Source organism: Pseudoalteromonas sp. TB64 (assembly GCF_000498095.1).
Lineage (GTDB): Bacteria > Pseudomonadota > Gammaproteobacteria > Enterobacterales > Alteromonadaceae > Pseudoalteromonas.
The window spans coordinates 1-57,671 of record NZ_AUTQ01000261.1; the positions used below are offsets into that span (position 1 = coordinate 1).

Here is a 57,671-nt window from a genome sequence, read left to right on the forward strand (position 1 = left end):
CTCGCCAAACTCATCTGTTAGCGTGCGTGCTTCGCCACTTTGCACAGTAGCTACCAATGAATTAGTTGTACCAAGGTCAATACCTATCGCTAATTTATGTTCGTGTGGTGCCGCGCTCTGCCCCGGCTCAGCAATTTGCAATAATGCCATAATGCTCTTTAAACTCGTGTTGCTCGCTTTGCAGCAAGTAATTAATCGTCAAATAAACTGTCTTCAATGCGTTCAAGTTCGTCACGTAATTTGTAAACAAATTTTAGTTTACGAATATTATCGGCAGCGAGTTGGTACTGCTGCTCATCGTTGCTTGCTAATTGCTCTGCAAGTTGTGCACTGTATTGTTCATTGAGTTGTTTGATTTGTTTTTCAAAATTAGCAATCGCTGTATCAGGGTCATTCGCTGATTCAAGCTCTTCTAACTCTTCGCGAAGTTCCATCTGTTGCATTAAGAACATAGGATCTTGCAAGGTTTGCTGCTCAGCACGAATATCAACACCTAACTCACTTAGCATATATTCAGCACGCTTTACTGGGTGCTTTAATATTTGTAGTGCGTCATTAATTTCAGCAGCACTTTGTACAGCCATTAACTTATCGCGACTACTCGCGTTTGCATGTCTGTCTGGATGCACAGTACGTTGTAGCTCTAAATAGTGTTTGTTGATCGTTACTAAATCAATATTGTAGTCAACTGGTATTGCAAATAACTCAAAATAGCGCATAACTTCAACCAATAAAATTCAGAAATTAATTTCAAAAATAACAAAGCCCTACAATTACTGGCAGGGCTTATTTATACCCAAGTAACTTAGGTATGAGAAACACATTTAAGCTTAAACGGTAAAGCTTTCGCCACAACCACATTCGTCAGCTTGATTAGGGTTTCTAAATTTAAACCCTTCATTCAAGCCTTCTTTGGTGTAGTCGAGCTCTGTGCCGTCGATGTAAACTAAGCTTTTAGCGTCAACAATTAATGTAACGCCTTTAGCTGCAAAAGTTTCATCGTCTTCGTTTAAATCGTCAACAAACTCAAGTACATAAGCAAGACCTGAACAGCCCGTCGTTTTAATGCCAACGCGCAGGCCTAAACCTTTACCGCGGTTTGCTAAAAATGATTGTACGCGGTTTGCTGCCGCATCTGTCAATGTCACTGCCATGAGAGTCTCTTACTTCGCTTGTTTACTTTTATAGTCTGCAATTGCTGCTTGAATTGCGTCTTCTGCTAAAATTGAACAGTGAATTTTCACTGGTGGTAATTCTAGCTCTGCACTGATATCAGTGTTTTTAATTGTCGCAGCTTCGTCTAGCGTCTTACCTTTAACCCACTCTGTTACAAGTGAAGATGAAGCAATTGCACTGCCACAACCGTAGGTTTTGAATTTTGCATCTTCAATAACGCCTTCGGCAGATACTTTAATTTGCAATTTCATTACGTCACCACATGCTGGTGCGCCTACCATACCCGTTGCCACTGACGGATCGTTCTTATCTAGAGTACCTACGTTACGTGGGTTTTCTACGTGGTCGATTACTTTATCACTATAAGCCATTATTCTATCCTCATTACCTGCTAGGGTATGTGCTCACACTATTAGTGGTGAGCCCATTCAACTGAATCTAAATCAATACCTTCTTGATGCATCTCCCAAAGTGGAGACATTTCACGTAGGCGACCGATAGAGTTTTTCATTAATTCGACGGTATAATCAATCTCTTCTTCGGTAGTAAAGCGACCAATACTAAAACGAATTGAGCTATGCGCTAATTCGTCGTTACGGCCAAGTGCACGTAATACATAAGAAGGCTCTAAGCTTGCAGATGTACAGGCTGAACCTGACGATACTGCAATGTCTTTTACTGCCATAAGTAACGACTCACCTTCAACAAAGTTAAAGCTGATGTTTACAATACCTGGTACTGATTGGTCTTGCGTGCCGTTAAAGTATACTTCGTCCATATCAGCCATAATACCGTCGATTAAACGATTACGTAATGCGCTGATGTGTGCGTGATCTTTTTCGAAATCTTGCTTAGCAATTTTAAACGCGGTACCCATACCTACTAATTGGTGAGTAGCTAAAGTACCAGAGCGCATACCACGTTCATGACCGCCACCGTGCATTTGCGCTTCAAGGCGAGCACGTGGTTTACGACGAACGTAAAGTGCACCAACACCTTTAGGACCATACACTTTATGTGCTGAGAACGACATAAAATCAACTTTAAGCTGTTGCATGTCGATTAATACTTTACCTGCGCTTTGTGCTGCATCTACGTGGAACATAATCTTACGTTCGCGACACATTTCACCAATAGTTGCGATGTCTTGAATTACACCTAGCTCGTTATTAACGTGCATGATGCTTACAAGTACTGTGTCGTCACGCATTGTGTCGGCAAGTTTTTGTAAATCAAGTAAGCCGTTTTCTTCAACGTCCATGTAAGTTACTTCAAAACCTTGGCGCTCAAGCTCACGACATGTGTCGATTACTGCTTTATGCTCAGTTTTAGCGGTAATAACGTGCTTACCTTTCTTTTTGTAAAACTGTGCTGCACCTTTAATAGCAAGGTTATTTGATTCAGTTGCACCCGAGGTGAAAACAATTTCACGTGGGTCTGCATTAATTAAATCAGCAATATCTGTACGCGCCTGATCAACAGCTTCTTCTGCTTGCCAACCGAAACGGTGTGAACGTGACGCAGGATTACCAAACTTACCGTCCATTGTTAGGCATTGCATCATTTCTTTAGCAACACGTTCATCAACAGGCGTAGTCGCTGCGTAATCTAAATAAATCGGTAACTTCATTTCTCTCTCCGCTGCAGGTCAACCTAAAGTTGACAGCTTACTTGAATGTTTTCCAACTGCTTAATTGCATTATTAATACTATTATCTTGGCGTGATGCAATTTCTTTCACATCAGATTTTTCCACCAATTCAGCAAGGGTAATATTATTTAAAAATTCTTCTATTCGAGCACTTAAATCTGACCACAAATTATGTGTTAAACAGCGCATGCCACTTTGGCAACCAGTGTCGGCGCCTTGGCAACGTGTTGCATCTACCGACTCGTCCACTGCGCTAATTATATCACCGACAGAAATAACGTTTGTTTCTCGTCCGAGTAAATAACCACCACCAGGACCGCGAACAGAACTTACTAGTCCATTTTTACGTAGGCGGGCAAATAATTGTTCAAGGTAAGACAAAGAAATTTCTTGTCGCTGTGAAATATCAGCAAGGGCTACAGGACCTACGCCTGTGTGCAGTGCAACATCAAGCATAGCTGTAACGGCATATCTGCCTTTTGATGTTAACTTCATAATGCCCCCTGCACTTGAGAGTGCAAATTTTAATTACCAGAGTAAATTAGTCAAGTATTATCACTTGATAAAAATTTGATTTAGAAACTCTTAATTTAAAAATTAGAATTAACAAATTTTTAATACTTGACCTCTTTGGTCAAGTATTACAGCTATTGTAATTACCTGAGTATTTTAGTCAAGTATTAGCTAGTTATTTAACCACTGGTTTTTATAACTAATAGCTATACCTAAGTTGCTATAGTTTAATTACTTAGGTATAGACTTATTAATTGAAGTAAGGATGCCGCGTAAAATATTCATTTCAGCATCTTCAGGGCGAGCACGGTTAAACAAACGACGTAATTTAGTCATCACAATACCGGGGTGCTGTTTAACTATAAAACCCGTTTTAAATAACGTGTCTTCAAGATGATCGTAAAATAACTCAGTTTGTTTTGAGCTTGGGTAAACAGTATCGTCTTCTTCAGTCGCTGTTGGCTGTTGATTCAAAAATGCCATACGTGTTTCATAACACAACGTTTGTACTGCCATTGCTAAGTTTAGCGAACTGTACTCTGGATTTGCAGGAATACACACATGGTAATTACAAAGTTGTAACTCATCATTGCTTAAACCACTATTTTCACGACCAAACACAAGTGCTACAGGACCATTTACCGCTTCAGCCACTAGTTTTTCACCACATTCACGTGGCTCAACCATAGGCCAAGAAAGCGTACGCGAACGAGCACTAGTGCCTATTGTTAATGCACAATCTGCAATCGCATCTGCAACTGTATCTACAATTACAACATTACCTAAAACATCACTTGCGCCGGCAGCTAAAGCGCTCGCTTGGCTGTCGATTTCACATGCAGGATCTACTAAATAAAGTTTTGATAAACCCATCGTTTTCATGGCGCGTGCCGCCGAACCAATATTACCAGAGTGCGAGGTGTTAACTAAAACAACGCGAATATCATCTAAGATCATTGCTGTGCTACTTATCTATAAGCCAAAAAATTGCGCGAATTCTAACATGAAAACTCTCTAAGATCCTAGATTCTAAAACTTAGATCCTTAAATCAAACACTAATAAAGCGAGATATACCGCTTCTTGGGGAGGAGTAATACTTGGATTCAAAAATGAAGGGGAATGCTATTTAATTATTGTATGATGTTTACATTTTTGATTCTTACTTTCGTTTTTGCTAGTTTGTTTTTAATTTATATAAAAGGAATTATAAAATTGAGATTATTAGATATATCCCTCTCTTGTATTGGTTTGCTTATCTCTTTATTCAATACACCATTTATTCATTATGCTTTATTAAAAATAAGGTATTAATCAGTGAATCTATCAAAAGTCGTTTTTGTCACTACCATTGCGCTATTTAGTTTTGCCTGTTCGGATAATAGAACCGAAGATACTCAGCCTGAATCAAATGCACTCACTTTAGAGCCATTTACAACCATCTCTAAAAAGCCGAAAGAAGCTAAACGTTATGTGGCCAACAATAAGATGATAGCCGCAATCAAAACGCATGACTTCGGTGTTTTTCGTCGTGCCTATGAAAAAACAGATAATAAGAACTTTTTTATTATTAATGATAACGGTACAGATATCTATTATTTATTTATGTTTATGGGAGTTGATGATTCGCGGTATTTTGATTTGATTCTTGAGCATTCGAATCCAAATATAGTTGATAAACTTGACGGTATAACTCCACTTTTTAGAGCGTCCTTTCATTGCCAATTGGATAAAGCTAAAAAACTTATTGAAAAAGGCGCGAACGTTAATTATGTTTCACAAACAGAAACTTACTATACCCATAATGCAAAGGGGGTTACACCTTTGCATATAACTGCAAGTAATTCATGCTACCAATTAACTAAGTTGTTTTTGGCGCATGGAGCAAATAAACAAGTGAGAACTGAAGAGGGTCTTACCCCTTATGGCATTGCAATAAACAGCTCAAATCCTGCAATGGCTAAACTGCTTAGTTTTTAAGCTTAGCTGTAGTGCAGAGATAAAATAGAGTAAGAAAGCTTAAACGGTTAGAGTTCAGTATTAATGCTGGTTTAGATATTTCAGATACAGCTATGGGAACTAGCGATTACCTTAAAAGCTATAGAGAAGAAATGCTGCTCAATGTAGAGGCGATATAACCTGTGAGGTTTATATACGAGGTCAATATCAAAAATTCAGTGTTGACTGAATGTTAGCTAATTTAGGTAATACCTCAACGGGCAAGCTTTTTTAATGAATACATTTCAAAGATATGCTCCAAAAGAAATTTGTGATTACTTAGAGTTTTGCGCAAAAATTGCAGATAGGAAAAGAAAAGCCAAGTAACTGTGTAGTATTGTTTTAGTGGCTTTGTAGTAAATAGGAGAATATAGCTGGACAGATTTGTGCTCTCACAGACAATTCTGTTGTCGCTGCAAGCAGACTATGTTTATAGCGATATTTAAACCATTGCTGCTTTTACATAAACATCAAATCTGTTTTTCTTTGTTTTTATTTGCATACTCGGCGTTTTATCATTTAAAAACGGGGCGTAATCGGGGCGCTTTACAACGACACGCTTGCTAGCAAGTGGATAGGCAAATTCCAGTAAGTCGTCAGCGTCGTTATCGGCGCCCACTAACTCTTGAAATACGCGCATTTCTTTTTTAACTAAGGCTGATTTTTCGCGGTGCGGAAACATAGGGTCTAAATACACAACATCAGGCATGCTCTCGCATTGCGCTAATAATGTGTGGCTTGAGCCAAATACTAAGCTCATGTTTTCTTTCATCCATAAGCCAATTTCGGTATCGCTATAAGCACGCTGCAAGCCATCATATAATAGCGCAGCTACAACCGGATGGCGCTCGTGCAGTATAACTTTGCACCCAAGTGATGCAAGTACAAAACCGTCACGCCCAAGGCCAGCAGTTGCATCTAGCACGACCGGTGTTGCACCTTTGTTTAACCCTACGGCTTTAGCAATTGCTTGCCCTTTTCCACCGCCAAACTTGCGTCTGTGGGCAGCAGCACCTGTTACAAAGTCAACACTAATAGCACCTAGTTTTGGCTCATCTGTTTTATATAAACTAAGTCCTTTATCGTCGTAATGTAAGCTAAAGCCATTACTATGTTGCGCCCATTGGGCTAAACCAAAGCGTGTTTCTAGCTCATTTAAATAAGGGCGTAACTCTTTAAAAGCACACTGAATAACCACAATAAACTCCGACGATAAAATACCTTCGCAGTATATCAACCAGTACTCTTTAAAGCACTAAAATAGCTCTATATCGTTAGTATGAATAACATTAGACTCCACAGTAATTTCCGCTTTACTGCGTAAATTAGCTAAAAGCTCGTTGCGACTTTCGGTAATATGCTTTAATTGATATTTAATAAATGCTAAATCACTATTAGCCGAGGTAAATAGTTGCATAGTTTGATCAAGTTGCGACATATACAAATCTAAATCTGCGGTGTTAGTTATTTCACTTTGCAATTTAATAGCACAATCAAGCTCATGTAGCTGCTCTATAAACTGCTTAGTGGTGTTATTTTGTATTACATTTTGGCTATTTAATTGCTTTGCAATATCTTGAAGTGCAGTGCTCACTTGAGAAGCTTGTTCGTAACCACTTTCGTCTCTTTCCATACTAACGACTTTTTCGTTGGTAACGTTTAAAATATGTGGGAATAAATCTTTATAGTGTCCGTACAATAAGTGGTTATCAACTGGCATATTTTTTATTAGCAGTGATATTTTAGGGTAATTTATAATTGTGCTATTACCAATATCAACAAATCGCTCGGCATGTCTATGTTGCTCTAATAGCTCTTGCTCTAAAGGGCATACACCGCTTTGCTGGCTATAAAAAATACCTTTGTTTTTGTACCAAAAAACCACAGCAATATCTAAATCAAAAGGCTTAAAAAAAGCTAAAAAATGTTCACTCAATGTTTGAAAATTATTTGAATGATAGCTCTGCCCGACATAGCGCATTATTCGCCCCATATCACTCGATTCAGTCATTGCCATTTCGGCTGTTTTATTTGCTTTTTCTATATCGAATTTTAGTCTTACGCATTGCTGACGGTACTCATATAGCACTTTTATTCGTGCCATTAGCTCCTCAGCATTAAAAGGTTTAGTTATATAATCACTGGCGCCTACACTATAACCTTTTACGCGATCAGCAAGCTCAACTTTAGAAGATAAAAACATAACAGGAATATCTTTAGTTGACTCATTTTCTTTAATTATTTGGCACACTTCATATCCTGATTTACCTGGCATTTCTATATCGAGCAAAATAATATCTGGATTGTATTTGTTGGTAAGCCTTAGTCCTTCATCACCATCTTTAGCATGTATAATTTCACAAAACCCCGCTAGAGATTCTTCAATAATATGATGGACGTATTTGTCATCATCTATCGCTAATACCAACTTTGCCATGCCTTAGTCCATTTTAATAGGTGTATTAAGAGCATAGTACGGCAGGTTGCAATTACTAGATAATAATTAAAAAACAATAAAAAAGCGCCATAGAGGCGCTTTAATAAACGTAAGTCAAATTTTAATAGAGTGACTTAAGCGGTAGCAATACCACTGTGACGCAGTAATGCATCAACACTTGGCTCACGACCTCGGAAGTTTTTAAATAGCTCCATTGGCTCTTCACTACCACCTTTTTCTAAAATATTTTGCATAAATGATTGCCCCGTTTGCGGGTTAAAAATGCCTTCTTCTTCAAACTTAGAAAACGCATCTGCTGATAATACTTCAGCCCATTTATAAGAGTAATACCCTGCGCTATAACCACCTGCAAATATATGGCTAAAGCCATGTTGAAAACGGTTAAACTCAGGCGGTTTAACAACAGAAGTACGGCTACGCACATCGTTTAGAACTGCTTGAATTTGACACGGCTGACCTGCTACATAATCATTATGAATTTTAAAGTCGAATAACGAAAACTCAATTTGACGCAGCATTTGCATACCTGAATTGTAGTTTTTAGCCGCGAGTAACTTATCTAGTAACTCTTTTGGTAATGGCTCACCCGTTTCATAATGACCAGAAATAAAGCTCAGTGCTTCTTCGTCGTAACACCAGTTCTCTAAAAACTGACTTGGCAGCTCTACCGCATCCCACGCAACACCATTAATACCAGCAACAGGTGCAGCATCAACTTGTGTAAGCATATGATGAATACCATGACCAAACTCATGGAACAACGTTGTTACTTCGTCATGAGTAAACAGTGCAGGTTTATCACCAACCGCTTTATTAAAGTTACACACTAAATAAGCAACTGGAGTTTGTAATTCGCCATTAGCACGTACTTTACGACCCATACAGTCATCCATCCATGCGCCACCACGTTTGTGATCTCGTGCGTATAAATCAAGATAAAAACGACCGCGTAATGTATTGCTGCTATCAACTATTTCAAAAAAGCGTACATCTTTATGATAACTATCAAAATCAGTTACTTCTTTAACGCTAATACCAAATAAGCGATTAACTGTTTCAAATAATCCGCTAAGCACTTTATTTGCTGGGAAGTAAGGACGCAGTACTTCATCTGAAATAGCGTACTTTTCTTGCTTTAACTTTTCACTGTAATACCCAAAATCCCATGCTTCTAACTCTGTAATACCGTGTTGTTGCTGAGCGTAAGCTTTAAGCTCGGCAACTTCTTGCTCTGCTTGCGGCTTTGACTTGGCAGCGAGGTCTTCTAAAAATGAGAATACTTGCTCAGGTGTTTCAGCCATTTTTGTAGCAAGTGACTTTTCAGCGTAGCTGTTAAAGCCTAGTAATTGTGAAATTTCATGACGAAGCGCAAGTTCTTCACTCATTATTGCTGAGTTATCAAACTCTCCTGCATTAGGACCTTGATCCGAGGCACGAGTAGAAAACGCGGTGTAAGTTTCTTTACGAAGCTCTCGGTTATCTGCAAACGTCATAATTGGTAAATATGATGGAATGTCGAGTGTGATAACCCAACCTTCTAGATCTCTATTTTTTGCAGTATCTGCTGCAAGCGCTAAAGCAGATTCTGGTAAGCCAGCAAGTTCACTTTCATCTGTAATATGCTTATGCCAAGCAAGCGTGGCATCCATTACGTTATTGCCAAATTTAGAAGCAAGCTCTGATAAGCGAACGCTAATTTCACCGTAGCGTTTTTGTTGCTCTGGCGCTAAGGCAATACCCGACAATTTAAAATCACGCAGTGCATTAGTAATACTTTTTTGTTGAGCAGTGGTTAACGTTTTAAATTCATCACTATTATAAAGTGCGTTATATGCTTCAAATAAACCTTGGTGTTGCCCTACAAATGTTGAGTACTCAGAAATAAGCGGCAAGCACTGCTCGTAAGCTTCACGCAGTTCGTCGTTGTTCATTACCGAATTTAAATGTGAGACAGGAGAAAATAGTCGCGATAATTTATCGTCAGCTTCTTCAAGTGGTAATACTAGGTCATTCCACGTGTACGATTTTTTGGCTAGTACATCGTCAATCGCTTTACGACAAAGCTCAATACCGTGCTTAAGTGCTGGCACTACATATTCTGGCTTTATTTTTGAAAATGGTGGTAAGCCTTCAAGGCCGATTAATGGGTTGCTCATAAATAGTCTCTTTGCGTGAATGCATTACATTTTAAATTGGGTCTAAAAGTAAAAAAACAACTCTACCGTTTTTAAGTTACGTGATTTTAATATGGCTGCCCTAGTGCAAAACATAAATATCCCATAAGTGGGTCAGCAACTTTATAACGCTCTAGCACCGTATCAATTAAGTTATTACTGCATACTTGTTTTTGAGTAAATGGGCTTATCGCTATAAAGTCTTTTCTTTTTAGCTCATTTATTAAAGGATGTTCTTTTTCAAAACCACGTGGCGGGCGCTTTAATGACTCACCCGACATTTCATAAACAGACTTAAATTGATCGTTAAAAATTGCTTTTTTATAGCTATTTGGATTTTCATCAATGCAATGGCGAATATTATTAAGTACTTTTGATTCTGGACGCCAAATACCTGCCCCAACAAAACACTCGTCATTAGCTAAGTGAAAGTAAAAACCCGGAGCGTGTACGTCTTTCCCCATAAAATGACGAAATTGAATGCCTACATTTATTTTGTACGGTGTCTTATCTTTACTAAAACGCGCGTCTTTATGGATTCTCATTAAACTGCCACCCACTTTTTTATCTGATGCTATAAAGTGGCTAGAAATACCCATTAAAGGAGCCTGCATTTGCCTAATGAAATCTAAAGCAGGCTCTCTTACGTATTCCTCATACTGTGATTTATGGTCATTAAACCAGTCTCTATTATTCTTTTGATCAAGCTGAGCAAGAAATTCGAATGTTTTTTTACTAAACATAGGTCACCTAAACACTCTTTATTTTTAAAACTTAATGTTATGCTAATACGCATAAAACTCAACGCCTAAGGACATAAAATGACACAACACTTTGATTATATTGCAATCGGTGGTGGTAGTGGTGGTATTGCCTCTGCAAATAGAGCTGCGATGCGTGGCGCTAAAGTAGCACTTATTGAAGCAAAACACATGGGTGGCACTTGCGTAAACGTAGGTTGCGTACCTAAAAAAGTAATGTGGCACGGTGCTCAAGTTGCTGAAGCTATTAATTTATATGCACCAGATTACGGTTTTGATATTGAAGTAAAAGGCTTTGACTGGGGTAAATTAGTAGAAAGTCGTGAAGCCTATATCGCTCGCATTCATAAAGGTTACGACAGCGGTCTTGCTAGTAATGGCGTTACAGTAATTAAAGGCTTTGCTAAATTCGTAGATAGTAAAACAGTTGAAGTAAATGGCGAGCATTATACTGCCGATCATATGTTGATAGCTGTTGGCGGTCGTCCGAGCATTCCAAATATTGAGGGTGCTGAGCACGGTATTGACTCAAATGGTTTTTTTGAGCTAAAAGAACAACCTAAACGTGTTGCTGTTATTGGCGCAGGCTACATAGCAGTTGAGCTTGCTGGTGTATTACAAGGTTTAGGCACTGAAACACATTTATTCGTGCGTAAACACGCACCACTTCGCAGCTTTGACCCATATATTATAGATACACTTGTTGAGGTTATGGCTACAGAAGGACCAACCTTACACACGCATTCTGTACCACATAAACTTGTTAAAGAAGACGATGGCTCAGTAACTCTGCATTTAGATAATGGCAAAAGCCATAACGTAGATCAGGTTATTTGGGCAATTGGTCGTGAGCCAACAACAGATTCTATCAACGTAGCAGCAGCAGGCGTTGAAGTTAACAGCAGCGGCTTTGTAAAAGTTGATGAGTATCAAAACACTACAGCTAAAAATGTTTATGCTGTGGGCGATATTATCGAAGGTGGTATTGAGCTTACTCCTGTGGCGGTTAAAGCCGGTCGTACTTTGTCTGAGCGCTTATTTAATAAAGACTTACCAGATGACTTAAAGATGGATTACAGCTTGGTTCCTACTGTTGTATTTAGTCATCCACCTATTGGTACAATTGGTTTAACTGAGCAAGAAGCAATCTCTCAGTACGGTGAAGAAAACGTAAAAATTTATCAATCTGGTTTTACAGCAATGTATACCGCTGTAACTAAGCATCGCCAGCCTTGTAAAATGAAACTTGTATGTGCAGGTCCTGACGAAAAAGTAGTGGGTCTACACGGTATTGGTTTTGCAGTCGACGAAATGATTCAGGGCTTTGCTGTGGCAATGAAAATGGGCGCAACAAAAGCAGACTTTGATGCGACTGTAGCCCTTCATCCAACGGGCTCGGAAGAGTTTGTTACGATGCGATAGGTTTACAATTTAGTAGTTTAAAAAAACCCCTAGATATTAGATTATCTAGGGGTTTTTTATTAATATTAATGTTAAATTAGCGACTATATTCGTGCACTACTCAATACAGAACTACACTCTAATAAAGTTATAGCCATTAGGAAATTATGAATAAAGATATACTGTTACACCCATTTCTTCTTTCACTGGTAATGCTTACTATTGCATTCGTCTTAAAGGTGCTAGTTGATAAATTAGCGAAGAATCGTGCAGAAAAAAAAGAAAAAGATATCCGCTACATTGCACACAATATAAAGCACTTCATTAATTTTACGATGGTTTTGTTGCTCCTGTTTATATGGTCAACTGAGATTCAAAACTTTGCACTATCTATCGCTGCATTTGCGGTGGCCATTGTGCTTGCTACCCGAGAGTTTATTCAATGTATAATAGGCTTTTTTTACTTGGTAACAACACGACCATTTAGAGTAGGAGATTGGATTCAGGTAGGTGATTATTTTGGTGAAGTTGCTGAAACCGATTGGATTAAAACCACCATGCATGAAATTGATATACACACATATCAATTTTCAAGAAAAACAATCTACATTCCAAATAACAAACTGATCACCAGTTCAATAAAAAATCTAAACTTTGTTAAGCGCTTTGTTACGCATCACTTTATTATTGTACGCAGAGAAAGTTTTAATCCATACCCGATTCATGACACGCTGACTGAAAGAGCGAAACTTTACTGTGAAGAATTTCAAGAAGTAGCTAGTCGATACAACTCAATGATTGAACGTAAATTAGATGCAAAAATTTCAGGTCCTGAACCTGTAATACATTTTGGCACAACCGATCTAGGTGAGTTTAAGGCGAGTTTTACCTTATTTTGCCCTACAGAAAAAGCCCTTGAAATAGAGCACAAGCTAACAGAGTGCTTTTTTGCGTTATGGTATAAAGAGGCTGAAAAAAATAAAGAGGGTGCAAGTGACGTGTAAACCTCACCTACGATAAATATCCACCTTGTAGGTGCGAATTTACTTCGCACTAATGTAACTTAGCAAACAAAGCGAGGTATAAAACCTCACCTACAGTAAATATCAAACCTATAAACGCGAACTTACTTCGCGCGTATAGAGTCCCGCTTTTAAAAATAAAAGGCGAGGTGTAAAACCTCACCTACAATAAACATCAAGCACATAGGTGCGAATTTACTTCGCACCTAAAGCCCAGCTTAAAAGTAAAAAGCGAGGTGTAAAACCTCACCTATAATAAACATCAAGCACGTAGGTGTTAATTCACTTCGCGCTTGAGTAATATTTAAGCCGTACCGCCTACCGTTAGTTTATCAATTTTTAAACTTGGCTGACCTACGCCTACCGGTACACTTTGACCATCTTTACCACAAACACCCACGCCTTTATCAAGCGCTAAATCATTACCTACCATTGATATTTGTTGCATTACTTCAGGACCATTACCAATTAGCGTAGCGCCCTTAATTGGCTGAGTAATTTTACCATTTTCGATCAAATACGCTTCTGATGCACTAAATACAAATTTGCCAGACGTAATATCAACTTGTCCGCCGCCAAAGTTTGGAGCAAACACACCCTTTTTAACGCTGCTGATAATATCGGCTTGGCTATGCTCTCCGCCCAACATATAAGTGTTAGTCATGCGTGGCATAGGCAAATGTGCGTAAGACTCACGACGTGCGTTACCAGTAGGGCTTACTCCCATTAAACGTGCGTTTAGCTTATCTTGCATGTAACCTTTTAGAATACCGTTTTCGATAAGTACATTGTAAGCTGCTGGGGTACCTTCATCATCGACGTTAAGTGAACCACGACGATCAGCCATTGTGCCATCATCAACAACGGTACACAGCTCAGACGCTACTTTTTGACCAACTTTACCGCTAAATGCAGACGCGCCTTTACGATTAAAGTCACCTTCTAAACCGTGCCCTACTGCTTCATGTAAAAGCACGCCAGGCCAACCATTTCCAAGCACAACTTCCATTGTACCTGCTGGTGCATCAATCGCTTCTAGGTTTACTTTAGCTTGACGAACAGCTTCCTCAGCAAATTCCATCCAGCGCGGCTTACCGTCAACAAGCTCTTTAAAATAGCCATAATCTAAACGAGCACCACCACCTGCACNGTTCACGGCGGCCATTTTTTTCAAGTAATACCGAACAGTTTAAGCGAATAAGTGGTCGAATATCAGTAGCAAAAGTACCGTCGCTGGCTGCTATTAATACTTCTTCGTATACGGCCGACATTGAACTAATTACTTGTTCTGCGTCTGGTGCTAACTCTCGAATATAATTTTCAAGTTCGCGTAATAAGTTAACTTTGTCTGTATCGCTCATGCTCGAAATTGGTTGATGCGGTGCAAACTGCTCTTTAGCTTTAACATCGCTAAATACTTTAATCGCTCTATCTTCGCCAGCATCGGCAATGCTACGTGCAGCTGTTGCTGCTTTATTTAGCGCTTCAAGGTTGATTGCATCAGAGTAAGAAAAACCTGTTTTTTCACCACTTACAGCACGTACGCCAACGCCGCGCTCAACATTATAAGAACCTTCTTTAACTAAGCCGTCTTCAAGCACCCACGATTCATGATGGCTTGATTGAAAGTATAAATCGGCATAGTCCACTTTATGTTGGTGAATGTAGGCAAGCGTTTTTTCGAGTTCGTCTCGATTTAGCTGGCTGTCGTGTAATAAATGCTGTTCAACCGAATTCATAATAAATGCTCTCTAAATCGTTGATGAGATTGCACAGGCATATCTCGTCTAATTTTGTGTAACTGGTTTAAATCTGCGTTGCAGCTTATAAAACCGGTGCCTGTTGGCAATTCAGCAAGGGTGTTACCCCAAGGTGAAATAATAATACTGTGACCGTAAGTTTGTCGGCCATTTTCATGTGTACCGTGCTGGGCTGCCGNATGGCTGCCAATGCGCTTGCCCTGTTACGACGGTAAATGCGCTGGGCACTAATATAATTTCAGCCCCTTGGCGCACTAACTCATTAAATAAGCCACTAAAGCGCAGATCATAACATACTGTTAAGCCAATTTTACCAAAGGGAGTGTCTACAACAATCACTTCCTTACCTGCTTGGGTAAAGTCTGACTCTCGGTAGCTTCCTGTTGTATCGTCTACATTTACGTCAAATAGATGTATTTTGTTGTAAGAGGCAACAAGCTCGCCTTGGTTATTATATAAATGCGATGCAGCGTAATATTTATTGTTATTATGAAGCTCAGGGATTGTTCCTGCGCTTAACCAAATATTATGGTGTTTGCACAGTTCACTTAATTGCTGTTTGTATTGCTCAATGCATTTGGCAACTAAAAGCGTGTCGCTGCCACTTTTACTAAAGACTAAAAAAGCTTCGGGTAGACACACTAACAATGGCCGTGTTGTTGGTAAGGTTTGAAGCGCAAGCTTAAGTTCTTCAATATTTTCATCTGCGTTTAACTTAGAACACATTTGCAGAGCGATTATTGTTGGTGCAACTACACTACTAGCCTTACTCATTGTGTTACCGTAACGCCCGCATTATTAAACTTTGACTCAGTTGATGCTTGTGGCTGATTTTGCGCGGCTTGGGGTAGCGTAACTTCTCGACTTTTTCTATCAAGCTCTTGAACGATAGGATCGTTCATTTTTCCTGTTACTTTAAAGTTGATCTCTGAGATCACCCGAGCTGAATGAATAACCTTATCCAGAGCTAATGCGGCAAGCCCTGTTACAGGATTTACCATCCACGCAACAATAACTGGAATACTTGACGTTACCTGCGGCGCCACAGCAAGATCATAATCTATATCAAGTGTGTTTAAATTTGCATAACCTTTAATAGTTAAATCGGCAGGNCAGGTACGCCATCCATTTTAGTATCTTTAGTGTAAGCAATACCATTTTCTAGCTGCATTGAGCCTTGCATGCTGTTGTAAAAAAACCCTTTTGAAAACACATCTCTAAAATCGAGTTTTAGCTTACGTACTAGCGAATCTAGACTCAGTAAAGAAAATACCCGTGCACCGCCATCACTTACTTCAGTCAAGTGCCCTTCGCCTAAATCCCAATCAACACTCCCACTTAAGCTTGGTACATCAAAGTCATAAGGTGCGGCTTTCCACGTCAGATTATAATTAATGTTGGCTTTAGAATCTTTAATCGCGGTGGTTAAATCAAACTCATTAAACAATGCACCAATATCTTCACTTTTAAGATTACCGCTTAGTTCTGTTACACCATTTTGCCAATCGCCTTTGGTGCGTAAAACATGATCGCCTTTATCAATAACTAATTGCGAAATAATAAAACGTTTACTGTCACTCAATACTGAGGCGCTCACTTTACCTAATTGATAATTTGCTACCTTACAGTCTGCACATTCAAATTCTATTGCAGGTACTTTAGTTAACCAACTTAGATCTTTAGCAGGAAGGATATCTGTTACTTCTGATTTTTGTACTGGTGGCTCAATAAAGTTAAGTCTTAAATAATCGCTGCTGATACGAATTGGTTGGGTCGGCTGCGATGAAGGAATAAACACACTTGCTCGCAACTCTTTAGCATTAAGCTTTAAATATAAGTCATTTTGTACCGGCGTTAAGCGCATTTCAAAGTCGTTAAATACAACATTACTCGCATTCAGCGTATCAATGCTTGCTACTACTTCGCTAAGTGGCGGCATAATGCCTTTTGACTTTTTGTTAGGGTTTGCTTTAGCTGTATTAATAATTTGATTAATTAGATCAAACCAAGGCACCAGTTCTGTTTTTTCAAGGTTAATGTTAACGCTTAAATCTTTTTGGTTAAGCCCTAAATCCTGCTTTCCAAGCACAAAGTGCACATTACTAAATTGCTGCTTACCATTTTCTAAAATCGCATTAAAGTAGAACTGCTGGTTAGCATTTGCAGTAATTAAGTTAGAAATTTCATCACCTTGTATTAAGGCATCAAGAGGCCATACTTGCTCACTACTTTTACTATAAGGTGCCGGTAAATTACTTACTAAACCAATTAAAGGCGAAGCGACCTTAGCTCGATAATTAAAGCCTTGCTCGGTAAAATTAAGCACTAAACCAATATCAACATTAGTTTGCCCGCTTAAATAGTTATTTAAAATACCTTGAGCATTATCGATAAGAGTTTCGGCATCTAGTTGTGCATTTATATCAATATTTGCTTGGTAGTCTTTATTATTACTTTTACTGTTGTAATCAATATTAAGCGGCATACCCAACCAAGTTGCAGTGGTATTTTTAAGGGTTATATTATCGTTTTCGAAATGCAGTTCACCAGTAAAGTTGTCTAGTTGAATACCAGGACTGGCTATATAAACAGGGAGTTCTGTTAAGCCTAATACGCCACTTACACTTGCTCCGCCTTTAAACTTTGAGCCAACTAATAATTCTATATTGGCATTTGCTTCCCCTTTTATTTGCACAACATTAAAAATGTTAGCTAGAGGTTTAGCAAGGGGGGTAGCTGTAAAAAAATCATGCAGCTTTTCCATCGGTATTTTTTTATCTATTTGTACAATTAATTCATCTGCACTCATTAAGTCAGCAATGCTTACCTTTACACCACTACCAATGTCTAAATTTACGAGCTTGCCTTTTTGGCTATATATATCCATTCGCTCATTTGAAAAGTGTAATTGCAAGTCTGCATCAGTGACTGTCGGCCAGTCTGGATCAAATTGATATGCTGCATTATCGATTTGCGCAACAAAATCAAATTGCCCTGAGTTATCAGTAAATGGAAATCCCGAAAGTGGACCTGAAAACAACACTTGTGCCTTAGAAACTTCACCACCTTTAATTGCACCATTTAAATAAGTCACCAGCTTTGGGGTCATTATTTTTAAAGGTAAATAACGCCCTAAAATACTTACATCGGGAATAAACGTCTCTGCGTATAAATCAAGGCGTGGGCTATCACCTAAGCTAAGCTGCATTTCTCCAGCAAACGTTATATCGTTATTATCAAACCAGATATCATCGCTGCTAACATGCCAGCCATAGTCTTGTTTTGCTAAATCTAAATCTATATTAAGTTGGTTATAATCTATATCGTGACTAAAGCTTTCGCCGGTAACAAATGTGCCGTTTTCACCAAATAACGAGATACGACCACGGCTTTGATTCATTAAGCCATCTACGCGCAGCGCTTGCGCTGCTGGTATTGAATTTAGTTCTTGCCAGCCAATGTTATTAGCGTCAAACCATAACAGCCATTGCTCGGGGTTAGTGAAGCTTAAGTAAGCTTGTTTAATTTGCCCGCTAGGAGCTCGAGCTAAAAAGGGGTCTAAACCATCAAAATTACTTAACGCGGCTAAATTACTAAGAAGTTCTAAATCAACCTGTTGCAACCATATCTTACTTTGAGCGCCTATTTTTGCCTCAAACTCTAAACTTGGCCATGCCTTATCGTTGCTATTAAACGTTAAGCCGGTGCTTTTTAAGTGCCAACCTTTTTGTTCTGGGTATAAGTGAAAACCACCTTCGCTTAAACTAACGCTTTGTTCTTGAGCGTCATGTTCCCAGCGAACAAAACTTGGTAACCACTGCATTTTTATATCACTTACTAAGCCTTTTTCTAGCTTTAACCACGCCTGTAAGTTTATATCGCTACGTAATTGCTGTTTTTCAGTACTGATGTATTGAGCTAACCAGTTAGATACATCAACTTTATTAGCTTGCACATACATATCGCCAGCGACTTGCTCTATAGTTTTACCTGTAAGCGCTATACGGGCGTCAAAATTACCAACTGAAATACCTGGCAGTGCCAATTCACCACTGCCTAAATGTTGATCTTCTTCATTTTGCCAAATAATATTTTTAAGCAGTAATTTTCGCTCTGTACCATCTTCTAATATAAAGTTAATACTGGAATTTTCTATTGCAAAATGACCGGTTTCACCTAAAAAAAGCCCTTCGATTAGCTCTTTTTGCTCAAACGAAACCTCACCTTTATCATCACCATTAAACAAATTATCAACATTCACACTGGTATGAAAACCATTAATAACAAAGTAATTAGATTTTAACTGCAGCGTTTTTAAGCTTTCCCATAAGTTTAGTTCTAAGCTTGTTTTAGCTATGGTGAGCGAAATAGGAGCTGTTTCGTTATCTTTAAAGGATAAATCTTCAAGTACTAAAGAAGGACCATTACCTTGCCAATTAGCCGAAATTGCGCCAATTGAAAGACTTACTGCAAACTTATCATGTAGGTAAGTTTCTATATCGCCTTTGTAATCGTTTACATATGGAAGGGTGTATTTCAAAATTGAAACAATAACGGCCAGTAATACCAAAACTATGGCGCAGGTTTGCCATAACTTTCTAAAACAAAAAAAACAGGCCGCTTTTACCGTCATTACATCATTACCACATCAAACTGTTCTTGGCTGTATAAACTCTCTGTTTGAATATTGACTTGTTTACCGATGAAGAGTTCAAGCTCAGCAAGATTATGATACTCATCATTAAGTAAGGCTTCACTTACCGCAGGCGCTGCATACACCATAAACTTGTCGGCAGCATAAGCACGATTAACACGTACTATTTCACGCAGTATTTCGTAACACACCGTCTCAACCGTTTTTTGCGAGCCACGACCAGAACATGCTGGGCACACATCACATAAAATATGCTCTAAGCTTTCGCGCGTACGTTTACGCGTCATTTCAACTAAACCAAGCGCTGAAAGCCCATTTATATTAGTTTTAGTACGATCCTTTGCTAAAGCAGATTCAAGTGAGTGTAATACACGACGCTTATGATCTTCACTTATCATATCGATAAAGTCGATAATAATAATACCGCCTAAATTACGTAACCTCAGTTGGCGAGCAATTGCAGAAGTAGCTTCTACATTGGTATTAAAAATTGTTTCTTCTAAGTTTCGATGCCCAACAAAAGCACCTGTATTTACATCAACAGTGGTCATCGCTTCGGTCTGGTCAATAATTATATAACCACCCGACTTTAACGTGACTTTACGATGTAATGCTTTTTGAATTTCATTTTCAACATCAAATAGATCAAATATAGGTCGCTCGCCAGGATAGTATTCTAAAACCTGAGAAAGTTGTGGAACAAACTCTTCTGTAAATAACTTTAGCTCCTCATGAGTAAGCTTTGAGTCAACACGAATACGCTCCATATCCTCACCAACGTAATCACGCAGGGTTCTAAAGGCAAGTGTTAGATCTTCATGTAATATACTGGCTTTGCTCGTTTTTTTACGGCGAGATGTTATTTTTTCCCATAACTTTCTTAAAAATCCGGCATCGTGTCGTAATTCAGCTTCACTTGCGCCCTCAGCTGCGGTGCGCACGATAAAGCTGCCGTTTTCATCGCCATACTCAGCGACTATTTTTTTAAGACGAGAACGTTCTTCTTCAGTTTCAATGCGCTGACTAACCCCTACATGGGTCGCATCTGGCATAAAAACTAAATAGCGGGAAGGTATAGTGATGTCGGTGGTAAGTCTTGCACCTTTAGTACCTAGTGGGTCTTTAACCACTTGCACCATAATGTATTGACCTTGGCGAACAAGTTCACGAATGTCTTGTACTTTTTTTATTGGAACGTCGTCGACGCCTTCAACAATAGATGCGCTATTTACAATATCTGATGCATGTAAAAATGCCGCTTTTTCAAGACCTATATCCACAAAGGCAGCTTGCATACCGGGTAAAACACGGCTTATTTTTCCTAGATAAATATTACCCACAATACCTAAGTTACCAATTCGCTCTAGCTGAATCTCTTGTAGTACACCGTTTTCGATTAGGGCAACACGGCTTTCACTTGGCGTGACATTTATTAGTAATTCTGTACTCATGTTACCTTCTTAAGAATGTTTTTAATAATTGTTCGGTCTCATACAAAGGTAAGCCTACAACGGAGAAATAGCTACCTGAAATGTGGGTAACAAAACGTCCGCCTAAGCCTTGAATGCCATAACCACCGGCTTTGTCTTGTGGCTCTCCACTTTGCCAATAGGCTTTTATTTCTTCATCTGTGAGAGTTTTAAAAGTAACATCTGTACTTACAACGCAACTCAATACTTTTTCTTGTGTCGCAAAAGCAACCGCCGTTAATACTTGATGTGTATTACCTGATAAACGCTTTAGTGTATGTGTAAAATCAGCTTCGTCACGAGGCTTACAAAGTGATTGGTTATCAATAACTACCACAGTGTCACTACCAAGCACAGGACGGTCCGTATACCCCAGTTTAACACCAGAGCATGCCTTTAAACGCGCTAAGCGCTCTACATACTCATACGGGGGCTCATTTGGGTATTGGCTTTCATCTGCATCAACACTAAATTGTGAAAACTCGATACCTAATTGAGCTAATAACTCTTTACGACGAGGAGAGGCAGATGCCAAATATACTGAGGTTGTCATTTACCTGATCCTAAAGTGTCTGCGATATTTACGAAGTAATAAAAACAACCAAACCCAGCTCAACGTACCCGTTAAAACCGGCCATAAGTATTGTGGATTAAAGTAAACACCAAGCAAAAAGTGATTTAACCAAAATTGCATTAAATGATACAACGTTAAAAATAAGCCAATTAGTAAGCTTTGTTGCCAAAGCGAAAAGTTACGAATTTTTTGAAAATTACTTGCCGTTACAAAAATACAAATTGAGTATGTGAGTGAGTTAACTCCAAGCGGTGAGCCCGATGCTAGGTCGATTAATAAACCAACCACCCACGCTGTACCAATATTTATACGATGCGGCACTGCAAGTGACCAATACATTAATACCAGTAATACCCAATCCGGTCTAAATGGTTCGAACGAAAATGGTAACGGCATTAATGCCATTACCAGTGCAAGAAATATACTTAGTGCAATTAACAATGAATAACGACTAATCATTGTTTAAGCGCTCCTGTTGATTTCGCCATAAAATAACTAATAAGCGAATACGGTCTAACTGAGCAATAGGCTCTGCGTAAACTTGTGCAAAAGGACGCCCTTCATCACGATTAATCTCAGTAACAACAGCTACCGGGTAACCTTCAGGAAAAGTGCCCCCCAGCCCTGATGTTACTAATATATCGCCAATACGAACATCTAAGCTATGAGGCACATGTGAGAGCTTAACTACATTAATTTTACCAATCCCTTCAACCACTGTTCGCACATCATTTCGTAAAATACGTACTGGTGTTGCATGTGTTGTATCGGTCATTAATAAAACACGAGATGTTGTTGAGCCAACTTTAGTGAGCTGCCCTACAACCCCCATTTCGTCAATAACAGCTTGCCCTTCGCTAAGTCCATCGGTTGTGCCACGATTAATAACAACTTGGTGACTATACGGATTAGAATGAACGGAGAGTACTTGTGCAATAATTTTACGATTAGGTTGTTTTGCAGATGAACCGAGCAAAGCACGAAGTTTTTGATTTTCTCTGGCTAGAAATTGATACTGCTGAAGTTGCTCGCTTTGTAGCATTTGCTTTTTTTTAAGCGCTTCATTTTCAGTAAGGAGTTGATCACGTGTGTGTAAACTTTTAGCGCTTAAGCTGAATAACTCGTAGGGTAAATTAGCAACGTAAATTAATGGGCTTACGAGGGTGTTTAGGCTGGTACGAACAACCGTACCACCTTGTGTGTACCTGTCTGCGGCTATGAGTGCGATACTCAAAAACACTGCGACAAAAAGTCGCAGCTGCAAGGATACAGTTCTTCCAAACATTAATTTCATTAGTCGTAACTAAAAACGTCACCACCGTGAACATCAATCATCTCAAGTGCTTTACCGCCACCACGTGCAACACATGTAAGCGGATCGTCGGCAACAACAACAGGAATACCCGTTTCTTCCATTAATAAACGATCTAAATCTTTTAATAATGCACCGCCGCCAGTAAGTACCATACCGTGAGCAGAAATGTCAGATGCAAGCTCTGGTGGTGACTGCTCAAGTGCAACCATAACCGCACTTACAATACCCATTAGTGGTTCTTGTAATGCTTCTAAAATCTCATGTGAGTTAAGCATAAATGAACGCGGAACACCTTCTGCAAGGTTACGACCACGTACTTCAATTTCGATTGGTTCATCTGTTTTAAATGCAGAACCGATTTGATGTTTAATATTTTCAGCGGTTGCTTCACCAATTAAACTACCAAAGTTACGACGTACATAATTGATAATAGCTTCATCAAACTTATCGCCACCAATACGTACCGAAGAAGAGTAAACAACACCGTTAAGTGAAATAATAGCAACTTCAGTTGTACCACCACCAATATCAACAACCATTGAGCCAGTTGCTTCTGATACTGGTAAGCCTGCACCAATTGCTGCTGCCATTGGTTCTTCAATTAGGTAAACTTCACGCGCACCGGCACCCATTGCAGATTCACGTATTGCACGTTTTTCTACTTGAGTTGCACCACATGGTACACAAATTAGTACTCGTGGGCTTGGGCGCATAAAGTTGTTGTTATGCACTTGCTTAATAAAGTGTTGTAACATTTTTTCGGTTACAAAAAAGTCAGCGATAACACCGTCTTTCATTGGACGAATTGCTTTTATATTGCCAGGCGTACGACCCAACATAAGTTTTGCTTCTGTACCTACAGATGCAACACTTTTAGGTCCACCAGCACGCTCTTGGCGTATAGCAACTACTGAAGGTTCATTTAATACAATGCCTTCGTCTTTTACATAAATTAGGGTATTGGCTGTACCCAAGTCGATCGATAGATCGTTAGAAAAAATACCACGGAGTTTTTTAAACATGAGGCTGGATGACCTTAGAAATACGTTCTTATGTTAGCTGCTTCACTTCAACATGCTTAGTTAGTTGAGCAATGTGAAGTACAGCTGCCTTTGTTAATTTTGAAAAAGGAAGCTATTAAGCTTCCTTACTAAATATTATCGTTCGCGTACTAAGCGAAAACCAATGTAGTTAGATCTAAAATCAGGCGCTAAAATTAAACGCGTTGACGCACGAGCAAGACTTGGGGCAAAATTCCAGGCTCCACCTCTTACTGCAACATCAGACTCACCTGATTTTTTATCGGTCCATTCCCACACATTGCCTACGGTATCGTATAATCCAAATGCATTAGGAGAAAAAGAACCAACAGGCGCTGCACGTTTGTTTGACCATTCGCTACCACACCAACCACAGTTAGCTAAATTTTTACCAATTTCGTTACCCCAAGGGTACTCAGTTTCAGTTCCTGCGCGTGCTGCGTATTCCCACTCAACTTCACTTGGTAAACGAAATTGCTGCCCTGTTTGACCAGATAACCACTCAGCATATGCTTTAGCATCATTATAGGTTAAACATACAGCCGGAAAATCATTACTTTGTTCAAAACCAGGATTACGCCAATTTAAATCGTTTTCCCATACAGGCTCACCATTTAAATAATACGCACACCCTTTACTTTGCTCTGCTTGCGTTTTATAACCAGTGTTTGATACGAATTTTTCGTATGCACCCACTGTCACTTCTTTGCTTTGCATAGCAAATGAATTTGCTATCGCCTTTTCAATAACAGGACGTTCATTAGCCAGACCATTGCCATTAATGTCACCCATTTTGAACTTACCAGCAGGAATAACAACAACAGGTGTTTCAACATTTGTGCTTGAAACAATAACGTTTTGGCTCACCTGGCGAGTTTCAACTTTTGGTTGCTCACGAGTGTACGTCGGTGCAGCAATCGACTCAGACTTTTTTACTAAGTTTGCGTGAATGGTTTGTGCCTTAGTCAAATCTATACGAGCTTGATAAGGTTTATAACCTAACTTACGAATTTCAATGTTATGAACACCGCTTGGTAAGCGAGTTATTAAACGTGTTGAGCCAAAGCTTACACCATCAATAAACACTTCATCATCATATACATTCGAACGTAATGTAAGCTCAACAGACTCGTATTTATCCTTGTTCAATATTACTGGATAATCTCTTTCCGCTGATGCTTTTTTTACTGAGTAATCACGTATAGGCTGCTTATTTAAACGAGATACAGATACCGTGTCGGTATTATCCGCGTTATTACTGAATGTTAACTGACTATCAGAATAAGTATTATTGTACGAAGGCTGATATGTAGTTGCCAGTGGAGTTCCATATTCAGAACAATAGCGATTATCAACACTTAATAAGCTACATAAGCGGCTGCTATTAACTTCACCACGCATTGTTACGCTTAGATTAACGTTGTAATTACCTTGTCCACTAAAAGCACTATTTACTACGTGGCTACTTAAAATTTGTACTTGCGCGCCTGCCATATTACGCTTTGGCTCTACTAAACGCTCTTCAGTTAAGTTTGCAAAAATTTGGTCTACAAAGCGTTTGGTCGCTTTTTGTAAACCCATTTGCTGACCGCGTTGCTCACATGCTGCAAGTGTTTCTGTACGCTTACAATTTATTGTGTGATTAACTTCAAGTGCACCCTCTCGGGTAAACTCGTTGCGCAAACGCTCAACACGAGCCGTCGTTAACTGCTCTTTTAAGGTTTCTAAAGTATTTAAAAGTGTGTGTTTGGCAACACGAATCTGTTCAATATCTTTACGGTGGGATGCAATTGCCGCCAACTGCATAGAAATATCATCTTTATTTTGCTTGTGATCGACCACCGCTTTTTGATAACGCGATTGAGCCGTACTAATATCAAGCGTAGGATCGTCGATTAATCGGCGATACATTTCATTCATCGCATCAAGGGCTTGGTTTTTTTCTTTATCTAGCTCAGTAGAACGAGAACGAAGTAATTCCAGTTGGTTTTGTAACTGACTTTCTTCTTTTAAGTGTTTATCAAGTATTCTTGTCGAGTTATCGTATTCTGTTTGTTTAATACTAATCTCTGAATCAATTCCAGTCACAGTAGCAGTGTCTTGTGCAAATGCACTACTAGCTATCAAACTAGCTGAAATTAAAAGAGATAAAGAAGCAATTCGCATATATTCCAGTCCCAAAAAGCGGCAATTATTTGGTCGTTATTATTTTTATAATCAAACCCGTATGCTATGTACTTGAAGCACAAAACACAAGCTTTGTTCAATTATTATCTTAGTTTACAACTATTCACGTGTTTCACGCCAGTAAATAACCCGATCATTTCCTCTAAAGCGACCGAATTGTAAAATAGTGCGAGGATCAAGCTGAGATTCATCTCCTTGCCAATCCCACTTTAACCAGTCTAGTGTATTATATTCCAGCGTAAATTCTCCTGACCCATTTGCTTGAGCATAAATGCCATTATCAGCGGGGTACCCTCCAGCTTCGAGCTCTCCCGATGAACCATTTCCATATTCATATGCTAATACAGGTGATGCGGGGGATATTTGGCTTAACTTTGTATGATCGAACACGCTACAGTTATCTTCATTATTAATTACAAACCCGTTGCCATCCCAATATTGAGCTTGCATAGGTATAAGTAAAGAATCGAGATCCGATCCTGCGTTATTACTAAGTACTAATCGTCCAAATCTAAAGTCAATTGGTACGCTATTTAAACGCACACTATTGCAATTAGCTGCGCAGGTATTTTGTGTATTAGGTTTGTCATTAGCATCAATTAATGTAGCACCTTCAATATCAGTAAGCGTAGCCATTAAGTTAACCATAGAAAAAGGTCCATCTGGTTGATCAACTCCAAGCCTTTTTAGCGTGGTATCAACTTGGTTTAATTGCCATTGCCCGTCATTTTGATCACTCCAACTATTTGATCCAAGATTAACTAAGCGACTGCTAAAGTCGGTAGCCGGCGCATAATTACTGACTTCATTATTTTCTGCATTAACTTGTACTGTCGATTTATCAAACCCGTTTTTATAATTACCCATTAACTCATTTTTATGATTTTGCGCTTGTACCGTAAAAGCTAATTCAAAAGGCTGCTCTAGGTAGGTTAAATTACTACCATATTGCGTACATTGGGCATTCGCCTGAATAGCTATTACTTGAAATTGTGAAGGAGCAAAACGACCAACGTTATATATTTCTCCTCTTACATCGCCTGCACCAAAATAATCAGCATCTACAAGCCCCGCAGTTAAATCAATAATACCGACTTGGTCATAACTATATTGTGAAATTGATTCACTTAAATTACCGGTGTCACTAAATGCACTGGTGCTAATTACTTCTAACGTACCGGCTGTACCTGGCGTCGGTGCATTAAGTACTGCTTCAACGAATGGTTGCTCTGAAATAAAATGCTTAGCTATCGTATTATTGGTAATACTACTGTAATCGTCAGGATAACCGTCATTGTCGTTATCTTGCCCGGCTTCCCATTGCACTGCATTCATTTTTAAATCAAATGACTCACCCGTTAATCTAAACAGACTTCCACTTGCATCAGCTGCAAAACCATCACTGGGCAAATCCATCGCAAGCCCAAATGGTTTCACAACATATTCATTAGAACTACCTTCTAAATTAACCGATAAGTTAGTAACGGGGTCTAAAATTAAATTAGTTTTTGCATTAAGACTAAGCTTGGCTGCATCCGGATAATTAATAACAATCTGTGCTTTAGAGTCATCATCAAACCTCAGTGGAAATGATTGATAGGCTTGCTCAACATTATATGTATTGTTGTTGTTCTCAAGCTGTATAGGGTCAGAACAGCTCGCCCCTGCACTGCACGTATAAGCAAGTTCTAAAGAAACATCGGCACCGACAGGAAACGCAGCATCACACGCACCGGTTGTGGTGTTAGTTTTTACAGCCTGAATCGAAAGCGCTTTGGCATTAAAGCCTGTATCAGAGGGTTTACCTGATAACTGAGTTGGGATTGTTGTACTATTATTGGTATCGTTTGTAAAAATAAATCCAGCATCGGAAAACGTTACCTTGCACCCACTCAAACCCACGTTATTACCTCCAATATAACAGCGTATAGGCGCAGAAGGATCGGCAGTATTAAAGCCAAATGTAGCAGTACCGGTTGTGCGTTTAGCAAAGTCGATGGGAGCCGAGCCTGTAAAACTGATGTTCTCCCCAGTTACCCAACTTTGCTGACCACTATTATCAGGAGATAAATCTAAACTTGATGGCTCATCAAACAATATGCTACATGCATCGTTTGCACAGGCTGTTAAGGTCATTTCTTTTGCTTGGCAAGTGAGTCCTTTATTATCACTCATTGTAATTCGATAATGATCTAATAAAACGGGAGTATAAATACCACACAAGCCAGGAATACTATCAGGTACAGGTAAAGCATCAAACGTCGAACTTCCTTCGGTAATAATTTGAGTACCTGATGTAATAGAGCCTTGGTATGTTACATTTTGTGCAATTCTCACTTCACCAGTGGCAACAATATAAGCAGAAATATTAGCATCAGCTGCAATAGCAACAGCGCCATCAACATAAATAGCTAAATAGGCATCTGCTTCAAGAACTATATTAGTTTGACCTATATTTAAAAATGATGTTGATAGTAATGATGTAGTGTCTTTTAAAAAAATACGTGTAGGCGCTGTAACTCTGTATTCGGTCTCAAGCATGCTCAGTTGTAACTCATCATAAAAATAGTTACCAGCTAATGACGTTGGTACAGGTCCTGTAGAGCTCCCATCATTAGGTACCGTAGGGACTTGCGCCGCTTGGCTTGGTTCTAATGAATTATTACCGCTTGCTGCACACTCCTGTCCATTACATAAAGGAGGGTTAGTCAATGCTGTTGAAATTAAACTCGTTGTTGTAACAAATTGTGCATTGTTATCTGTTACTTCAACACCCTGAACCAATTGAATTTCACCATTATCATAGGTAGAAAGCGCTCCAGGAAATAATGTATCACAACTTAAAATATCGCCATTAGAAACAAATGTACTGGTCATAGCCAGTATAGATGCTTCTTCATTTGGGTGAGTTCGTTCGTTATCTCCGTCGCGATCCTCGTCAACCACCAGCCCCAAACGATCAGTTCTTAAATTACAACTACGTAGCCAGCCACCATCAGTCCCTACACGTGAATTTTTACTTGCCACAACTAAAGGAGCCACTAAAAAGTTGTTAGTAAAACTAAAGTAATTACAGCCATCAGTCCAACCATCTACGGCAAAGCCAGTAAAGAAGCTTTCCCAAGTTACCTCGACCCCATTATCGTCAGTAAATGCCCTATCAAAACCAGGCTCAACAGCTAAATAAGCAACGGTTTCACTGTTAACTAAACCAAATTCAGTTTCAGATGCCTCTAGCGCTATATTTACGCCATTAGCAGATAAAGACCCCGTTTCTACGGCTATAGTTAAAAATGGTATCAAAGCATTGTTTGGTGGGTTGCTATCAACACTATTAAGTGTTTGCAATGAATGAAAGAAATTAGGTCGCTGTGTAAAAGGTTGAGCAAAAAGCAGTGATTTATATCCTGTAGGAGTAAATGGTGAAAAACCTGACTTAGCTCCATACTGAAGCTCTAATTGCAAATCAGTACTACCCACTTCCATTATCGTCCCATCAGGAAATTCATGCACTCCATACTCAACAGCTAAATAATGAGCCCCCATATTAATATGACCACCATCTTCTCCTGATGGCTCCAAAGGAAGCGCCTCAAACCCTGTTGTAGTTATATTTCTTACCCTTACAATTGCAGGGTTGCCACCTTGGTTGGTTGAAAGCATAAAAACGGCTGGCGGTGTTATATATTGTTGCTGAAAATTTATTTTTGTCCAAACTGGTGATGTATACGTATTTTGCAATTCAATATAACGACCTTCAATTTTAGGTATAACAGCAAAGACTTTATTGCAAAACAACAAAGTTATGAAAAAAATAAGCAATAATATATTTTTTATCATGGTAGGGTTTTTGCCTCAACACTGAGTGTTCTTTGTGTTTGCCAATAGTCTTTTCGACAAGAGTCACCAATAGCGCAATCATTTGCTGCGCATATAGCAGAGCTCTGTAAATAGTATATATTAACAGTGCCGGAGCGCGAGCTAGTATCGGGCAAGCCTATATACTCACTACAACTGACCGATACAGTGCAAAACTCTAAATAGCTTGTTTCAAAGGTTAAGTTTGAAGTCACCGCTGCACAATTTTGGGCTGCACTATTAAGTGGGAATAGATCTACTAAACCACTTTCGATACCACTTTGCGCAGCCATAAAAGCGCGTGCACCGTAATATTCAATCGTATTTTGTTGAGAAGCACCTGAAAGCACTTTAACTAAAGCTAACCCAAGCGCCAATAAGGCAACAATGATCACCAAAGAGACAATTATTAAATTACCTCTTTGCCTGTATGGCATATTTTTAATCGGAGTCTTTTTTTTAAGGTACATTGGGGACATGTACCTCATGGTTAAAATTCATTACTTCCGTGTCATTAAATACCATTTGTGCATGGATATTTAAAACTGAGTTTCGTTGTAAAGCCAATTTATCTAACGTAAAAAATAAAGTATTTGCTAGATCATTTGCTATATAAATACCCAATAAATCTCGCTTCACACCACTCGTTATTTGTAAGCCAACTGCATTAAGCTGGTTTACATTAAAGTCATAATTTGTATATCGATATAAGCTGTTGCCTTCAATGCAAAAGCTAACAGGCTCATCTAGTAAATAAAGTCGTTTACTAGGTGATTCTTCAGCAAATGCTTTGCTAAATTGCCATTGGTCGATTGCACTACTTGTCGAATTAGTAAATGCTGATACTTGTAAACGCTTGTCGTTATTCTCGTTGTATATATCTGCGCTATTTAACGGATACACAGTAGCCCAATCGCCAACTTGAGGTTCCGTTAAATTATTTAGTTCGAAATCGACAGCGGTAACATTAAATGGTGACGTTGTAGGCAAGTAATTCGTGTAATGGGTCGCAGATAAAAATGGCGTAAACTCAAGGCATTGTTGAGTACTGCATGCTCCACCGGTACTGTTATCGCAAGTTAGTCTCAATGAGTTTGGCGTTGCATGACGCAATTCTTTACTTAAACGCGTTATTAAAAATCTAGCTTGTGCTACTGCTTCTTGACGCTCTACACCTTGTGAATAAATACTTACACCAGCGCCTATAAACGAAAATGCGCTCACCGCTAAAATACCCATAATTACCATTACAAGTAGCAGTTCAATTAATGTAAACCCTTTCTGGTGCTTGGCTTTATTCATTAATAGTTTCCTTTATAAGCACTAAAGCCGTAAACCTCACCCTGAGATGATGTCACTTCGATAGTAATTCGCTTAAAGGTGGTGCCATCGTTGTTTGTTGCGGCATTAAAATCACTGTCGTATTGCACCGTAATAACCAAACTAAAATCACTGTATTCTGATAGCGCCTCACCTAAACTATTAGTAATAGGTTGACCTGAAAGTTCAATATAGTCATCAACATCATTATAGCTTGTGCGTGTTTCTGCGTTATCGGAGCCGAAGTCGTTTGTTGCTGTACAAGCTTGCGCACCCAGTGATATTTCACCGCAGCGCTTAAAAGGAGCACTACGATCATTATGCTCATCAAATGACTTACTTTGAATTTCATTCATTAATGATTGCCCTAACTCAGATGCTCTTAAAGCTATAATTGGTTCTACACTTTTTTGAGCTTGAGGAGCAATGAGCGCGGTGATTATGCTCAATGCAATTGCAAACATAACAATACCAATAATTAATTCTATTAAGGTAAAACCGTTATGTTTAAGGACACGCATAAATAAGCCCTTCACCGCTAATACATACACCAGCCAACCCGACGTCTATTCGACATTGCGTTGTACAGTTTTGATCTGATTTACCTAAAGGGTCAAAACTAATTTGTGTAAATTCATTTGCATTACTATCTAATGCAGTAAATGTTATATCACTTCGTTGTGTATCAATTTGTATAACTAAGTGATCGCTATTATTAATATCAGCACCTCCTACACAATTATTATCTGGGGTGGGTCCTGCAATTAAAGTGGGAGTAATATAAAGTTTATGACAACTCGTAGTAGTCGTATTTTGCATTGCACGTAACTGCATTGTTCTCAACGCATTTAATGTGCGATCTCGATACGAATACGCATCTTCAGTTGAGCTCCCCAGAAACTTGGGACCTGCCGTTACCGACAGTATTCCCAATATCACTAGAGTAATAATTAACTCAATGAGTGTGAAGCCACGCAATCGCCGCTTACTACTACTTATCATCTATGTAATTAACAGCCTTCTGTAACTAAAGTGACAATCGGCGGTGTAATAATAGTTCTTACCGGCGCGGTTCCTGCTGCTGATGTTGCTTCTGTATATTCAATTCGGCAATCGTCAGTTTGTACATAACTATTTGGAAACAGAATAACCTTAGTGCCTACAACGGCTAAGTTAAAGTCAGCCGAATCATCAGCGGCAAAACTCACATCTAAAAAAGCTTCAAAGGCAGGTTGTGTTGCTGCAGGATAACCATAAACGGTAGGAACATTAGCACCAGTGTCCACAATAACAGATGCGGCTATTTTTTTATGGTCACTCGCAATAATAGATTTACCGTTAACTATGTTCATCCCGCTACGAATAGACCCCTGTAGCCCCTCTAATGTTGAAGCATTTGCATCACCTTGTAGATTTAAGAATCGCGGCGCTGCTGTTACAGCTAGAATTCCTAAAATAACAATTACAATAATCAATTCAACAAGCGTAAAACCTGCTTGATTATTTAAAGGTAGATTTTTTAACGATTGCGTTTTCATAAGTAAGCCTCTTTTTAATAATTACTTAATTTTTAAATATGTGTACTTTTCCCGTTATTGGAAAGTACGAAAAACCTATATTCCCCGATGCAATAGCACCATTTTTAGGTATGTTTTCAGAATCAAGAACATGTGTTAAATAATAGATGCATTGTGTATCTTCTGCGTTGTATCTAACTAAAAAAATAACATTTTTTATTCTTGATATTTCATTACTTAATGTACTACTAGGTGCATCTTGTAAAATAGTATTTAATACCTGACGACATTTAGCAGCACTCATAGCTTGAACACGTGTATCCATTTTTGTTGTTTCATCACTCGTTGGTGTACCTCTTAAACCATCAACTCCGACGATTACTCCTCCATAATTAACAAATGTTGTATGTAATGCACCGTTTGGCCTTCTTTCTAACTCCCATTGACCGCGTACCATACTTATAGCAGAGGAAAAACCACCTGCAACAGCATCAACATTCGAATTATGTGCTTGATTTTTAATACCTATATATTGAGGTATAGCAAAACTCAGAATTACTGCCAGTAAAACAACAACAATAATTAACTCAAATAACGAAAAACCTTTTGAGTGAGTAACTGTAATGAGTGTAGCCACCTTAATTACCTTTAATGGCTGACATCATATTCCACATTGGCATAAATATACCTAATGCTAAAATGAGTACCATAATGGCTACAAACACTGTCAGAATAGGTTCAATTTTTGCTGTTAAACTACGTAAATCATAATCGACTTCACGCTCGTAATAATCAGCAGCCTCTTGTAAAAGCTCATCTACGCGTCCAGTTTCTTCACCTACAGCAACCATTTGTAAAACAAGTTGAGAAAACAACTCACTCGAACGAGAAGCTCTAAGTAAGCTATCGCCTTTTTCAATATCATGTCGCATAGTGATAATCGCTTTTTCCATATAACTGTTATCCACCGCATGTGCAGTAAGTGATAACCCTGTTGTCATTGGTACACCTGAGCGCAGTACCATTGCCAAGCTTTGGCTATAACGTGCAAGCAAAGTACGCTTTAAAATGTCACCAATGAAAGGAATTTTTAGCTTATATTGATCCCACTTAAAACGCCCTGCAGTTGTGTTTAAATAACGCTTCCACATTACAACGCAGCCAACACAAATAATAATTAGTAACCACCAGTAATTAACGAAAAAATTACTAGTCCCTATTAATATTCTAGTCATTAAGGGGAGTTCTGCACCAAATTTTGTAAACATGCTGGCAAATGTTGGGATCACAAAAATATTTAAAATTATCATCGCGGAAACTAGCGCTAAAATTACAAAAGTGGGATAGCGCATCGCAGCCTTTATCCGCTTACGTGTTTCTTGTTCTTTTTCAAAATAAATAGCTAGCTGGTAAAATGCATCTTCTAATCGACCAGACCCTTCACCTACCATCACCATAGAAATAGTTAAGCGACTAAATACTTTGTTATGAATCGACATTGCACTAGATAAATCACGACCCTGCTCTAGCTGCTTTGTAACTTCTATTAATACATTCTTGAATTCTTTGTTTTGGGTTGTATCAGCTAAACCTACCATTGCTCTAATAATAGGAATACCGGCTTTTAACAATGAATACATTTGTCTAGAAAACATGATCATGTCTTCTAAACCTATTTTTTCAACGAATAAATTATCGAAAATTTTAATGTTATTTTTAGTTTCAACTAATGTAATTGAGATGGGTATAAATTGACGTCTTATTAGACTATCGGCAACACCCGCTTGGCTACTTGATTCAAGTTGCCCTTTTACAAGCATGCCTTTCATATCTTTGGCTTTGTAGCTATACAGCTGCATCATCGCCTCCGACTATCTCGGGAATATACTCTGCTACTTTAAACACCTCATCTAACGAGGTAATTCCTTGCTTAGCATAATCTAAAGCCATCATTGAAAGGGGTGTGAAGTTAGCGCTATTTTTTGCCGCTTTTGCAAATTTCTGAGTATCATTAACACGCAATGCATCCATCATTGCATCACCCATTTCAAGCAACTCAAAAATACCAACGCGTCCTTTATAACCACTATGATTGCACCCTGTGCAACCTCGCCCTTTAAAAAATTGCGAATGTGAAATATCTTCACCAAGGTATTTAAGCCAACTCGTTTCTTGTTTGTCTGGGTGATATGGTGTTTTGCAATCATTGCAAACGCGCCTTACAAGGCGCTGAGCTATAATTGCACGTAGTGAGCTTGCGACTAAATATGCAGGCGCGCCCATATCAATTAGGCGCATAGCGCTAGTAATAGCGTCATTGGTGTGTAATGTAGATAAAACTAAATGACCAGTTAAAGCAGCCCTAAGGCCTATATCAACTGTTTCTTGGTCACGCATTTCACCGACCATTATAATATCGGGATCTTGCCTTAGAGCGGTACGTAAAATACTCGCAAAACTTAAACCTATTTTATTATTTATTTGAACCTGGTTTATACGTCCAATTCGATATTCAACAGGGTCTTCTACGGTAATAATTTTACTTTCTTGCTGGTTAAGTTCACTTAATGCACCGTAAAGCGTAGTGGTTTTACCCGAACCGGTTGGTCCTGTTACAAGTACCATACCGTGAGGGCGCTTAATAATACTGCGCACACGCTTTAAAATATGCACGGGCATGCCCGTCTCGTCTAGCGACAATATACCTGACGATTGATCAAGCAAACGCATAACAACAGATTCACCATGCTGTACTGGCATCGTTGAAAGTCGTACATCAATGCTATGACTGCGCACTTTAATGTTAAAACGCCCATCTTGCGGAAGTCGCTTTTCAGATATATCTAAGCCCGACATCAACTTCAAACGTAAAACGAGTGCCGATGCTATTTTCACTTGGTTTAAAATGTGCTCTTGCAGTACCCCATCTACACGTTGGCGAATACGAAGCAGGCCTTCATCTGGCTCAATATGAATGTCAGATGCACGCACTTGTACCGCATCTTCAAAAATAGATTGCAGTAACTTAACAACGGTTGCATCTGATGTTTCGTCACCAAGGGAATTAAGATCGAACTCTTCTACGTCTTCATATTCTTCATGTAATTGCTCAGCAAAACTCGTTATTTCTTGAGTTCGACGATACACATTATCAAAAGCAGCCATTATCTGGCTTTCTTGTACTACTGCTAACTCAATTCGTTTTGGAGCCAGCATAGGTGCTAGCTGATCTAACCCTCTTAAATCAGCTGGATCGCTCATGCCGAGTAAAACAGAATCACCGTTATCTTCAATAACCAGCGCTCTATATCTTCTGGCATATACTTCTGACAAAAGCTTAGATACATCAGGTGATATTTTACGTTGAGAAATATCTAAAAATGGAACTTGCAACTGCTGTGCTAAAAAACGTAATAGCTGAGGCTCACTAATAAACTCAAGTGTAATAAGTGTAGACCCTAGCTTTCGACCTGTTGCAGCCTGAACATTTAGCGCTTCATTCAACTGCGCCTCAGTAATCATATGCTCATGAACAAGTAAATCACCTAAACGCATTTTTAAACTAGGTCTCATACTGCCTCCTTCAATGCAACTAAGCGCTGTAATGCATGTTGAGTCATTGCCGTGTTTAACCCACCTAAATCTAAAGCTATTTTGTATAAATGCTTAGCATCAGGGTACTCACCCAAAGCATCTTTAGAGGTTGCTAAAGCAAGCCACCATTTTGCTTGACTGGGCTGTAATTGAGTAAGATGCCTAAAGCTATTTAGTGCTTTGGCATGCTGATTAGCACTTTGAGCTGCAGTGCCTTGTAAAACCCAAAAATCAAGGTTAGCATTCACTTCAAAGTCTTCACTTAATAGCAGTAGCACCTCTTTATATTGCTGCTGCATAATCAAAATTTTGCTAAGCATAATACGCCACTCTAAAACATCTGGGTTTTGGCTAATGCCAGCTTGTAAAACCTGTTGTGCGGAGTTTATATCTTGCTGCTGAAAATAAGCTGAGGCGAGTAAATTTCTAGCATCTATATTTTTCGATGACTGGAGTAAAATATTATTAAGGTCACTAATTGCCTCATCATACAAACCAAACTGAATTGCCTGCTTAGCTGCTGTTAATTGCTCTGCAATTAATTCATCTTGAGATTTAGAAGGCGTTGAGCTTTTAGTCATTTTATTCGTAGATTTAGCTTTCACAGGCTTAGGTTTTGGTAAATCAATAACAACCGTTTCAGCCACTGATAAAACTTCATCCGCATTTTCTACGTTTCTTAATTCATCTTGTTTAGCTATTACAGCCGCCTCTGTCGTTAATTTATTAACAACAAGTTCAATGGGTTCTTTTGTACTAGAAGGCTCTATGTCATTCTCATTACCGCTTTCTAAGGGAAGCTCTTTGGCTTGCAAATCAGTCATCTCTAACTCATTAAAAACATCAGAAACAAGTGCTTTATTGTCATCTTTTTTAATTACTAACTCCGTCTCAGGTAGGCTAGACGTTAGTGTTACGGTTAATTCTTGTTGTGGCTTTTTGCTTTTTTCTGCCGTTGGCAAATATAAATACGCTACAAAAATCACACTTAAAACAATCAGTATTATTAATGTTTTGAAAAGTATATTTCGTATGTCGTAAATAGGTTTTATATTAACCTCGATAGTATTTTTATCCGTAATTTGCTTAGCCTCGCGTTGCTCTATGTTTTTAAGCATATTATTTATAACGCTCATAGCCACTGCCTCCATACCCATATAGCAGCAATCGCTAAAACACTAAATGTAAGTGCGCTATAGCCCCAATAATGACCAGTACGGTATTTAGCACAGTCTTCAGTATCTTTTATAGCAAGTTGAATATGACGAGTAGTAATTTCATTTAACCCTTCGCCGTAAGCCTGTAATAAAGCTTTATGGCATAAAATATTGACTAATCTTGGGATCCCTCGGCTAGCTCTGGCAATTTTTAAACCCATTGCGTTATTAAATAAAGGTGGCTGATTAAAGCCCGCAACTTGTAATCGGTGATTTATATAATAAATCACTTCAGCAGCAGTCATAGCTCTTAACGAGTAAGAAAAACTAATTCGTTGGCGTAATTGTCTTACCTTGTTATTTGCAAGTTTTTCATCTAATTCTGGCTGCCCAAATAATACAACTTGGATTAACTTTTCACTTTCTGTTTCTAAATTTGTAAATAACCTAAGAGCTTCCAGAGTTTCCCAACTAAGGCACTGCGCTTCATCTATTAAAAGTACTACACGTTCATTGTCCTCTTGTAGATCGAGTAAGTAATGATTAATAAGTTGACCGAGCGCTTGCTGATCTAATGTCTTATCGACTTCCATTCCCAGCTCTATAGCCAATGCCCAACGAAGTTCTTCAGGGCTTAAGTAAGAATTAGGTAGATAAGCAACAATATAGTCAGGCTCAATTTGATTTAATAACTTTCTGCAAAGTAGTGTTTTACCAGTACCAACCTCACCTGTTACTTTAATGAACCCCTCACCCATTTCAATCGCTGTTGTAAGTACTTGCATTGCTTCATGATGAGGCGCAAGAGCACAAAAGAAATTAGTATTTGGGGTTAACGTGAAAGGCATTTCACTTAGATTAAAAAAACTTAAATACATGGTTAGTTCTCATACCAAGTATTTAAAAGCTTGCGGCTTTCCCCTTGTTGCTTTTTCCAAGTGTCTGGCATTACAACGGTTGGTTTAATTAAAATGATTAACTCTTTTTTCTCTTGGCGTTTACGTATACTTTTAAACAAATTACCAAAAATTGGAATGTCACCTAAAATAGGTGTTTTTGACTCTTCATCTTCGGTGGTAGTTTGCATTAAGCCACCAATAACAACTATCTCGCCGCTTTGTGCACGAATTACAGTATCTGATTCTCTTATATTGCTTTGTGCAAGTGGTAACTCAAAACGTTGATCATCTAAGGTAATTACTTTTAATTGCTCTTCAGTTTCAGTTACAGAAGGATGGACATGTAAAATAACTGAACCGTATTTATCAATTTGCGGCGTTACATCCAATGCAATACCCGAAAAGAAAGGAGTTAAATCAATTTCAGGAGACGTTGTAGTAGAAGTACCTGTTACCGTAGTGCTCGACACATTGGTAACAAAGTACTCATCTTGACCTACCTTTATTACTGCTTTTTGATTGTTTGTTGCAGTTACTCGAGGGTTAGATAGCATTTGCACATCACCTTGAGTTTCGAGTAAATTAATAACTCCGTTAAAATCCCCTTTTTGGATTGTTAACGACGATGCCCCACCTAAAACAGCAGATATACTATTACTAATTGTTGTACCAGCAGTTGTTGCAAACGAAACACCACCTTCTAATCCACTCGATATACGCTCCCAGTTAACCCCTTGTTGATATTCATCTTTTAGGGTTATTTCTATTATTTTTGCTTCAAGAATAACTTGGCGCTGTAAATTTTCTTGGCTTTGGCGTAAAAACTCTTTTAATTGCCTAATTTCGCTTGGTAACGCATTAACTGTTACTAAGCTAGCTTGCGGGCTTGCAACAACATAACGACCATCACTGCTGCCAATTAATGATTTAAGAGCAAGCTCTAATTCTTTCCAAAAATCATTTTTATTAATTGTTTGAATACGAGATCCATTTAACTCTAAGCTTTGATCATCACTTCCAAATTCTTGGCTTCCTTGGTTAGAATTACTTGAGCTATTAGAGCTGCCACTATTTTGTGCAAATTGACTTACACCACCAGCGACTACACTGACCGTTGAAAGCCCATTACGTTGCATCATTAAATAATTTACAGGTATTGTTTCGGTACGCATTTTAGCTGGCAGCACTTGTACAATACGACCTTCATTAACTATATCTAAAGGATACATGCGTTTAATAACCGCAATCACTTCATTAAAAGTTACCGCTTTTAGGTTAAGACTAATAGTACCGCTAACTTCAGGATGAACAGCAACACTAAACGGCGTATCGTCAGTTAAGCCAGCAAAAAATGCACCAATTTCAACATCATTAGCAGCAACATCAAAACGCTTAATTGCTAAGTCATCGCTTATGCTTTGCTCACTATTTATAGATGATAATAAGCTTTGCGTTAATTCATTAGGCATTTTTAACGGCGCAACTGCCTTAGTTGTATCTACGACAAGCTCTTGTTCAATATGATTTTTAAGTTCTTTACCTGGTTTAAAGCTATGACACGCTGTTAAAAACGTTGGCAATAATAAAAGAACAAGCCATGGGCTAGATAAATTATTTTTTAATTTCATAGTCATATAATTCTAATTTTATTTGCTTATCGTCATTTGCTAATACAACTTGTTTAGAGTTAATTTTTAGCACCCGAAAATTGTTTACCGTGTCACCTTTTTGATAAAGCTGACCCGAAATAATAGCTTTAAATACTGTATTTTTTTTTATAATAGATTGTAATTTAAGCTCTGTACTTTGAGCGACTGGCATCCCGCTACCTACTTGTATGTTAGGCTGAGTCGGATCACGTAACTGTGCAGTTGCATTCAACGAAAAAAAGCACAGCACTAAAGTACAAAAACTATAAAGCGATAAATTTTTCATTTGCGCTCACTGTAGCAATTTGTAAAGTTAATTCAGCTAGTGGATGAACCTGAACCTGATAGCTAAACTCTTGTATTAATAATTTGCTTTGATTACTTTTTAACGCAGCCAAGTATTGTTGCAAACTAAAGTAGCTACCCTTTAAGGTCACCACCATCTGGTGTTCAAAAAATAGCGTTTGTGCATCATGTTCACCTAGCTTATCTACATCTATTCCCTTTGCTGGCTTTACCTTAAAACTAACAACCTGCACATCAGAATTATTAATTAATAAATCTTTCAATACTGCCGGTACTTTTTTAGCTGCAATAAAGCCCTGACTAAAGCTATTAAGCTGATTATTAACTACACCTAACTCTTCTTTAGTTTGTTCTATTTGCCCACGTAAAACTCTCGTGTAATCGTAATTTAAAGCTTGGTTTAACATTGAAAGCTGTGTATTTGTTTGTTGCAGTTCTTGATAAATACTATTTTGTTTTACGTTCACTTTTATAACAGCATCTTGCTGAGGGAAAATAACAAACCATAAGCCCAAATAAATAACGATGAATAGACCCACAAATAATGTTGAATATTTTTCGCGCTTTTGCAATGCAGCAAATTGAGCCTGATACTTAACCCATGTTGGTCTACTTTTTTTATTTTGAATCGGTGTATTTTTGCTCATGGTTTAACTTCCTCATTACGAAGATCAGTTGCAACATTAAACTCACTAATACCATCTAGCGTAGATAGTTCGAGCACTGAGAATTCTTTATCAGCAAAAAAAGGGGATTGTTTTAGATTATTGAACCAAATTGGTAAAAATTTTGACTGTAGAGTTTGCCCTTGTAATATCACTTTTTGTCCAACAAATTTTATTTCTGTAAGCCAAATATTAGGTTCATGATATTGCGCAAGATCTTTCATCACATCAGCATAATCAGTTATTGATTGAGCTGATGATTTTTCAAGATAATTAAAAAATTGTTGTTTATGTTGGATTTCCTGCTGCAGCGTTTTTAGTTCATTAACTAATAATGTTTTATTTTGTTTTTCAGCTAGTTGTTGCTTCGCAATCTGTAACTGAGCCTTAGCTTTCTTAAGCTGAACTTCACTTTGCTGTAAATTAAGATTGTTGGCGTGTTCTTTATAGGCGTAAAAAGCCCATGTTATTGCAACAATAAGCAAAGCACCAATCCACAGTGTAAGCATCCCTTGTAACGGAACAGGATCGCGCCTTACCCGCAAGGACTTTTGATAAAAATTAATCCTAGTCTTCATATAACAGACTCCGGATCTGTTAATTGATAAGCAGCACCCAATGCATAATAAAAGTTTGGATCTAATTTTTCAGCTAACTCTAAATTAGGTTTAAAATCGACAACTTTTACCTGTAAAAATTCAGCAAGCCCTGCCCTAAGTGTGAGTGAAGATAAGTCATCGCATTGCAATTGTAAGCTGCGAATAGGAGGTTGCTTGAGCTGGCTTTCAAAAAAATCCATAGAGCGTTGAATTTCAAGACCCAGTGCTTCTACTAAATCTTGGTTTTGATCTTTATCCGTAATGCCTAAAAAGCCATTTAAACGCCTAACCAATACTAACTGCCCATCTCTGATTATTAATATACGAGGTTCACTATTAATATGCTGAACGATGAGCATATGTGCATCTTTATGGTGCCCAAACAGAGTAACCAAAACCATTTCTTCAGATGTCATGGCGCGCAGAACAGGTTTTGTTTGTGCAAAACTATCTATAAAAGGTAGCAACTGCAGTTTATTGCTTATAAACACATTCATTTTGCTACTTTGCATAGACAAAGTAATAGGGTAATCAATAAAATCAGCCACTATATTTTCAGGCGCTATATCTACAAAATCCTTTGTAATCCATGGTAGTGATTGGATAATTTCGTCATCACTAAGTGTTGGCTTATCCATTTGTACTATTTGATAGAAAAAGTGAGGAAGCACTAAATTAACTGAACATATGTCAGTACAAACTTCATTTGTGCAAGCAACGATAGCGGCTGTATAATCATCTTGTTCAGAAACATTTACACTATGCGAACTGTGTAATTGCCATTGCCCTTGTTGTTTTTTTAAGCACACGGCATTAACTGTATGCGCATACGTAGCAACACCAATAGCTGTATCTCGGTCTAAACTGCGATTTAACCATGAAAAAATCTTTTCTTTCATATAGCTACTATTGTTAATAGAATATAAAATAAGTGTCGTACATTTTAGTTAATTTGCCAAGTTAATAAATGAGATAAAATGTCAGTATCATTCAATATAAATGAAAATAACTATATTCAACAAATAGATATGATGTTTCTAAAAAAGAGAAACATTTATTTAGGAGTAAAACGTGACGATTTACTTCATCCATTAATAAGCGGTAACAAATGGCGTAAATTAAAATACAATTTAGCCCATATGAAGAAGCTAAAAAAAACAGAATTACTGACCTTCGGTGGTGCTTTTTCAAATCACATTCACGCTTGTGCAGCCGCAGGTAAAGAGTTTAATTTAACAACTCATGCCATTGTTCGAGGTCCTGAACTTGATCACAACAACCCAACAATTCAATTTGCGAAGCAATGCGGAATGCAACTTCATGTTGTTAATCGCCTTGAATACCGCCTACGTAACGATCAAGACTATTTAAACTCACTACAAACTCGCTTTCCTAATGCTTATATTATTCCAGAAGGTGGAACTAACTCGTATGCATTATTGGGTTGTGAAGAATTAGTACAAAGCCTCCCTGCACACGATTATTTAATTTGCCCTACGGGAAGTGGCGGTACATTAGCGGGATTAATTGAAGGAAGTGAAACGGCAACCCAAGTCATAGGTATTGCAGTATTAAAACAAGCTGATTATTTAAAAGATGAAATACGTAAGTTAAGCACTAAAGCTAACCATCAAAATAATTGGCAGCTATTAACAAACTTTCACGATGGAGGGTATGGTAAATTTACGCCTGAGCTGTGGCGGTTTTGCCAAGATATGAACATTAATTACAACCTACCTTTAGAACCTATTTATAGTGGTAAAATGATGTATGCATTGTTTCAATTAATAGAGCAAGACTACTTCCCTGAAGGGAGTAAAATTATTGCAGTTCACACAGGTGGAATGCAAGGATTAGATGGTCTTAAATATAGAGGTTTAATTTAATGAAATGCAGCTTGAGTAAGCTCTTGTAATGGCTCTGAAAAATAAAAACCTTGTGCACCAACCACTCCAAGTTTTGCCAACATCAATAATTCTTTTTGGGTTTCAACCCCTACAGCAAATACAGGTATATTTAATAAGTTGCTTGCATCAACTATTTTTTTTATTTGTTTTTGATTCTGTGTATTTTCGTTCACCAAATGAACTAACTCATAAGACAACTTTAATCCACATACCTCCTGGCAATTACTTAGTTTAGATATATTTTGACTACTTTGAATATTATCAATTACAACTTGTGACCTGCTTTTCTTAATTATACTAAATATATCTATTAAACTACTTTGATGAATAAAAAATTCGCTTTCACTTATTTCAAATTGTAATTTGTTACTCAATTTCAAATCATTTATTTGTGATGAAACCCATTGCCAAAACTCTTTATTGAGCCAGTTTTTAAGATATAAATTAATACTAATAGTTAAAGGTGAAGACTCAGCCAGTGCTAACTTTTTAATTTGAGTAAAAACAGCTTTATCTAATATTAGCGCATCTTGGCTACTGTAGAGCTGATTAATAAAATAACGAGCTGCAAGTAAACCATGCGTATTATGCCTAACTCTAATTAATGCCTCGTGTTGTAAAATGTCACCAGTGCTTATTTCAAATAAAGGCTGGAAAAAAAGTATAAATTTATTCTTTTTAATATTTTCAATTACTTCCTCTCTAGAAATTACTTTTTCTTGGCTATGGTTTAAAGCTAACCGGTGAGAATGTTGTAATAAGCTAGATTGAGATAAAGTTAAAGCAGATTTTGCTAACTGATAAACAGTTTCTTGATCAGCTCCAAGTCGATAATCACATGCGCCTATTTTGATATTTTTCCTTGTAATATTTTCTTGATAATTTTGGCACACCGTAAAAATACCTTTATGTAAACGTTCTATATACCGATCAAGCTCTGTAATAGGCACATTACACAGTGTTATAGCAAGACGTTCGTTACTTAATAACGTTACAGATAACCCTTTTAATTCAGGAAAAATTTTAATAACTAATATTTTAAAAGTAATCTCTTTATCTATACGTTGAGCAAATCTGCAATCACATTCTATAAGCATATATAAACCATGGTATAACGATGCTACACCATAAAAAGTACTTAATTCATTGTTTTTAGGTTGGTTAATATTAAGCAGTTTTGATTTGTTTGACTGATAACTTGGCTTCACGATGATTTTTGAAGGGATAGATGAGTTAGCTGCTTTTATGATACCCCACCAGCGATAATACCAACTAGCAGCACCTAAAATAACCAAGTTAAGCAATATAAATAAATAACTTTCCATTACCCATATCGGCGGATGATAAAGGCTCAAACTGAGTGTTTTATATTTAAAGTCTTCACGCTCTTCACTTAAAAAACGCTCAAAATTGGTAGGAGAAGGATTTGGTTTTAACATGAATTTTTGGCTTTTTACCAACGCAATTAAGACCTTATTACTTAATGAGGTATCTATTTTCAAATCAAAAATCTGCTTAACAAGCTGTTGTCCCGAACGATCAGTTTTTTGGTGTAATGAATCATTCAAAAAAACATTTAAACTCACTGTTAGCAATGTAATTAAAACAAAGTAAATTCCCTTTGATTGTATTAAATGCCAGTCTTTAGGTTGCAACATAACCTACTCACCCGTTAAATTAATAACTAAAGTGTTGTTCAGTATCTTAATAAGTACAAGGTCGTAAAGTAAGTTTAAATATTTACGACTTCATTAAATAAAAAGCCTCGCATAAACGAGACATAATAATTTAAATTAGTTAGATATTAGATAACAACCTACATGAGGGCTGTTTAAAAATCTGCGTCATTTCAACATTATTAAATAGATGAACTGATAATTAATTTAATTGCTCATACATAACTTTACTTCGCACTAATTGAGCGAGTGTTTTAGCACCTAATTTTTCCATTACATGAGAGCGATGAACTTCAACTGTGCGTTCACTAATACTAAGATCGCACGCGATTACTTTATTCATTGCCCCATCAGTCACTCGCTCAAACACTTCACGTTCTCGACTCGACAGCGATTCAACATTAATCTTATTTTTATGCTTATCGAGTGATTTTTCATGTTGCTTTTCATCAAGTACCAATGCTTCATTAATACGGTCAATCAAGTGCTGTTCATTAAATGGTTTTCTAATAAAATCAATTGCTCCTAAACGCATCGCTTCTACAGCCATCGGGATATCACCATGCCCGGTAATAAATATTATTGGTAATGAGCAATTTAAATCTTTGAGTTTTTGTTGGAGCTCTAAACCACTCATTTTAGGCATACGTATATCCAATACTAAGCAACCAGCCATGGTTTCATTATATACATCCAAAAACGCAGCGCCTGAACTAAAGCTCTGAGCGTCAATATCAATAGAGTCTAGTAGTATTTCAAGCCCTTCTCGAATACCTTCATCGTCATCAATTATAAAAACGCTTTGCTTATCGCTCATAAACGACTCCTCTATTATGTGCTGGCAAAGTAAACATAAAAATAGCTCCTGTTGGCTTATTGTCATAAAAGTGAATATGCCCACCATGTTCTTCAACAATGCTTTTAGATATAGATAGACCGATACCTGTGCCATTTTCTTTGGTTGACGAAAATGGCTTAAATAACTTCTCTCTCATTTCTTCAGGTAATCCTGCACCGGTATCAGAAACTGATATCTCAACATATTTATCTCCATTCAATTTTATTTCGAGCTCTATTTTTGAATCATTTTTATAAGCATTTAACTGCATAGCTTCCATACCATTACGTAATAAATTAAGAATAACCTGCTCTATTTGCACCCGATCAACAAACACATCAATTTGTTCATCACATGTAATTATTCTGACAGTAATATTGCGAAGTCGCGCTTCTGATTCTGCTAGGTTTGTTACTTCTTTTATTAAAAATATACAATCAATGACTTCTTTTGTTCGTTGCCCTTTTTTGGTCATTAACTGCATACGCTCAATAACGGCTCCCGCTCGACGAGAGTGTAAACTTAGTTTTTCAAATATTAAGGGGAGTTTGTCAAATCTCCCCTTCTCACAAAAGTTTTTTGCCGTCTGAGAAAAAAGAGAAATAGCTGTCAGAGGTTGATTTATTTCATGTGCAATTCCTGCTGCCATTTCACCCAATGCATTGACCCTTTCGGTATGCGCTAATTGCTCAGTATGAAGCCGAGCTTGGTCTTCTGACGCACGTTGCTTGGTAATATCTCGAATCAAACCTACAAACATTGTACTTTCATGATTCTGTATTTCACTTACAGATAAGTGAATTGGAAATGTTGTGCCATCTTTATGCTTAGCTACAAGCTCACGACCCACACCAATAATATGCGTCTGCTTCGTTTTTAAATATTGAGCTAAATGCTGGTCATGGTGTTTACTAAATGATGTAGGCATTAATATTGTTACGTTTTTATCTTTTACTTCATCTGAGGTATAACCAAACATAGCTTGCGCAGCAAAATTAAAACTTTGTATAAGCCCGTATTGATCAATGGTAATAACGGCTTCAACAACTGAATTTACTACTGCATCAGAAAAAGCGTAACTACTAATTAGGTCAGCTTCAGCCTGCTTAATAGGGGTAATATCATTAATAAATCCTTCAATAATAACTTCACCATTAAAAATAGAACTAACCGGTCCTCCTTTTTCCCACACTAATTTGATCCCACTATTTTTGGTATTAATTCTATATTCAAGTTCAAAGGAGCGTTTTTCTTTGACAGCTTCTGTAAGTGACGCCTGTACTCGCTCATAATCATCTAAATGTATTATTTCCCTCCACAGCATTCTATTTTTTTTAAACTCAGCTCGAGAATAACCAGTTAAACTTTCACACCCATCACTAACCAGTATCATAGGCCAGCTCATAGTATTAAAAGACTGATATGCCATGCCGGGAAGGTTTTTTAATAAATATTCAATCTTATATCGCCCGTCTTTTATTTTACTGCGTGCAAATAAATAAGTATAAGCAGCCAACACAATTAAAAAAGCAATAAAAATACCAAGTGAAATTAAAATTCTCATGATTTTATAGTGAGCAATATACAAAAACTCATCACTAGGCGATATGCTTATCTCCCACTTATGACCTTGTAAATCATAGGATGCTTTTTTATCCCAAATGCTTGTAACAGGAAATGAATTTGCTTGATCTGAATATACTTTTTGCCCATCAATAAACAGCGTAAAATGATATTCCTTAAGTAAAAAAGCAGGCACAACTGTTTTAATGTAAGGTTCAAAAATCAACGCACTTGCAATAAAACCTTCTAGTTTTTTACTCCTTGCATTGGTGTTAAAAACAGGAATATATATTCCAAGCCCCTCTCCACCATGAATAGATTGCAAAGGTGTTGTGACTACTGCTTGCTTTGTATTTTGTGCTTTTATTGCAGCTAACAATGCAGGCGGATTTAATGCCAAATTAAAATCAATGGCTATTTCATTACCTTGCTTTGGTATTATTTTTCGCACATGTAATGATCTATCAATCCAACCTATGGCTTGATAGCCATATTGCGAATCATACAATGTTTTACTGATTATTTCCCAGTCACCTTGTGGCATATCGCTTGATATCGAAGACAACTTAGATAACTCTGACAGTGATGTTATTCGCTCTTCCAAGTCATCTTTAAGCAGTGTTTTAATACCTTCAGCTGTACTTTGCGTTACTCGTTCAATATGGATTCGCTCTTGGGAATCTATGTGAAATACTATAATAATCATCAAACACGTAACCAGTATTCCTACCATTATTGCATACAATAAAATAGCTAATTGGGATGAGGAAAATACTTTCGATTTTTTATCACTGTAATTCATGATGAATTTAAACTAGCGCCTCGTTGATTAATAACTAGTGCGTTTACCCACTACGCACTGCATTATTTTATAATCCTTTATCACTCCCATCCGCGTCAAGAACTAACTGAGTGATTAAAAATAAATAAAATCAAATAATTACACTTTCAAGATGTGGATTCCCACATGTATTTACGTAGCATCACGAATAGCCTCACTTTAGTACTTGTTTTACCATAATTATACACGCAGCTTCTAAGCGTTATTCATTTTAAAATAAGAGTCTTATTTAATTTAACTGAGGATATTATCATGAGCTATGCAACAACAAATCCATATACAGGTGAGGTTGTAAAAACCTTTCCTGATGCTACTGATGCTGAAATTACTCAAGCAATAGAAAATGCCGATTCTGCCTTTCAATCATGGAAAAAAACACCTTTCTCTTCTCGCGCTAAAATAATGCAAAAAGCGGCTGACTTATTACGTAAAGATGTAGTTAGTTACGCCAACTTATTAACTTTAGAAATGGGTAAAATAACATCAGAAGCAAAGGCTGAAGTTGAATTATCCGCAGCCATTTTAGAGTACTACGCGAATAATACTGAGAGGCTTCTCGCATCAGAAAAATTACCCGTTGCAGATCCAGCTGAGGGCGAGGCAATTATTATCCATGAACCACTTGGTGTATTGCTTGCCATTGAGCCATGGAATTTTCCGTATTATCAAGTTGCTCGTATTATTGCGCCGCAATTGTCAGCGGGTAACACTATGCTACTAAAGCACGCGGGTATTGTTCCACAATGTGCAGCAGCATTTGAAGCACTTATGCTCGAAGCTGGTCTGCCTAAAGGCGCTTTTAAAAACCTATACGCCGCACATTCCCAAACAGAAATGATCATTTCTCATCCATTAGTTCGTGGTGTTGCACTTACCGGTTCTGAAAGCGCTGGTGCAATCGTTGCTTCTACCGCTGGTAAAGCACTTAAAAAGTCTACATTAGAGCTTGGTGGTGCAGATGCATTTGTTGTACTTGCTGACGCTGAAATGGAAAAAACGGTTAATTGGGCAGTATTTGGTCGTCACTGGAACGGTGGGCAAGTATGTGTATCGTCTAAGCGAATGATCATCGAAGATGAAGTTTATGATGAGTTTGTTGAACTTTATACTGCTGGTGTTGCTAAGTTGCAAGCAGGCGATCCACTAGATCCAACTACTACTTTGGCACCATTGTCATCACAAGGTGCAGCTGATGAACTAAAAGTTAAAATTAACGAAGCAATAAAGCTTGGTGCAACAGCCACTGAAGTGGGCCCTAAAGTACCTAGTCAAGGCGCCTTTGTACAACCCACTATTTTAACGAATATTAGTGAAGATAATCCGGCTCGCAACTGGGAATTTTTTGGTCCTGTGTCTATGTTATTTCGTGCAAAAAATGAAGAAGACGCAATTAGAATTGCGAATGACTCTCCATTTGGCTTAGGTGGTTCTGTATTTACGTCAAACCCTGATCATGGCTTAGAAGTCGCTAAAAAAATATCTACCGGCATGGTGTTTGTAAACCATCCAACAATGGTAAAAGCCGACTTACCATTTGGCGGTGTTCGTCGTTCTGGTTATGGTCGTGAATTAATAGGCTTGGGTATTAAAGAGTTTGTTAACCACAAACTAATCGACGTTGTTGACATTAATGCGCCTTTTTAAATAGCGCAGTTCAATAAAAATCCCTTAAATATTAATAGGAAAGATTATGAATAACAAAATGAAAGCAGCCGTTGTTGAGCAATTTGGCAAACCTTTAGTTCTACGCGATTTAGATATTCCATCACCTAATGCAGGGCAAATATTAGTTAAAACAGAAGCCTGCGGTGTATGCCACACAGATTTACATGCAGCAAACGGTGATTGGCCATTAAAACCAACTCCACCATTTACTCCTGGCCATGAAGGCATTGGGCTAGTTACCAAAATTGGCGAAGGTGTTACAAGCGTAAAAGTAGGCGATAGAGTCGGTGTTCCGTGGCTATATTCAGCTTGTGGACACTGTGAATTTTGCTTAAGTGCTTATGAACCAGTATGTCCTGATGCTGAGTTTGGTGGCTACACTAAAGATGGTGGTTTTGCCGAGTATATTATTGCCGATCCTAATTACGTTGCACTTATTCCTGATGGCTTATCAGCAGTACAAGCGGCCCCTATAATTTGTGCTGGTATTACAACTTACAAAGGTATTAAAGAAACCGATGCTAAACCAGGTGAATGGGTAGCAATTTCAGGTTGTGGTGGACTTGGTCATTTAGCGATTCAATATGCCAAAGCGATGGGTCTTAAAGTGTGTGCGATAGATATTGATGACAGCAAGCTTGAACATGCAACCTTACTTGGCGCCGATGCAATCGTAAATGCTAAAACAGATAATGCAGCAGACACCGTCAAAGAAATAACGCAAGGTGGCGCCCATGGCGTACTTATTACGGCTCCTTCCCTACCAGCATTTGAGCAAGGGGTTAATATGACCCGTAAACACGGTACATGTGTTTTAGTTGGCTTACCACCTGGTGAGTTTCCGACGCCATTATTTGATGTAGTAGCAAATTGCATCACCATTAAAGGATCATTTGTTGGGAACCGCAAAGATATGGCCGAAGCGCTCGCTTTTGCGGCACAAGGCAAAGTTAAGGCGGATATTGAATTACAGCCTTTAAGCGCTATTAATGAAATTTTTGAAAGACTCGAACATGGCAAAGTACCATCTCGTGTAGTTATTGATTTTACACTTTAGCTAGCAATAAATACGGTGGAAACATGTTAGTAAATAACATATTTCATCGTATCGCTAATTCCATAACGCCTAGATACATATTAATTCCTCTTCATGGCATTTAAATCGAGGTTCGACAATGAAAATTGGTGTTCCAAAAGAAATCCACACAGGCGAGCGACGAGTCGCGACGACCCCAGATGTAGTAAGTAAATTAACAAAGCTTGGTTTTGATGTCGTTATTGAAACTGGTGCAGGAATGGCGGCTAATTATGCCGATGATGCGTATGGCGAAGCTGGTTGTAAAATAATCAACTCAGCACAAGATGTATGGGCACAATCTGATATTGTACTAAAAGTACAAGCACCTGAAGGTGATGAAAATACATTACTAAAAAGCGGACAAACATTAATCTGTTTTTTATGGCCGGCACAAAACCCTGAGATGCTAAAAGATTTAACTCAGCGTGGTATCACCGCCATTGCAATAGATAGTATTCCTCGTATTTCTCGAGCACAAAAAATGGATGCTCGCAGCTCAATGGCTAATATATCAGGCTATCGTGCAATTGTAGAAGCAGCTCAACATTTTGGTCGATTTTTTACCGGACAAATTACAGCCGCAGGAAGAGTTGCTCCTGCTAAGGTACTTGTAATTGGTGCAGGTGTTGCAGGCTTGGCCGCAATAGGAGCGGCAAAAAGTATGGGCGCAATTGTTCGCTCATTTGATACGCGTGCTGAAGTAAAAGAGCAAATTGAAAGCATGGACGCTGAGTTTTTAATGCTCAACTTTAAAGATGAAGACGGCTCAGGCGAAGGCGGTTACGCTAAAGTAATGAGCGATGAATTTATCGAAGCCGAAATGGCATTGTTTGCAGCGCAAGCTAAAGACGTTGATATAATTGTTACTACCGCACTCATACCCGGAAAACCAGCGCCTAAATTGATCACCAGCGAGATGGTTGCATCAATGAAGAGCGGCAGCGTAATAGTCGATCTTGCAGCCGAACAAGGTGGAAACTGTGAATTAACAGTCCCGGGTAAGGTTGCCGTATGCCATGGTGTATCGATTATTGGTTACACCGATTTACCAAGTCGCCTTGCTGCACAATCGAGCCAATTATACAGTAATAACTTATACAACCTGTTAGCCGAAATGACCCCAGAAAAAGACGGCAAACTCTTTGTTGATATGACAAACGATGTTGTTTTAGGTGCAACTATATGTACTGAAGGAAAAACAACTTGGCCGCCACCAGCACCCACACTATCTGCAACCCCTAAAAAGGTTGCGGCTACACCTAAACCCACGGTTGTTGAGAAAAAGAAATCGGTATTTGGACCTATAATTGGCGCCGCTATCGGTGCATTAGCATTGCTTGGGCTTGGTGGTGTTGCACCCGCTGATTTTATGTCTCATTTTACCGTTTTTGTCTTAGCCTGCTTTGTAGGTTATATGGTTATTTGGAGTGTATCGCCTGCACTACATACGCCTTTAATGAGTGTAACCAATGCCATTTCAAGCATTATTGTTATCGGTGCTTTAATTCAAATAAGCTCAACAGACGACACCATTAAATGGTTTGCCGTTTTTACCGTGTTAATTGCGAGTATTAATATTGTTGGCGGCTTTGCTGTAACACATCGCATGCTCAAAATGTTCCGTAAGTGAGGTTGTTATGATTAGTACTGGTATTGTAACCGTGGCATACATTGCTGCGATGGTTCTTTTTATTTTGGCTTTAAACGGTCTATCCAATCAAGAAACTGCCCGTAAAGGTAATTGGTATGGTATTTCAGGCATGGTGATAGCACTTTTGGCGACTGTTTTAGGTGTTGTTACCAATAACTATATTGAGTTGATGATTGCATTATTAGTGGGTGGCAGTATTGGTTTACTTGTAGCAAAACGAGTGCAAATGACTGCAATTCCAGAGCTGATTGCTATTTTACATAGTCTAGTCGGGCTCGCGGCTATAATGGTTGGGTATGCTAACTTTGCGGATGCTTCTAGTCATTTTACAGGAATTGACTTAACCATTCACGATATTGAAACCTATGTAGGTGTTTTAATTGGTGCTATTACACTTTCAGGTTCAATTACCGCTTTTGGTAAATTATCTGGTCGAATAGGCAGTAAGCCTTTAACACTACCAGGGCGACACATATTTAACCTTGTTTTATTAGTTGCTGTAGCGTGGCTTGGACAGCAATTCGTTGTGCAGTCTGCTGTTGGTAATGGCATGTTGCCGCTGGTTATTATGATAGCGCTTGCTTTAGTTTTTGGTGTTCATATGGTTATGGCAATTGGCGGTGCCGATATGCCGGTTGTTATATCTATGCTTAATAGTTATTCAGGCTGGGCCGCTGCCGCGACAGGCTTTATGCTAAATAACGATTTACTCATTGTAATTGGTGCATTAGTTGGTTCAAGCGGAGCTATTTTGAGCTATATAATGTGCAAAGCTATGAACCGAAATTTTTTATCAGTCATTGCCGGTGGATTTGGTAGTAGCAATGTAAAAGCTTTACCTGTAGGGGATCAAGAACAAGGTGAAGTACTAACAATTAGTGCAACCGAAACAGCTGAGCTGCTCATGAGCGCAAAAGAAGTAATGATTATTCCTGGATACGGAATGGCCGTTGCAAAAGCGCAGCAAATAGTCTCTGAACTCACAAGTAAATTACGTGAAAAAGACATTAACGTGCGCTTTGCGATACACCCTGTTGCAGGGCGAATGCCTGGACAAATGAATGTGTTATTAGCTGAAGCTAAAGTTCCTTACGACATTGTTTTTGAAATGGATGAAGTAAACGACGATTTTCCACAAGTCGATGTTTCTCTTGTGATTGGTGCAAACGATATTGTAAACCCGTCAGCACTTGATGAACCAAATAGTCCTATCGCCGGTATGCCGGTACTTGAGTGCTGGCATGGTAAAGCGTCAATTGTTTTAAAACGCAGTATGGCAACCGGCTATGCTGGGGTACAAAATCCACTATTTTTTAAAGAAAACACACAGATGCTCTTTGGAGATGCCAAAGACACGTTAGTCGAAGTTCTTGCTGCACTATAAAAGTAACATTACAAAGCCGTGGAGGATTCCATGGCTTTGTTGCTAGTTATTAGTATGCATATGCCCTATCAATACCTTTTCAAACTAAAACAAACTGCGGTTCAACATTAAAGCTCACTTCTATTATGAAAATTAAGTTATTGCCCACAGTAGGCTCAAAACATAGGAATAAATATGGGCTAAGTAAAGTATTCAAATATATAGGACCCGGATTACTCATAACCGTTGGCTTTATTGACCCTGGTAATTGGGCTTCAAATATTGCGGCTGGCTCAATGTTTGGTTACACATTATTGTGGATGGTAACATTATCAACCCTAATGCTAATTGTACTACAGCACAATGTCGCGCATCTGGGTATTGTTACGGGTGATTGTTTAGCTGAATCAGCAATGAAAAACTTGAATATTCATGTTGCTAGGTCAGTTCTTTTTACCAGTATTATTGCCGTTATATCTACCGCTTTGGCTGAGATACTCGGTGGGGCAATTGCCCTGCACCTTCTTTTTGATATTCCTATACTCATCGGCTCTGTCATTATTTTAGTTATTGTTATTGTATTGCTGTTTACCAACACTTACTCAAAGCTTGAAAAGCTTATTATTGGTTTTGTTTCTATTATTGGATTTTCATTTTTATATGAAATGAGCATTGTTAGTATTGATTGGTCCAAAGCACTTACAAGCTGGGTAACGGTTAGCATTCCTGATGGATCTATTATGATTGTAATGGCAGTACTTGGTGCCGTAGTTATGCCTCATAATCTATTTTTACATTCAGAAATAATTCAAAGTCGAAAATGGAATAATGAAAATGAAGCCGTTATTAAAAAGCAATTAAGGTATGAGTTTACAGACACATTAGTATCTATGATTATTGGCTGGGCTATAAATAGTGCAATGATAATACTTGCCGCAGCTGCATTTTTTAATAAAAAAATAATCGTTACTGAATTAGAGCAAGCCCAACATCTTCTTACGCCAATGCTTGGCTCAAAGGCCGCATTAGTTTTTGGAATCGCATTACTATTCGCCGGAATATCTTCCACAATAACGGCGGGGATGGCAGGCGGCTCTGTTTATGCTGGAATATTTAAGGAACCTTATAATATAAAAAATAACCATACTAAGGTTGGTGTGGCGGGTATATTAATTATCTCGACATTACTTATATTTGGATTTCTGACCCATTTAAAGGTTTAATCATTTCTCAAATGGTATTAAGCATTCAATTACCCATTACCGTTTTTTTACAGATTTATTTAACATCATCGCAAAAAGTAATGGGCAAGCATAAAAATTCAAAAGTGATGCGTTTATTATTGTTATTAATTGGCTTAATTCTAACTATTTTAAATATTATGTTGTTTGCCAGTTTTTTGTAAGATCGTTTATTTAAGTCGCGTTTAAATTTAATGCTATAAAATGGACTCACTGATAATTATTAAATATAACGGCAATTAAAATCAGCCTATATCTATTATTCGCTTTTCTAAAACTCTTTGATTACTGTATTTTATTCAAATAATCTGAGTTGCTCTTTAAACACTGAATAATAGTACTATGCAATTTTTTTATTTTTATAGGCTTAGCTACATGAGCGCTTATACCTATTGATAAATAATGCGTAATATCTTCCTCAATCACATTTGCCGTTAAGGCTATGATTGGAATATTAGCAATCCTTTTGTCAGGATCCCTTCGGATTATTTTTGTTGCCTCAACACCATCCATAACAGGCATATGAATATCCATCAATATCATATCGAACTCTCCTGATTTGACAGTTTCAGTACATTCGAGCCCATTCTCAACCAAATGAACTATTACACCTCTTTTCTCTAAAAGATCAGCAATAATTAATTGGTTAATTCCGTTATCCTCTACAACTAAAACTTTTAAGCCTGCCAAAGAGTCTTGATTGGATGATAGAGCCAATTTTGTTGAATCTAAAATATTTGTTTCAATTACATTATGCAAAACACTTGTTGAAACAGGTTTTTGTAAAATTGTATTTATATTTAATTTTTTTGCTAAATGATTTATTGAATCTTTATCGTAAGCTGTAAGTACAATAATAACGTCGCAAGGTTTAGAATCCATATAATTTATACGTGTTAAAAAATGCTCGCCATCTATAATTGGCATAGTCCAATCTGTAATAATAACTTTAAACTTACCCACTTCTTTTTCAAGAATATAAAGTGCCTCTTGCGCTGATTTACACAAAGTACACCTTAACCCCATTAAAGTGAGTTGTATCTCAATCGCGTTAAGCGCTAACATATTGTCATCAACAACTAACACATCAAAAGCATCTGGAAACGTTAAGTTGTGTTTATCCGATATAATCACTTGATTATTAGGTTTTATTTTAATCGATGCTATAAATTCACTTCCAATATTTAATGTACTTTTTACAGAAATATCACCATCCATTAGTTTACATAAACGCTTACTTATCGTTAATCCCAAGCCTGTCCCTCCAAAATTCCTGGTGGTAGAGGTATCTTCTTGAGTAAAGGCCTCAAATAGATGAGGTAAGTTTTTTGGCGCGATCCCTACACCTGAATCTTTAACAATAAAGTGCATTTGTATTGGTTCATATTCATTTAAATTAGTTTCTGCTTCAATGCTAACTGACACTTGTCCTTGAGATGTAAACTTAATCGCGTTAGAGCATAAATTTAACAGAACCTGATTAATTCTAACAACATCACCCATTAAATCAGGTGTTACATTCGGTGAAACATTAACTACAAACTCTATTCCTTTTTTTTGCGCCTGGTTTTCAAATGTTGTTTTTATATAGTCCACTACAGAGTTGATAGAAAAAGGATATTCTTCTAAATTAATATTGCCAGACTCAATTTTGGAAAAATCTAAAATATCATTAATTACAGAAAGTAGCTGATCAGAGGAGTATTTTATCTTATTTAAATATTCTTTTTGCTCTAGTGGTAATCCACTATCTAGTAGCATATTGGTAAGCCCAATAATGCCGTTCATAGGTGTTCTTATCTCATGACTCATATTAGCTAAAAATGCTGATTTAACTGATGCTAAATGTTCAGCCTCTTCTTTTGCTATTAGTAACTCTTCGGTTCGTCGTGTTACTCGAGATTCTAATTTTAACTTTTCGCTATCAAGCGCATTTAATAACTGAATTCGCTTACCATTTAAAACCAAAACAAAAGCTAAAAAACTACTTAATGTAACAATTATAAAAACGACACTATAAATAAGTACTTTATTTTGTTTGAAATATGAAGGTTCGTAATAAGTAACTATTGCATCCTTTGGTAAGCTTTCAAGCTCTATACCAAACCGATCTAATTGTCGCCAATCATAGTAA

46 protein-coding genes and 3 pseudogenes (1 of these 49 running past the window's edge) are annotated in these 57,671 nt (G+C 37.9%); 9 read left to right on the forward strand and 40 right to left on the reverse strand.

Annotated features, from left to right (window positions below):
- The 7 genes from L647_RS1000000125945 to trmJ all read right to left on the reverse strand — a co-directional run.
- Nucleotides 1-150: Hsp70 family protein (locus tag L647_RS1000000125945; protein ID WP_139015466.1), on the reverse strand; the 150-nt coding region annotated here is incomplete at its 3' end.
- 41 nt (nucleotides 151-191) lie between these two features.
- Entirely contained in the window at nucleotides 192-719 is a 528-nt protein-coding gene (gene hscB / locus L647_RS0121515; RefSeq protein WP_024612843.1) for a co-chaperone HscB, read from the reverse strand.
- Between the two features lie 111 nt (nucleotides 720-830).
- On the reverse strand, nucleotides 831-1,154 hold the full coding sequence (iscA, locus tag L647_RS0121520; RefSeq protein WP_007377674.1) for an iron-sulfur cluster assembly protein IscA: 324 nt from the start codon (nucleotides 1,152-1,154) through the stop codon (nucleotides 831-833).
- Between the two features lie 9 nt (nucleotides 1,155-1,163).
- On the reverse strand, nucleotides 1,164-1,547 hold the full coding sequence (gene iscU, locus L647_RS0121525; protein ID WP_007377675.1) for a Fe-S cluster assembly scaffold IscU: 384 nt from the start codon (nucleotides 1,545-1,547) through the stop codon (nucleotides 1,164-1,166).
- A gap of 41 nt (nucleotides 1,548-1,588) precedes the next feature.
- Nucleotides 1,589-2,806, reverse strand: coding sequence for an IscS subfamily cysteine desulfurase (locus L647_RS0121530; RefSeq protein WP_024612844.1), 1,218 nt, complete (start codon nucleotides 2,804-2,806; stop codon nucleotides 1,589-1,591).
- A 23-nt stretch (nucleotides 2,807-2,829) separates the two neighbouring features.
- On the reverse strand, nucleotides 2,830-3,321 hold the full coding sequence (gene iscR / locus L647_RS0121535; protein WP_024612845.1) for a Fe-S cluster assembly transcriptional regulator IscR: 492 nt from the start codon (nucleotides 3,319-3,321) through the stop codon (nucleotides 2,830-2,832).
- Nucleotides 3,322-3,570: 249 nt separating this feature from the next.
- A complete protein-coding gene (gene trmJ, locus L647_RS0121540) occupies nucleotides 3,571-4,296 on the reverse strand; it encodes a tRNA (cytosine(32)/uridine(32)-2'-O)-methyltransferase TrmJ (RefSeq protein ID WP_024612846.1) in 726 nt (241 codons plus the stop codon).
- A 358-nt stretch (nucleotides 4,297-4,654) separates the two neighbouring features.
- On the opposite strand from trmJ, the gene L647_RS1000000125110 reads away from it, so the two are divergent.
- Nucleotides 4,655-5,317 (forward strand): ankyrin repeat domain-containing protein, encoded by a 663-nt coding sequence (locus L647_RS1000000125110; RefSeq protein ID WP_024612847.1) that lies wholly within the window; start codon nucleotides 4,655-4,657, stop codon nucleotides 5,315-5,317.
- Nucleotides 5,318-5,777: 460 nt separating this feature from the next.
- Here L647_RS1000000125110 and L647_RS0121550 read toward each other — a convergent pair whose 3' ends face one another.
- From L647_RS0121550 to L647_RS0121565, 4 genes are all read right to left on the reverse strand, one after another.
- A complete protein-coding gene (locus L647_RS0121550; RefSeq protein WP_024612848.1) occupies nucleotides 5,778-6,533 on the reverse strand; it encodes a class I SAM-dependent methyltransferase in 756 nt (251 codons plus the stop codon).
- 57 nt (nucleotides 6,534-6,590) lie between these two features.
- Nucleotides 6,591-7,772: a response regulator gene (locus L647_RS0121555; RefSeq protein WP_024612849.1), complete on the reverse strand. Its 1,182-nt coding sequence runs from the start codon at nucleotides 7,770-7,772 to the stop codon at nucleotides 6,591-6,593.
- Nucleotides 7,773-7,906: 134 nt separating this feature from the next.
- Nucleotides 7,907-9,949 carry an oligopeptidase A gene (prlC, locus tag L647_RS0121560; protein WP_024612850.1) on the reverse strand — a complete coding sequence of 681 codons (2,043 nt, stop codon included), beginning with the start codon at nucleotides 9,947-9,949 and terminating at the stop codon, nucleotides 7,907-7,909.
- Nucleotides 9,950-10,035: 86 nt separating this feature from the next.
- Nucleotides 10,036-10,710: a DUF2461 domain-containing protein gene (locus L647_RS0121565; protein ID WP_024612851.1), complete on the reverse strand. Its 675-nt coding sequence runs from the start codon at nucleotides 10,708-10,710 to the stop codon at nucleotides 10,036-10,038.
- A gap of 78 nt (nucleotides 10,711-10,788) precedes the next feature.
- On the opposite strand from L647_RS0121565, the gene gorA reads away from it, so the two are divergent.
- Together gorA and L647_RS0121575 are read left to right on the forward strand one after the other, a co-directional pair.
- Complete coding sequence (gorA, locus tag L647_RS0121570) at nucleotides 10,789-12,150, forward strand: glutathione-disulfide reductase (protein WP_024612852.1); 1,362 nt, start codon at nucleotides 10,789-10,791, stop codon at nucleotides 12,148-12,150.
- A 146-nt stretch (nucleotides 12,151-12,296) separates the two neighbouring features.
- Entirely contained in the window at nucleotides 12,297-13,133 is an 837-nt protein-coding gene (locus tag L647_RS0121575) for a mechanosensitive ion channel family protein (RefSeq protein WP_024612853.1), read from the forward strand.
- A gap of 322 nt (nucleotides 13,134-13,455) precedes the next feature.
- On the opposite strand, the pseudogene tldD reads toward L647_RS0121575, so the two are convergent.
- The 25 genes and pseudogenes from tldD to L647_RS0121700 all read right to left on the reverse strand — a co-directional run bounded on the left by tldD (nucleotide 13,456) and on the right by L647_RS0121700 (nucleotide 42,613).
- Nucleotides 13,456-14,890: pseudogene (gene tldD, locus L647_RS01000000124795) on the reverse strand (metalloprotease TldD).
- Nucleotides 14,887-15,685: pseudogene (locus tag L647_RS01000000124800) on the reverse strand (carbon-nitrogen hydrolase family protein). Before L647_RS01000000124800 ends, tldD begins: the two co-directional pseudogenes overlap by 4 nt.
- Nucleotides 15,682-19,544: pseudogene (locus L647_RS01000000124805) on the reverse strand (YhdP family protein). Before L647_RS01000000124805 ends, L647_RS01000000124800 begins: the two co-directional pseudogenes overlap by 4 nt.
- On the reverse strand, nucleotides 19,544-21,016 hold the full coding sequence (gene rng, locus L647_RS0121595; protein ID WP_024612854.1) for a ribonuclease G: 1,473 nt from the start codon (nucleotides 21,014-21,016) through the stop codon (nucleotides 19,544-19,546). The pseudogene L647_RS01000000124805 and the gene rng overlap by 1 nt, the downstream one beginning before the upstream one ends.
- A gap of 1 nt (nucleotide 21,017) precedes the next feature.
- Nucleotides 21,018-21,587 carry a Maf family protein gene (locus tag L647_RS0121600; protein ID WP_024612855.1) on the reverse strand — a complete coding sequence of 190 codons (570 nt, stop codon included), beginning with the start codon at nucleotides 21,585-21,587 and terminating at the stop codon, nucleotides 21,018-21,020.
- Nucleotides 21,588-22,067 (reverse strand): rod shape-determining protein MreD, encoded by a 480-nt coding sequence (gene mreD / locus L647_RS0121605; protein ID WP_024612856.1) that lies wholly within the window; start codon nucleotides 22,065-22,067, stop codon nucleotides 21,588-21,590.
- A complete protein-coding gene (mreC, locus tag L647_RS0121610; RefSeq protein WP_173399998.1) occupies nucleotides 22,060-22,902 on the reverse strand; it encodes a rod shape-determining protein MreC in 843 nt (280 codons plus the stop codon). The genes mreD and mreC overlap by 8 nt, the downstream gene beginning before the upstream one ends.
- Nucleotides 22,902-23,945 carry a rod shape-determining protein gene (locus L647_RS0121615; protein WP_024612858.1) on the reverse strand — a complete coding sequence of 348 codons (1,044 nt, stop codon included), beginning with the start codon at nucleotides 23,943-23,945 and terminating at the stop codon, nucleotides 22,902-22,904. Before L647_RS0121615 ends, mreC begins: the two co-directional genes overlap by 1 nt.
- A 135-nt stretch (nucleotides 23,946-24,080) precedes the next feature.
- Complete coding sequence (locus L647_RS0121620; RefSeq protein ID WP_024612859.1) at nucleotides 24,081-26,129, reverse strand: formylglycine-generating enzyme family protein; 2,049 nt, start codon at nucleotides 26,127-26,129, stop codon at nucleotides 24,081-24,083.
- Between the two features lie 120 nt (nucleotides 26,130-26,249).
- Nucleotides 26,250-29,813: a DUF6701 domain-containing protein gene (locus L647_RS0121625; RefSeq protein WP_253948932.1), complete on the reverse strand. Its 3,564-nt coding sequence runs from the start codon at nucleotides 29,811-29,813 to the stop codon at nucleotides 26,250-26,252.
- A 173-nt stretch (nucleotides 29,814-29,986) separates the two neighbouring features.
- Nucleotides 29,987-30,403: an agglutinin biogenesis protein MshP gene (locus L647_RS0121630; RefSeq protein ID WP_253948933.1), complete on the reverse strand. Its 417-nt coding sequence runs from the start codon at nucleotides 30,401-30,403 to the stop codon at nucleotides 29,987-29,989.
- A 64-nt stretch (nucleotides 30,404-30,467) separates the two neighbouring features.
- Nucleotides 30,468-31,310: a type II secretion system protein gene (locus tag L647_RS0121635; protein WP_024612862.1), complete on the reverse strand. Its 843-nt coding sequence runs from the start codon at nucleotides 31,308-31,310 to the stop codon at nucleotides 30,468-30,470.
- Nucleotides 31,310-31,849 carry a prepilin-type N-terminal cleavage/methylation domain-containing protein gene (locus L647_RS0121640; protein ID WP_024612863.1) on the reverse strand — a complete coding sequence of 180 codons (540 nt, stop codon included), beginning with the start codon at nucleotides 31,847-31,849 and terminating at the stop codon, nucleotides 31,310-31,312. The genes L647_RS0121635 and L647_RS0121640 overlap by 1 nt, the downstream gene beginning before the upstream one ends.
- The gene (locus tag L647_RS0121645; RefSeq protein ID WP_253948934.1) at nucleotides 31,836-32,306 is read right to left on the reverse strand and encodes a type II secretion system protein; all 471 of its coding nucleotides are present in this window, start codon (nucleotides 32,304-32,306) and stop codon (nucleotides 31,836-31,838) included. Before L647_RS0121645 ends, L647_RS0121640 begins: the two co-directional genes overlap by 14 nt.
- Nucleotides 32,307-32,338: 32 nt before the next feature.
- The gene (locus L647_RS0121650; protein ID WP_024612865.1) at nucleotides 32,339-32,866 is read right to left on the reverse strand and encodes a prepilin-type N-terminal cleavage/methylation domain-containing protein; all 528 of its coding nucleotides are present in this window, start codon (nucleotides 32,864-32,866) and stop codon (nucleotides 32,339-32,341) included.
- 25 nt (nucleotides 32,867-32,891) lie between these two features.
- Nucleotides 32,892-33,482 (reverse strand): prepilin-type N-terminal cleavage/methylation domain-containing protein, encoded by a 591-nt coding sequence (locus tag L647_RS0121655; RefSeq protein WP_024612866.1) that lies wholly within the window; start codon nucleotides 33,480-33,482, stop codon nucleotides 32,892-32,894.
- Between the two features lies 1 nt (nucleotide 33,483).
- Nucleotides 33,484-34,704 carry a type II secretion system F family protein gene (locus L647_RS0121660; RefSeq protein WP_024612867.1) on the reverse strand — a complete coding sequence of 407 codons (1,221 nt, stop codon included), beginning with the start codon at nucleotides 34,702-34,704 and terminating at the stop codon, nucleotides 33,484-33,486.
- Complete coding sequence (locus L647_RS0121665) at nucleotides 34,691-36,418, reverse strand: GspE/PulE family protein (protein WP_024612868.1); 1,728 nt, start codon at nucleotides 36,416-36,418, stop codon at nucleotides 34,691-34,693. Before L647_RS0121665 ends, L647_RS0121660 begins: the two co-directional genes overlap by 14 nt.
- A complete protein-coding gene (locus L647_RS0121670) occupies nucleotides 36,415-37,575 on the reverse strand; it encodes a tetratricopeptide repeat protein (RefSeq protein WP_024612869.1) in 1,161 nt (386 codons plus the stop codon). Before L647_RS0121670 ends, L647_RS0121665 begins: the two co-directional genes overlap by 4 nt.
- Nucleotides 37,572-38,474, reverse strand: a complete 903-nt coding sequence (locus L647_RS0121675; protein ID WP_024612870.1) for an AAA family ATPase — start codon at nucleotides 38,472-38,474, stop codon at nucleotides 37,572-37,574. Before L647_RS0121675 ends, L647_RS0121670 begins: the two co-directional genes overlap by 4 nt.
- 2 nt (nucleotides 38,475-38,476) lie before the next feature.
- The gene (gene mshL, locus L647_RS0121680) at nucleotides 38,477-40,129 is read right to left on the reverse strand and encodes a pilus (MSHA type) biogenesis protein MshL (RefSeq protein ID WP_253948935.1); all 1,653 of its coding nucleotides are present in this window, start codon (nucleotides 40,127-40,129) and stop codon (nucleotides 38,477-38,479) included.
- The gene (locus tag L647_RS0121685; protein WP_024612872.1) at nucleotides 40,107-40,430 is read right to left on the reverse strand and encodes a hypothetical protein; all 324 of its coding nucleotides are present in this window, start codon (nucleotides 40,428-40,430) and stop codon (nucleotides 40,107-40,109) included. The genes mshL and L647_RS0121685 overlap by 23 nt, the downstream gene beginning before the upstream one ends.
- Nucleotides 40,408-41,097 carry a hypothetical protein gene (locus L647_RS0121690; protein ID WP_024612873.1) on the reverse strand — a complete coding sequence of 230 codons (690 nt, stop codon included), beginning with the start codon at nucleotides 41,095-41,097 and terminating at the stop codon, nucleotides 40,408-40,410. Before L647_RS0121690 ends, L647_RS0121685 begins: the two co-directional genes overlap by 23 nt.
- Nucleotides 41,094-41,600, reverse strand: a complete 507-nt coding sequence (locus tag L647_RS0121695; protein WP_231613162.1) for a PilN domain-containing protein — start codon at nucleotides 41,598-41,600, stop codon at nucleotides 41,094-41,096. Before L647_RS0121695 ends, L647_RS0121690 begins: the two co-directional genes overlap by 4 nt.
- An 89-nt stretch (nucleotides 41,601-41,689) precedes the next feature.
- Complete coding sequence (locus L647_RS0121700) at nucleotides 41,690-42,613, reverse strand: hypothetical protein (RefSeq protein ID WP_024612875.1); 924 nt, start codon at nucleotides 42,611-42,613, stop codon at nucleotides 41,690-41,692.
- 78 nt (nucleotides 42,614-42,691) lie between these two features.
- Between L647_RS0121700 and L647_RS0121705 the strand changes: the two genes are divergently transcribed.
- Nucleotides 42,692-43,600, forward strand: coding sequence for a pyridoxal-phosphate dependent enzyme (locus L647_RS0121705; protein ID WP_024612876.1), 909 nt, complete (start codon nucleotides 42,692-42,694; stop codon nucleotides 43,598-43,600).
- Here the strand turns inward: L647_RS0121705 and L647_RS0121710 are convergent.
- The 3 genes from L647_RS0121710 to L647_RS0121720 all read right to left on the reverse strand — a co-directional run bounded on the left by L647_RS0121710 (nucleotide 43,597) and on the right by L647_RS0121720 (nucleotide 48,500).
- Nucleotides 43,597-45,279 carry an EAL domain-containing protein gene (locus tag L647_RS0121710; protein ID WP_024612877.1) on the reverse strand — a complete coding sequence of 561 codons (1,683 nt, stop codon included), beginning with the start codon at nucleotides 45,277-45,279 and terminating at the stop codon, nucleotides 43,597-43,599. The two genes, L647_RS0121705 and L647_RS0121710, sit on opposite strands and share 4 nt — an antisense overlap.
- A gap of 220 nt (nucleotides 45,280-45,499) precedes the next feature.
- On the reverse strand, nucleotides 45,500-46,114 hold the full coding sequence (locus L647_RS0121715) for a response regulator (protein WP_024612878.1): 615 nt from the start codon (nucleotides 46,112-46,114) through the stop codon (nucleotides 45,500-45,502).
- On the reverse strand, nucleotides 46,104-48,500 hold the full coding sequence (locus L647_RS0121720; RefSeq protein ID WP_024612879.1) for a PAS domain S-box protein: 2,397 nt from the start codon (nucleotides 48,498-48,500) through the stop codon (nucleotides 46,104-46,106). The genes L647_RS0121715 and L647_RS0121720 overlap by 11 nt, the downstream gene beginning before the upstream one ends.
- 291 nt (nucleotides 48,501-48,791) lie before the next feature.
- Between L647_RS0121720 and L647_RS0121725 the strand changes: the two genes are divergently transcribed.
- The 5 genes from L647_RS0121725 (at nucleotide 48,792) to L647_RS01000000124810 (ending at nucleotide 55,519) form a co-directional block, all read left to right on the forward strand.
- Nucleotides 48,792-50,183 carry an NAD-dependent succinate-semialdehyde dehydrogenase gene (locus L647_RS0121725; protein ID WP_024612880.1) on the forward strand — a complete coding sequence of 464 codons (1,392 nt, stop codon included), beginning with the start codon at nucleotides 48,792-48,794 and terminating at the stop codon, nucleotides 50,181-50,183.
- 58 nt (nucleotides 50,184-50,241) lie between these two features.
- The gene (gene adhP, locus L647_RS0121730; protein WP_216712745.1) at nucleotides 50,242-51,261 is read left to right on the forward strand and encodes an alcohol dehydrogenase AdhP; all 1,020 of its coding nucleotides are present in this window, start codon (nucleotides 50,242-50,244) and stop codon (nucleotides 51,259-51,261) included.
- Between the two features lie 118 nt (nucleotides 51,262-51,379).
- Complete coding sequence (locus tag L647_RS0121735) at nucleotides 51,380-52,912, forward strand: Re/Si-specific NAD(P)(+) transhydrogenase subunit alpha (protein WP_024612882.1); 1,533 nt, start codon at nucleotides 51,380-51,382, stop codon at nucleotides 52,910-52,912.
- A gap of 10 nt (nucleotides 52,913-52,922) precedes the next feature.
- On the forward strand, nucleotides 52,923-54,317 hold the full coding sequence (gene pntB / locus L647_RS0121740; RefSeq protein WP_024612883.1) for a Re/Si-specific NAD(P)(+) transhydrogenase subunit beta: 1,395 nt from the start codon (nucleotides 52,923-52,925) through the stop codon (nucleotides 54,315-54,317).
- 125 nt (nucleotides 54,318-54,442) lie between these two features.
- Nucleotides 54,443-55,519: an Nramp family divalent metal transporter gene (locus L647_RS01000000124810; protein WP_216712744.1), complete on the forward strand. Its 1,077-nt coding sequence runs from the start codon at nucleotides 54,443-54,445 to the stop codon at nucleotides 55,517-55,519.
- 303 nt (nucleotides 55,520-55,822) lie between these two features.
- Here the strand turns inward: L647_RS01000000124810 and L647_RS1000000125675 are convergent, their stop codons facing one another.
- Nucleotides 55,823-57,671, reverse strand: partial view of a response regulator gene (locus L647_RS1000000125675; RefSeq protein ID WP_139015467.1) — the 3' portion only. 953 nt of this gene lie beyond the right edge of the window; 1,849 of the gene's 2,802 nt are visible here — the last part of the coding sequence; its start codon lies off the right edge, out of view; it ends in the stop codon at nucleotides 55,823-55,825.

Excerpts from the sequence above, each read along its gene's own strand:
- trmJ (WP_024612846.1), bottom strand. The coding sequence starts at position 4,296 with ATGATCTTAGATGATATTCGCGTTGTTTTAGTTAACACCTCGCACTCT.
- L647_RS01000000124810 (WP_216712744.1), top strand. The coding sequence starts at position 54,443 with ATGAAAATTAAGTTATTGCCCACAGTAGGCTCAAAACATAGGAATAAA.
- mreD (WP_024612856.1), bottom strand. The coding sequence starts at position 22,067 with ATGATTAGTCGTTATTCATTGTTAATTGCACTAAGTATATTTCTTGCA.
- L647_RS0121530 (WP_024612844.1), bottom strand. The coding sequence starts at position 2,806 with ATGAAGTTACCGATTTATTTAGATTACGCAGCGACTACGCCTGTTGAT.
- L647_RS0121600 (WP_024612855.1), bottom strand. The coding sequence starts at position 21,587 with ATGACAACCTCAGTATATTTGGCATCTGCCTCTCCTCGTCGTAAAGAG.
- L647_RS0121670 (WP_024612869.1), bottom strand. The coding sequence starts at position 37,575 with ATGAGCGTTATAAATAATATGCTTAAAAACATAGAGCAACGCGAGGCT.
- L647_RS0121565 (WP_024612851.1), bottom strand. The coding sequence starts at position 10,710 with ATGTTTAGTAAAAAAACATTCGAATTTCTTGCTCAGCTTGATCAAAAG.
- iscA (WP_007377674.1), bottom strand. The coding sequence starts at position 1,154 with ATGGCAGTGACATTGACAGATGCGGCAGCAAACCGCGTACAATCATTT.
- mshL (WP_253948935.1), bottom strand. The coding sequence starts at position 40,129 with ATGACTATGAAATTAAAAAATAATTTATCTAGCCCATGGCTTGTTCTT.
- iscU (WP_007377675.1), bottom strand. The coding sequence starts at position 1,547 with ATGGCTTATAGTGATAAAGTAATCGACCACGTAGAAAACCCACGTAAC.
- iscR (WP_024612845.1), bottom strand. The coding sequence starts at position 3,321 with ATGAAGTTAACATCAAAAGGCAGATATGCCGTTACAGCTATGCTTGAT.
- L647_RS0121575 (WP_024612853.1), top strand. The coding sequence starts at position 12,297 with ATGAATAAAGATATACTGTTACACCCATTTCTTCTTTCACTGGTAATG.
- prlC (WP_024612850.1), bottom strand. The coding sequence starts at position 9,949 with ATGAGCAACCCATTAATCGGCCTTGAAGGCTTACCACCATTTTCAAAA.
- mreC (WP_173399998.1), bottom strand. The coding sequence starts at position 22,902 with ATGAAATTAATGTTTGGAAGAACTGTATCCTTGCAGCTGCGACTTTTT.
- L647_RS0121715 (WP_024612878.1), bottom strand. The coding sequence starts at position 46,114 with ATGAGCGATAAGCAAAGCGTTTTTATAATTGATGACGATGAAGGTATT.
- L647_RS0121620 (WP_024612859.1), bottom strand. The coding sequence starts at position 26,129 with ATGCGAATTGCTTCTTTATCTCTTTTAATTTCAGCTAGTTTGATAGCT.
- L647_RS0121650 (WP_024612865.1), bottom strand. The coding sequence starts at position 32,866 with ATGAAAACGCAATCGTTAAAAAATCTACCTTTAAATAATCAAGCAGGT.
- L647_RS0121635 (WP_024612862.1), bottom strand. The coding sequence starts at position 31,310 with ATGAATAAAGCCAAGCACCAGAAAGGGTTTACATTAATTGAACTGCTA.
- L647_RS0121640 (WP_024612863.1), bottom strand. The coding sequence starts at position 31,849 with ATGCGTGTCCTTAAACATAACGGTTTTACCTTAATAGAATTAATTATT.
- L647_RS0121665 (WP_024612868.1), bottom strand. The coding sequence starts at position 36,418 with ATGAGACCTAGTTTAAAAATGCGTTTAGGTGATTTACTTGTTCATGAG.
- L647_RS0121675 (WP_024612870.1), bottom strand. The coding sequence starts at position 38,474 with ATGTATTTAAGTTTTTTTAATCTAAGTGAAATGCCTTTCACGTTAACC.
- L647_RS0121720 (WP_024612879.1), bottom strand. The coding sequence starts at position 48,500 with ATGAATTACAGTGATAAAAAATCGAAAGTATTTTCCTCATCCCAATTA.
- L647_RS0121710 (WP_024612877.1), bottom strand. The coding sequence starts at position 45,279 with ATGTTGCAACCTAAAGACTGGCATTTAATACAATCAAAGGGAATTTAC.
- L647_RS0121700 (WP_024612875.1), bottom strand. The coding sequence starts at position 42,613 with ATGAAAGAAAAGATTTTTTCATGGTTAAATCGCAGTTTAGACCGAGAT.
- hscB (WP_024612843.1), bottom strand. The coding sequence starts at position 719 with ATGCGCTATTTTGAGTTATTTGCAATACCAGTTGACTACAATATTGAT.
- gorA (WP_024612852.1), top strand. The coding sequence starts at position 10,789 with ATGACACAACACTTTGATTATATTGCAATCGGTGGTGGTAGTGGTGGT.
- L647_RS0121685 (WP_024612872.1), bottom strand. The coding sequence starts at position 40,430 with ATGAAAAATTTATCGCTTTATAGTTTTTGTACTTTAGTGCTGTGCTTT.
- L647_RS0121725 (WP_024612880.1), top strand. The coding sequence starts at position 48,792 with ATGAGCTATGCAACAACAAATCCATATACAGGTGAGGTTGTAAAAACC.
- L647_RS0121690 (WP_024612873.1), bottom strand. The coding sequence starts at position 41,097 with ATGAGCAAAAATACACCGATTCAAAATAAAAAAAGTAGACCAACATGG.
- L647_RS0121615 (WP_024612858.1), bottom strand. The coding sequence starts at position 23,945 with ATGTTTAAAAAACTCCGTGGTATTTTTTCTAACGATCTATCGATCGAC.
- L647_RS0121555 (WP_024612849.1), bottom strand. The coding sequence starts at position 7,772 with ATGGCAAAGTTGGTATTAGCGATAGATGATGACAAATACGTCCATCAT.
- L647_RS0121705 (WP_024612876.1), top strand. The coding sequence starts at position 42,692 with ATGTCAGTATCATTCAATATAAATGAAAATAACTATATTCAACAAATA.
- L647_RS0121660 (WP_024612867.1), bottom strand. The coding sequence starts at position 34,704 with ATGCAGCTGTATAGCTACAAAGCCAAAGATATGAAAGGCATGCTTGTA.
- adhP (WP_216712745.1), top strand. The coding sequence starts at position 50,242 with ATGAAAGCAGCCGTTGTTGAGCAATTTGGCAAACCTTTAGTTCTACGC.
- L647_RS0121625 (WP_253948932.1), bottom strand. The coding sequence starts at position 29,813 with ATGCTTTCAACCAACCAAGGTGGCAACCCTGCAATTGTAAGGGTAAGA.
- L647_RS0121735 (WP_024612882.1), top strand. The coding sequence starts at position 51,380 with ATGAAAATTGGTGTTCCAAAAGAAATCCACACAGGCGAGCGACGAGTC.
- rng (WP_024612854.1), bottom strand. The coding sequence starts at position 21,016 with ATGAGTACAGAATTACTAATAAATGTCACGCCAAGTGAAAGCCGTGTT.